The 57671-nt window shown below is 59.7% G+C and carries 46 protein-coding genes and 2 riboswitches (2 of these 48 cut by a window edge); of the genes, 12 read left to right on the top strand and 34 right to left on the bottom strand.

The features are described from left to right. From ABD827_RS00460 to gspE, 12 genes are all read right to left on the bottom strand, one after another. Positions 1-896: the 5' portion of an ExeA family protein gene (locus ABD827_RS00460; RefSeq protein WP_344961350.1), read on the bottom strand. 844 nt of this gene lie to the left of the window's left edge; only the first 896 of its 1740 coding nucleotides appear in the window; it begins with the start codon at positions 894-896; its stop codon lies beyond the left edge, outside the window. A 117-nt stretch (positions 897-1013) separates the two neighbouring features. Continuing rightward, positions 1014-3107, bottom strand: coding sequence for a type II secretion system secretin GspD (gspD, locus tag ABD827_RS00455; RefSeq protein ID WP_344961348.1), 2094 nt, complete (start codon positions 3105-3107; stop codon positions 1014-1016). Then, complete coding sequence (locus ABD827_RS00450) at positions 3104-3646, bottom strand: hypothetical protein (protein ID WP_344961346.1); 543 nt, start codon at positions 3644-3646, stop codon at positions 3104-3106. The genes gspD and ABD827_RS00450 overlap by 4 nt, the downstream gene beginning before the upstream one ends. After that, on the bottom strand, positions 3643-4257 hold the full coding sequence (gspM, locus tag ABD827_RS00445; RefSeq protein WP_344961344.1) for a type II secretion system protein GspM: 615 nt from the start codon (positions 4255-4257) through the stop codon (positions 3643-3645). The genes ABD827_RS00450 and gspM overlap by 4 nt, the downstream gene beginning before the upstream one ends. Beyond that, positions 4254-5333 carry a PilN domain-containing protein gene (locus ABD827_RS00440; RefSeq protein WP_344961343.1) on the bottom strand — a complete coding sequence of 360 codons (1080 nt, stop codon included), beginning with the start codon at positions 5331-5333 and terminating at the stop codon, positions 4254-4256. Before ABD827_RS00440 ends, gspM begins: the two co-directional genes overlap by 4 nt. An 11-nt stretch (positions 5334-5344) precedes the next feature. Further along, positions 5345-6247 (bottom strand): type II secretion system minor pseudopilin, encoded by a 903-nt coding sequence (locus ABD827_RS00435; RefSeq protein ID WP_344961341.1) that lies wholly within the window; start codon positions 6245-6247, stop codon positions 5345-5347. After that, positions 6237-6902, bottom strand: coding sequence for a prepilin-type N-terminal cleavage/methylation domain-containing protein (locus ABD827_RS00430; RefSeq protein ID WP_344961339.1), 666 nt, complete (start codon positions 6900-6902; stop codon positions 6237-6239). The genes ABD827_RS00435 and ABD827_RS00430 overlap by 11 nt, the downstream gene beginning before the upstream one ends. Then, complete coding sequence (locus ABD827_RS00425; RefSeq protein WP_344961337.1) at positions 6899-7300, bottom strand: type IV pilus modification PilV family protein; 402 nt, start codon at positions 7298-7300, stop codon at positions 6899-6901. The genes ABD827_RS00430 and ABD827_RS00425 overlap by 4 nt, the downstream gene beginning before the upstream one ends. Next, complete coding sequence (locus tag ABD827_RS00420) at positions 7293-7751, bottom strand: GspH/FimT family pseudopilin (RefSeq protein WP_344961335.1); 459 nt, start codon at positions 7749-7751, stop codon at positions 7293-7295. Before ABD827_RS00420 ends, ABD827_RS00425 begins: the two co-directional genes overlap by 8 nt. After that, complete coding sequence (gene gspG, locus ABD827_RS00415; RefSeq protein ID WP_344961332.1) at positions 7720-8148, bottom strand: type II secretion system major pseudopilin GspG; 429 nt, start codon at positions 8146-8148, stop codon at positions 7720-7722. Before gspG ends, ABD827_RS00420 begins: the two co-directional genes overlap by 32 nt. Before the next feature lie 10 nt (positions 8149-8158). Then, the gene (locus ABD827_RS00410; RefSeq protein ID WP_344961329.1) at positions 8159-9364 is read right to left on the bottom strand and encodes a type II secretion system F family protein; all 1206 of its coding nucleotides are present in this window, start codon (positions 9362-9364) and stop codon (positions 8159-8161) included. Between the two features lies 1 nt (position 9365). After that, positions 9366-11081: a type II secretion system ATPase GspE gene (gspE, locus tag ABD827_RS00405; protein ID WP_344961327.1), complete on the bottom strand. Its 1716-nt coding sequence runs from the start codon at positions 11079-11081 to the stop codon at positions 9366-9368. Between the two features lie 223 nt (positions 11082-11304). Here gspE and gdhA point away from each other — a divergent pair, with 223 nt between their 5' ends. Next, positions 11305-12657 carry an NADP-specific glutamate dehydrogenase gene (gene gdhA, locus ABD827_RS00400; RefSeq protein WP_344961324.1) on the top strand — a complete coding sequence of 451 codons (1353 nt, stop codon included), beginning with the start codon at positions 11305-11307 and terminating at the stop codon, positions 12655-12657. A gap of 699 nt (positions 12658-13356) precedes the next feature. Next, a complete protein-coding gene (locus tag ABD827_RS00395) occupies positions 13357-15861 on the top strand; it encodes a beta-glucosidase (RefSeq protein ID WP_344961321.1) in 2505 nt (834 codons plus the stop codon). Positions 15862-15956: 95 nt separating this feature from the next. Here ABD827_RS00395 and ABD827_RS00390 read toward each other — a convergent pair whose 3' ends face one another. Then, the gene (locus ABD827_RS00390) at positions 15957-16307 is read right to left on the bottom strand and encodes a RidA family protein (protein WP_344961319.1); all 351 of its coding nucleotides are present in this window, start codon (positions 16305-16307) and stop codon (positions 15957-15959) included. Between the two features lie 97 nt (positions 16308-16404). Here ABD827_RS00390 and ABD827_RS00385 point away from each other — a divergent pair, with 97 nt between their 5' ends. Then, on the top strand, positions 16405-18222 hold the full coding sequence (locus ABD827_RS00385) for an MOSC N-terminal beta barrel domain-containing protein (RefSeq protein ID WP_344961317.1): 1818 nt from the start codon (positions 16405-16407) through the stop codon (positions 18220-18222). Between the two features lie 569 nt (positions 18223-18791). Here the strand turns inward: ABD827_RS00385 and ABD827_RS00380 are convergent. The 5 genes from ABD827_RS00380 to ABD827_RS00360 form a co-directional block, all read right to left on the bottom strand. After that, positions 18792-21593, bottom strand: coding sequence for an FAD-binding and (Fe-S)-binding domain-containing protein (locus ABD827_RS00380; RefSeq protein ID WP_344961315.1), 2802 nt, complete (start codon positions 21591-21593; stop codon positions 18792-18794). Positions 21594-21666: 73 nt separating this feature from the next. Then, positions 21667-22320, bottom strand: a complete 654-nt coding sequence (locus ABD827_RS00375; RefSeq protein ID WP_344961313.1) for a LutC/YkgG family protein — start codon at positions 22318-22320, stop codon at positions 21667-21669. Continuing rightward, positions 22320-23738, bottom strand: coding sequence for a LutB/LldF family L-lactate oxidation iron-sulfur protein (locus ABD827_RS00370; RefSeq protein WP_344961386.1), 1419 nt, complete (start codon positions 23736-23738; stop codon positions 22320-22322). The genes ABD827_RS00375 and ABD827_RS00370 overlap by 1 nt, the downstream gene beginning before the upstream one ends. Then, positions 23728-24501, bottom strand: coding sequence for a (Fe-S)-binding protein (locus ABD827_RS00365; protein WP_344961311.1), 774 nt, complete (start codon positions 24499-24501; stop codon positions 23728-23730). Before ABD827_RS00365 ends, ABD827_RS00370 begins: the two co-directional genes overlap by 11 nt. A 73-nt stretch (positions 24502-24574) precedes the next feature. Further along, entirely contained in the window at positions 24575-26275 is a 1701-nt protein-coding gene (locus ABD827_RS00360; protein WP_425567950.1) for an L-lactate permease, read from the bottom strand. Between the two features lie 158 nt (positions 26276-26433). Here ABD827_RS00360 and ABD827_RS00355 point away from each other — a divergent pair, with 158 nt between their 5' ends. After that, positions 26434-27339, top strand: a complete 906-nt coding sequence (locus tag ABD827_RS00355; RefSeq protein ID WP_344961309.1) for a LysR family transcriptional regulator — start codon at positions 26434-26436, stop codon at positions 27337-27339. A 25-nt stretch (positions 27340-27364) separates the two neighbouring features. Beyond that, positions 27365-28396: a Gfo/Idh/MocA family oxidoreductase gene (locus ABD827_RS00350; protein WP_344961307.1), complete on the top strand. Its 1032-nt coding sequence runs from the start codon at positions 27365-27367 to the stop codon at positions 28394-28396. Between the two features lie 65 nt (positions 28397-28461). Here the strand turns inward: ABD827_RS00350 and ABD827_RS00345 are convergent, their stop codons facing one another. Next, positions 28462-29502, bottom strand: a complete 1041-nt coding sequence (locus tag ABD827_RS00345) for a YeiH family protein (protein ID WP_344961305.1) — start codon at positions 29500-29502, stop codon at positions 28462-28464. Between the two features lie 163 nt (positions 29503-29665). Between ABD827_RS00345 and ABD827_RS00340 the strand changes: the two genes are divergently transcribed. Next, positions 29666-30559: a LysR family transcriptional regulator gene (locus ABD827_RS00340; protein WP_344961303.1), complete on the top strand. Its 894-nt coding sequence runs from the start codon at positions 29666-29668 to the stop codon at positions 30557-30559. Positions 30560-30629: 70 nt separating this feature from the next. Here ABD827_RS00340 and ABD827_RS00335 read toward each other — a convergent pair whose 3' ends face one another. The 4 genes from ABD827_RS00335 to pyrC form a co-directional block, all read right to left on the bottom strand. Continuing rightward, positions 30630-31103, bottom strand: coding sequence for a YehS family protein (locus ABD827_RS00335; protein ID WP_344961301.1), 474 nt, complete (start codon positions 31101-31103; stop codon positions 30630-30632). Further along, the gene (locus ABD827_RS00330) at positions 31093-31362 is read right to left on the bottom strand and encodes an RNA recognition motif domain-containing protein (RefSeq protein ID WP_298718531.1); all 270 of its coding nucleotides are present in this window, start codon (positions 31360-31362) and stop codon (positions 31093-31095) included. Before ABD827_RS00330 ends, ABD827_RS00335 begins: the two co-directional genes overlap by 11 nt. Positions 31363-31563: 201 nt before the next feature. Then, positions 31564-33003: a sodium:solute symporter family protein gene (locus ABD827_RS00325; protein WP_344961298.1), complete on the bottom strand. Its 1440-nt coding sequence runs from the start codon at positions 33001-33003 to the stop codon at positions 31564-31566. Positions 33004-33119: 116 nt separating this feature from the next. Then, a riboswitch (TPP riboswitch) is annotated at positions 33120-33226 on the bottom strand. 128 nt (positions 33227-33354) lie between these two features. Further along, entirely contained in the window at positions 33355-34398 is a 1044-nt protein-coding gene (gene pyrC, locus ABD827_RS00320; RefSeq protein WP_344961297.1) for a dihydroorotase, read from the bottom strand. Positions 34399-34631: 233 nt separating this feature from the next. Continuing rightward, positions 34632-34737, top strand: a riboswitch (TPP riboswitch). A 48-nt stretch (positions 34738-34785) separates the two neighbouring features. On the opposite strand from pyrC, the gene ABD827_RS00315 reads away from it, so the two are divergent. The 3 genes from ABD827_RS00315 (at position 34786) to ABD827_RS00305 (ending at position 37994) form a co-directional block, all read left to right on the top strand. After that, positions 34786-35559, top strand: coding sequence for a 3-oxoacyl-ACP reductase (locus tag ABD827_RS00315; RefSeq protein WP_344961296.1), 774 nt, complete (start codon positions 34786-34788; stop codon positions 35557-35559). A 26-nt stretch (positions 35560-35585) separates the two neighbouring features. After that, positions 35586-36869 (top strand): LLM class flavin-dependent oxidoreductase, encoded by a 1284-nt coding sequence (locus ABD827_RS00310; protein WP_344961294.1) that lies wholly within the window; start codon positions 35586-35588, stop codon positions 36867-36869. 444 nt (positions 36870-37313) lie between these two features. Then, entirely contained in the window at positions 37314-37994 is a 681-nt protein-coding gene (locus tag ABD827_RS00305; protein ID WP_344961292.1) for a type 1 glutamine amidotransferase domain-containing protein, read from the top strand. A gap of 4 nt (positions 37995-37998) precedes the next feature. On the opposite strand, the gene ABD827_RS00300 is transcribed toward ABD827_RS00305, so the two are convergent. The 11 genes from ABD827_RS00300 to ABD827_RS00250 form a co-directional block, all read right to left on the bottom strand. Then, complete coding sequence (locus ABD827_RS00300) at positions 37999-38739, bottom strand: ABC transporter permease (protein WP_344961290.1); 741 nt, start codon at positions 38737-38739, stop codon at positions 37999-38001. Then, positions 38736-39683, bottom strand: coding sequence for an ABC transporter ATP-binding protein (locus ABD827_RS00295; protein ID WP_344961287.1), 948 nt, complete (start codon positions 39681-39683; stop codon positions 38736-38738). Before ABD827_RS00295 ends, ABD827_RS00300 begins: the two co-directional genes overlap by 4 nt. Then, positions 39680-40831, bottom strand: coding sequence for an ABC transporter permease (locus tag ABD827_RS00290; RefSeq protein WP_344961285.1), 1152 nt, complete (start codon positions 40829-40831; stop codon positions 39680-39682). The genes ABD827_RS00295 and ABD827_RS00290 overlap by 4 nt, the downstream gene beginning before the upstream one ends. Before the next feature lie 195 nt (positions 40832-41026). Further along, positions 41027-41944, bottom strand: a complete 918-nt coding sequence (gene osmF / locus ABD827_RS00285) for a glycine betaine ABC transporter substrate-binding protein OsmF (protein WP_344961283.1) — start codon at positions 41942-41944, stop codon at positions 41027-41029. A gap of 396 nt (positions 41945-42340) precedes the next feature. Further along, a complete protein-coding gene (locus tag ABD827_RS00280) occupies positions 42341-46462 on the bottom strand; it encodes a hypothetical protein (protein ID WP_344961281.1) in 4122 nt (1373 codons plus the stop codon). A 199-nt stretch (positions 46463-46661) separates the two neighbouring features. Continuing rightward, positions 46662-48668 (bottom strand): dipeptide ABC transporter ATP-binding protein, encoded by a 2007-nt coding sequence (locus ABD827_RS00275; protein ID WP_344961279.1) that lies wholly within the window; start codon positions 48666-48668, stop codon positions 46662-46664. Between the two features lie 12 nt (positions 48669-48680). Then, complete coding sequence (locus ABD827_RS00270) at positions 48681-49556, bottom strand: ABC transporter permease (protein ID WP_344961277.1); 876 nt, start codon at positions 49554-49556, stop codon at positions 48681-48683. A gap of 2 nt (positions 49557-49558) precedes the next feature. After that, a complete protein-coding gene (locus tag ABD827_RS00265; RefSeq protein ID WP_344961275.1) occupies positions 49559-50497 on the bottom strand; it encodes an ABC transporter permease in 939 nt (312 codons plus the stop codon). Then, positions 50491-51636: an alkaline phosphatase family protein gene (locus ABD827_RS00260; RefSeq protein ID WP_344961273.1), complete on the bottom strand. Its 1146-nt coding sequence runs from the start codon at positions 51634-51636 to the stop codon at positions 50491-50493. Before ABD827_RS00260 ends, ABD827_RS00265 begins: the two co-directional genes overlap by 7 nt. Before the next feature lie 36 nt (positions 51637-51672). Continuing rightward, entirely contained in the window at positions 51673-53151 is a 1479-nt protein-coding gene (locus ABD827_RS00255) for an ABC transporter substrate-binding protein (protein WP_344961271.1), read from the bottom strand. A 109-nt stretch (positions 53152-53260) separates the two neighbouring features. Next, the gene (locus tag ABD827_RS00250) at positions 53261-54217 is read right to left on the bottom strand and encodes a LysR substrate-binding domain-containing protein (protein WP_344961268.1); all 957 of its coding nucleotides are present in this window, start codon (positions 54215-54217) and stop codon (positions 53261-53263) included. A gap of 186 nt (positions 54218-54403) precedes the next feature. Between ABD827_RS00250 and ABD827_RS00245 the strand changes: the two genes are divergently transcribed. From ABD827_RS00245 to sstT, 3 genes are all read left to right on the top strand, one after another. Then, positions 54404-55504 carry a TauD/TfdA family dioxygenase gene (locus ABD827_RS00245; RefSeq protein ID WP_344961266.1) on the top strand — a complete coding sequence of 367 codons (1101 nt, stop codon included), beginning with the start codon at positions 54404-54406 and terminating at the stop codon, positions 55502-55504. After that, positions 55498-56085 (top strand): HD domain-containing protein, encoded by a 588-nt coding sequence (locus tag ABD827_RS00240; protein ID WP_344961264.1) that lies wholly within the window; start codon positions 55498-55500, stop codon positions 56083-56085. The genes ABD827_RS00245 and ABD827_RS00240 overlap by 7 nt, the downstream gene beginning before the upstream one ends. A 395-nt stretch (positions 56086-56480) precedes the next feature. Continuing rightward, positions 56481-57671: the 5' portion of a serine/threonine transporter SstT gene (gene sstT / locus ABD827_RS00235; protein WP_298718509.1), read on the top strand. 30 nt of this gene lie beyond the right edge of the window; 1191 of the gene's 1221 nt are visible here — the first part of the coding sequence; it begins with the start codon at positions 56481-56483; the stop codon falls past the right edge of the window.

Below are 57671 nucleotides of genomic sequence, written 5' to 3'. Positions count from 1 at the left end.
CATGTTGACTGAGCCAGCCAGCCGCCGGTGACAACAACAGCGAGCAGGCCGGCGGCAATGGCAAGGATCCGTCGGCGCGTGGGGGGCTGTGAAGCACCCAGCACCTCGACGGCGGCGCGATTGAGGGTCGCCAGATCGACCCGGGGCAGCCGTTGTACATAGGCCCCCAGCAAGGCCCGGTCGCAGATCACGTTGATAAGCCGCGGCACGCCGCCGGTCAGGCGATACAGCCGGCGCAGGCTGTTGTGCCGGAACAGCGCCGCTTCTATACCCGCCACCGACAGGCGGTGGGCGATATACGCCTGCATCTCGCCGAACGACAAGGGGGCAAGATGATAACGGGCGGTGATTCGTTGCGACAACTGGCGCAGCTCGGGCTGGCGTAGCTTGTCGGCCAGCTCCGGTTGCCCCAACAGGATAATCTGCAACAGCTTGTGGGTATCGGTTTCCAGGTTGGTCAGCAGCCGGATCTGCTCCAGCACCTCGGTAGAAAGGTTCTGAGCCTCGTCGATGATCAGCACCGTCTGGCGACCCCGGGCGTGGGTTGCGAGCAGGTGATGATGAATGGCATCGATCAACTGCTGGCCATGGGACGGCTCCGGCACCTTGATTGCCAGCTCCCGACAAAGGGCGGCCAGCAGCTCTTGCACCGAACAGCCGGGGTTAAGAATAAATGCCAGATCGGTCTGCTCCGGTACCTGTTCCAGCAGACAACGGCAGACGGTGGTTTTTCCGGAGCCGACCTCGCCGGTCAGCAGCACAAAACCGCCGTGATAGACCAGCCCATACTGTAAATGAGCCAGCGCCTCTCTGTGTTGCCGGCTGAGATAGAGATAACGCGGATCGGGCGCAATGGAAAAAGGCAGCTCGCTGAGGCCGAAATAAGAATCGTACATGATGACCATCCCTGGATACATATACCCATTACTATAGAAGCTCTTGTTTGGCTTCGGTCAGCCGATCGTCGTGAGCTATTCGAAGCTGTGTCTCTGCGCCGGTAGGATCACTGCTTATTACATCGCCACCTGCTGCAGCTTGCTGCGATATTCCTGGGTCACGGCGCGGGCATCGGTCGGGCTGGCCACGGCGGTGGGGGTGATCAACACCACCAGTTCGGTACGTCTTACGTTGGTGCCGCTGCTGCCGAACAGCCAGCCCAGTATCGGCACATGGCGAATGCCGGGCACGCCTTGGCTGTCTTGAGACTTGTTCTCGCGGATAAGGCCACCCAATACCAGGGTTTCACCGCTCTGCACCGCTACTCGAGTGTCGATTTTGCGCTGGGTAATGGTGGGTGACTGGATATTGGAGCTGGTGGTGGTGGCCACGTCGTTTACCTCCTGTACCAGCTCCAGTACCACCATGCCGCCGGAATTGACCCGTGGGGTTACCTCCAGCAGTACGCCGGTATCCCGGTACTGTATGGTGCTGGTGACATTGCCTACGTCGCTGTTGAGGTTGGTGGTTTCCGAGGTGCGAATGGGCACCTGATCGCCCACCCGGATCAGTGCCTTCTGGTTATCCAGCACCATCAGCGTAGGAGAGGAGATCACGTTGACCTTGGAATCGCTGGCAAGTGCCGTGAGCAGGGCTCGAGTACCGCTGGCGTTGAACACTTCGTAGCTGGCGCTGGCGGCAAGACCGCCGTCGAAAGGGGAGGGAATAGGCAAGGAGCCGATGGCGCCCACGCCGCTGCGTCCGCCGCCCAGTTGGTTCTTGAAGTACCATTGCAGGCCGTATCGCAGCTCGTCATCCAGGCTTACCTCCACGATGGTAGCTTCCACCAGCACCTGTAGCGGCAGCTGATCCAGCCGTTTGATGGCCTGCTCCACCTTCTGGTAATCGGCGCTGGCGGCCATGACTACCAGAGCGTTGCGTTCGGTATCGGCAATGACGCTCACCTCGCCCACGTCCAGGTTGGCGGCATTGATGCCGGTGGCGATTTGCAGCGGCGCGTCGTCTTCCGCAGGTTGGGTAGCCGGCGGCTGGGAAGAACCGGCACTGTTGCGGCGTTGGCTGTCGAACAGCTGGTTAAGCAGGGTGGCCAGGTGATCGGCCTTGCCGTTTTGCACGTGATACACATACATGTTGAGGCCGCGCGGGTTTTCGGCCCGATCCAGCCGTTCTATCCACACTCTGGCGTCGGTCAGATAACGTTCCTGCGGAGTGATCACCAGCAGGGCATTGAGTCGCTCTATCGGCAGGTAACGCACCATGCCGGCCAGCGGCCCTTCGGCCTGATCGCCGAAAATGGCCTGTAGTTCGTTGGCAATCACGTCGGTGCTGCTGGCTTGCAGCCGAAACAGCCCCACCGACATGCCGCGCAATTGATCCACATCGAACAGGTTGACGGTGTCGCGAATGTTGACCAGTTCATCACGGCTGCCGACCAGGGTAAGCATATTGCGTCTGTCATCCACCATCATGGCCCCCTGGCGGGGCTTGACCGGCTCGAGGATTTTTTCCATTTCTCGGGCACCGATGTAGCGCAGGGGTAAAATCAGCATCTGGTAGCCCCGCTCGGCGGTGGGGGTCAGCCGCGGATTGAGGGCCGAGGGCGGTACTTCGCCAGCCGGCACCACGGTAAAGAGGCCATTGCTGTGTACCAAGGCGGCACCGTGGGTTTGCAGCAGGTTTTCCAGGGTCGGCAGCAGATCGTCTTGCCGAATGGGGGTGTTGGTCTGCAAGTAAACCTGGCCACCCACCCGCTCATCCAGCGAATAGTTCAGTTGCAGAATATCGCCGAGAATGGTTTTGACCACCTCGGCAATGTCGGATCCCTGAAAGTTGAGGGTAATGTCACCGGGGGTGGCGGTGTTCATCGGTGTCTTGCTGGCCTGACCGAGTTTGACGAAATTTCCCGAGCCTCGATAAATTTCGCTGCGGGGGGCCGGGCGGGCAGTTGGGTCTGCCGTAGTGGTGGCGGCACTTGGGGGAGTCTCGTCATGACGGGGAGGCAGCCGTACCGGATCGTAATCGCTGGTGACTCTGGCTTGGCTCCAGGGTTTGTCGAGTGCGGCCCTGTCTCCGGTCGGGTTGGTACAGGCGGTCAGCAGCAGGCAGAAAACACCGGTAAACAGCCAACTAGTCTGGTGTGAGTTGATCATTGTGACTCCCCGTTACTTCCCTGTTTGTTATTGTCATCCGCTTCGGTTGTCTCTGCAGAGTCGATATTCGGTGCGGCGCTTGCTTCGTTCTGGTTGCTCTGAGAGGCGGCAGGCCGGGACGAGGGCGGCCTCGGTTCCCACAGCTCCAGCCGCAGGATCTGGCTGCCGTCGCTCAGGGTGACGCTATCCCGGCCTATCTCTTCCAACTGCCAGTCACCGTCCAGGTACATGCCCGTCTTGATACGCGCCCGGCCTTCTCCCCGGCGTTCATTGAACAGGGCCAGTTGCTGATCGTTTTCCCATACCACCCCGCTCAGCCGCCATTTCTCGCGTATGGCGGCGGCGCTTGCGCTGATATTTTTCTCTGTTTCTGCTTCGTCTTCCGATGGTCGACGGGTGTCGTCAAACAAGGGGCGAGCCATTATTTCCTCGAATTGCTCTATAGGTGGGTAGCCCGATATCGGAGCGCCATCGTTTTGCGCACGGGAGGATGACAGCCATAACATCGGCATGATCAGCAACACTAACCAAGGCTTCATAACGCCTCCCTTTGGGTATAACCAAGCAGATCGAAGCGAATATCGAGCGAGGGAATCTGCCGTGCGTTCACTCTCTGACGGCGGATCACCCGGTTGCGATTGTTTCGGGTGATTGCCCGCCGAGGATTGGCGGTGATCACCAAATCGCGCATGAACAGAGCCTGATCCCCCGACTCGATCGCATGGATAAGGGGCACCAACTGATCGATTTCGCTGCGCAGATGAACCCGAAGCACGACGCCCTGCAGCGGGCCCTCGGTACCGGGCTGGGCATTTTGAATACTGACCAGTTGGCCGCCGCTGAGACTGACCAGCCGGTTCAGGTGCTGCTGCAGCCAAGCCGAGGCCAGGCTGGGGCGCCGCTCCGGCAGATAAAGGCCGGTGTCGGGAGTGGCGCTGCGCAGTTGCTGCAACGATTGTTCGGTCTGTTCCAGCTCGGCCGACAGTTGCTGATAACGGTGAAGCCGATCCTCAAGTTGATGAATGGCCGCTCCCTGTTGCAGAAACAGACCGAGCAGAGGGCTGATAATCAGACTGAATATTAGTAGTAGAGCCGTGATCAGCAGACCCAAAGCGATCGCCTGCTGCTGGCGCTGACCGAGGTTTATCATGATCCCTCCTCGCCGAAACGGGCATCGATCATGAAGCGATCCTTGCTGGTAGCCGGATTATTGGTCACCGGTGAGCTGAAGTGCACATCGAAGAACAGCGGAGAGGCTTCCAGAATACCAATAAGCTCGGAGGCACTGGCCGATTCGCCGCGCAATTGCACCGAGCCGTCGTGCAGTTCGAAGCGGCTGAGCCAGGTATGGTCGGGTAATTGGCGAGTCAGGGTATCCAGCAATGACAGTGTCGAGGGTTGCCTGGCTTTTTCACGCGCCAGAAACTGCCGGCTTTGCTGCAATTCTTCGAGTTGTCGTTTCAGATCGGCGGCCTGTTCGGCCCGTTGCCGGGGTATGTTCAGCTGGGCATTCAAAGATTCGATACGGTGCTGTCGCTGGTAAAGCGGCACGGCGATCAGCAGTACCAGCATCACCAGCACCAGGGCTCCCCGCAGGGCTTTCACTCGCCTGGCCTTGATAATGGCGGCACCGGGCGGCACGTTTAGCGTGATGATCGGTGCTTGTGGATGTTCGGCACTGGCCAGCTCAGTGGGCACCAGACCGAGCATCTTCAGCTCGGTCAGTTGCGCGTCTACCTGTGCTCGTGGTGTCAGCAGCAGTTCAACCTGGATGAGGGAATGTCGTTTATTCTGGGTGGCAATGTGATAGCCGAAATAAACCTGTTTGGCATGAAAGGGGGTATGCCTGTCCATTTCGAAGCGCAGCACATTATCCAGGTTACCGGCGGTTGCCGCGGGCAGTGATATACGGGTATGCAGCACGTCTTTGCCGTGCAGGCACAGCTGTATGCTGTCTGCCCGGCGCTGCATGTCAGCCAGCAACCCGCTTTGCTCAGTGTCATCATTCAGCAGCAATTGTTCGCCGTCGGGCTCCAGCTTCAGCCGGAAATGTTTCTGCTCGGGATAAATAAGCAGTCGTTGCTGCTGGCTGTGCAGACGATGAGTGATTGACGCCGGTAGCAGGTCGAACAGTTGCCGGCTCCACCATTGCCAGAATGTGGCCAGAAGCTGCCATGATAACCGGCGGTAATGATGCAGCAGCTTGGTGAACTTTTCCCCATCCATAGGGATCTCCGTTAAGCGTCTGGTTCGGTGAACAGCGGAATGAACTCCTGTGTTATCTGTTCCAGAATGGGTCGGCCGCGACGGTTACGCAGGCTGGCCGTCAGCCGGTAGCGATAAACCGTATTCATTCGGGCTTCTGTATGAACAGTGTAGTTGACCCCCGATGAGCCGCCAGAGAGCAAGGCGCGGGGGAACATGTCTATGGCGGGTAAGGGTTGGGCGGTTTCATGGCTTCGGCGCCGGTCGGCGATAAACTGATCGACGGTGAGCTCATCGCTGCCCGGCAGCGCCAGCAGTACCTGGCGCGGGGCGTAACGAGGGTTGATGCTGTTACGCGGATTGCGCAGGGTCAGGCTGTGCCTGATCCGCCGGTAAATATCGGGGGTCATGCCCAGCACGCGCAGCACTTCGCCCACCGACCGAAAGGGGGTATTGCTCGGGCCGTAATCCAGGCCGGCGGCCAGGTAGTCGTCGGCCTCTGCGCCGTTGAGTCGGCGCAGACTGTCACCGTCGCGCCAGTCCATGATGGCATCCACCAGCCGGGCGCGCAGATCGTCGTCTACCCCGGCGGTGGCCAGCAGGCCGTCGAGCAGCTCGGGGCCGGCGGCGTTGAGGTCGATACGGCCGCTTTCGTTGAACAGGGCTACCCGAACCTCTATATCGTCGAGCCTTACCTGATAAGGGTTGCCATCGGCCAGCCAGGTTTGCTGATCCAATGGTTGCGCCAGCATCAGAAGTGCCAGCTGTACCCCTGCCTCGGCGGCCTGGCGAACCTGGGCTGCATGGGTGATATTACTGCTCTGCCGTGCCTGACTTCGGCTGTTCAGCGACAGACCGGTGGCCAGCAGGGTCAGCAGGGTCAGTACCCACAGCACGCTGATCAGGGCTATGCCCCTGTTTCGTTCAATATTCATCCTTTATCTCGTAACGATGCTGGCGGGAGGCAACCACCAGCGGTGGCCAGTCCGGGTCCAGCTGCAGGCGGATCAGGGCCGGCAGTTGATTCTGCTCCAGCCACTCTGGTTGCCAAACCGAGGTGTTACGTTCTTCTGCCGGCAGGTAATGCAGGCTGAATGAAGTGATTTCCAGTTCCAGCAGGGGGGGGATCAGCTCCGGTTGGCGAAAGTCGTCCAGCAGTTGGTACCAGTCGAGAGGCGGCGTCTGGTCTTGCGGCTCTGTCTCAACAACCAGTGGCTGTGATTTTAGCGAGAGCACAGGGTGCTCGGGATCGGACTGGTCCAGCGCCAGATAAAACCAGACCGGCTCGGCGGAGCTGCTCAGTCGCCGGGGCTGTGGGGCCAAAAATATCAGGGAGTGCTCGGTACCCTGAAAAGGCAGCAGCGGGGCCTGCCGTTGATTCTGTACCTCGCGTTCCTCTGCCTGTTCCAGCAGGTTACGTAAAAAACGTTGCAACTGTACCTGCTCACTGATGTTGGCATTACGCTCGCCAACGGTTTCCCAGGCCTTGCCGGCGAGGCGAAAGCCGCCGAACATCAGCCCCGAGAGCAGGGTCAGCAGAGTCAGTGATACCACCAGTTCCAGCAGGGTAAAGCCGGGTTGCCGTTTCATCTGGCTTCCAGCCTGACCAGCCGCAGTGTGGTGAGCCGATATTGCTGATCATGGTGACCCCATCCCACTATTACCGACAGCCGATAGGGGAGCAGCATGGACTGGTTGTCCATCAGCGCTCGAGTATCGAATTCCTCGATTCGGGTTTCCCACCAGTAGTGGTCGTCAAACCAGCCCTGCTCGCGGCCCGGTTGCAGTGTGGTACCGGCATACAGTTCGGTCAGTTTAGACTCCGCCAGCAGCATGGCTTTCTGTTGCTGCTGAGCCGACAGGGTGGTGCGAATGGCTAGCGAAAAGATATTGAGCAACACCCCCAGGGTGATGGTCAATATGGTGAAGGCCACCAGCACTTCCAGCAGTGAAAATCCTTGTTGTCTCGTTCTGTGTTGTCTAGTCATGGAGGCTTATCCTGCCGGTCAGCCAGTTCACCGTGATGCGATAGTGGCGACCGTTGCTTGCGATGTGCAGGGTACCGCCACTGGCGCTGCCATCCGGATAAAACACCGGGCCGATATCGTTGTTATCGGCAAGGCCATTGAAGGACACGGTTATCCGCTCTGGCCAGAGGGAGACTTTTTGCCGCCCGGTCATTCGGGAGTGGCGGGCAGCGGGATCGAGATCCACTCTTACCTCGTCACCGGTGGCAATGGCCTGGCTGCGGGCCAGCCGGAGCAGGCCGGCGGTTTGCCGGCTGTAGCTTTTCAGCTCGGCGCCCGGCAGCAGGGCGGCGAAACGGGGCATGGCCACGGCCAGCATCAGGCTGGCCAGGGTCAGTACCACCAGTAGCTCCAGCAGGGTGAAGCCACCCGGGTGACAACTACTCCCAGCTGACCACGTCCTGATCCTCACCGGTTCCTCCTTGCTGGTTGTCTGCGCCCAGGCTGAACAGATCGAATTCACCCTGTTGCCCGGGGGCGCGATACTGGTAGTCGTTGCCCCAGGGATCCTGAGGAACCGTTTTCTTGGTCAGATAGGGGCCGTTCCAGCCCCGGGCGTTGGCCGGGGCGCTGATGAGTGCCGACAGGCCCTCGCTGCTGGTGGGATAGCGGCCCACTTCCAGCCGGTACAAGTCCAGCGCCGTACCGAGTTCCTTGATCTGCAGCGCGGCAGTCTTGGTTTTGGAACCACTGAGCTGGCGCAGAACCTGAGGGCCGACCAGGCTGGCAAGCAGACCCAGGATGACCAGCACCACCAGCAGTTCGAGCAGGGTGAAGCCGAAGTGTGAAGTTTTATGTTGGTAACGCACCTTTACCTCCCTATATGGGCAGTTCGTTGATACTGAGTATGGCAACCAGAATGGAGATGATGATGCCGGCGATAAGCACGCCCAGGCCGACGATCAGCACCGGTTCAAGAATGGTCAGTAACCGTTGAATGGCGCTTTCTACTTCCCGGTCATAGCGGTCGGCCACCTTGAGCAGCATTGCCTCCAGCTGGCCGGTTTCTTCACCCACCCGAAGCATCTGTATCGCCAACGGCGGAAACTGGCCCGAGGCCTGCAGTGGATCGGCCAGGCGTTTGCCCTCTTTCAGGCTGCCGGCCGCCTCGCCGATGGTCTGAGCCAGCAAGCGGTTATTAACGGTATCGCGCGCAATAGTCAGGGCATTGAGCAGGGGTACCCCGCCTTTCATCAGGGTGCCCAGGCTGCGGCTGAAACGAGCGACCTCCAGCCGGCGGATCAGCTCTCCGGCCAGGGGTAAACGTAGCAGCATGCGATCCCAGGCCAGACGCTTGCTCGGCTGGGCAAGCAGGCGTTGTCCGGCAATCAGGGCCAGCAGCAGGGCCAGTAATAACCAGGGACCCATGGTGCGCAGGAATTCGGCGCTGCCGATCACGATGCGGGTGGACAGGGGCATGGTCTGACCCATGTCGGCGAACAGCTGCTGAAACTGGGGGATGACATAGGTGAGGATGATCAGCAGCGACACCGCCGATACCAGCACCAGTATGATGGGGTAAATCAGCGCCGACAGGGCTTTTTCCTTGAGCTGTCGGCTGCGCTCCAGATAAACGGCCAGATCGGCCAGGCCCTGCTCCAGGTTGCCGGAGATCTCGGAGGCCCGAATCATGTTCAGATAAAAAGGAGAAAATCCTTCATCCTGCTCGGCCAGCACGACCGACAGTGGCTGGCCGCGCTGAATGCCTTCACGTATCTGGCCGAGCAGGCGCACATCATCATCGGCCTGGTCGTGCACCTCGATCATGATGCCCAGAGCGCGTTCCAGCGGAACGCCAGCCTTGATCAGTGCGGCCAGATCCTGCGTTATGGCCTGGAGTCGGCGCTCGCTGGTGCGACGGCGGTTTCTTCCCAGACCGATGCGCCTATGATCCAGCTCTACGCTGAGCGGGATCAGGCCGCGCTGCTGCAGTTGCAGTACTATGGCCTGTTGATCGCTGCCTTCGAGCCGGCCTTCCTGAGGCTCGCCGTTCTGGCTGACCGCCTTGAAATAATACAGCGCCATCTCAGGCCTCCTGAGTGACCCGGATCACCTCTTCGATATTGGTGATTCCCTGTTGAGCCTTGAGCAGGCCATCGTCGTACATGGTATGCATGCCATTACGAATGGCGGCCTGCTGGATTTGCCCTGCGTCGGCGTGGCTCAGCACCAGCTTGCGGATATCGTCGTTCATGGTCAGCAGCTCCTGAATGGCCAGTCGGCCGTGATAGCCGGTGCCGGCACACCGGGCGCAGCCTGTCGGACGATACAGACGGATGGGTTCGTCCGGGATGAGTGGCGTCAATTTCAACTCTTGCACCAGCTCCGGCAGGGGTTGATAGCCTGCTTTGCAATGGGGACACAGCACCCGTACCAGGCGCTGTCCTATCACCCCGTTGAGGGTGGAGGTGAGCAGGTAGTCTTCTACTCCCATTTCCAGCAGTCGGGTAACGCTGCTGGCGGCATCGTTGGTGTGCAGGGTCGACAGCACAAGGTGACCGGTGAGCGCCGACTGCACGCAGATACGGGCGGTTTCCAGATCGCGCATTTCCCCGACCATGATGACATCCGGATCCTGACGCACTATGGAACGCAGGGCGCTGGCGAAGGTCAGCCCGATAGCCGGCTTGACGTGGATCTGATTGACCCCTTCCAGCTGATATTCCACCGGGTCTTCCACCGTGATCAGTTTCAGCTCGGTGGTGTTCAGCTGATTGAGGGCGGTATAGAGAGTGGTGGTTTTACCGCTGCCGGTGGGGCCGGTGACCATGACCATGCCGTGAGGGATCTTCAACACCTGCTGAAAGCGTTGTTTGGTGTGTTTGGCAAAGCCCAGAGCATCGAAATCAAGAATGACACTTTCCCGGTTGAGCAGTCGCATGACCAAGCTTTCGCCATGCATGGTGGGGACTGTGGATACCCGGATATCCAGCTCCATGCCCTGTATCTTGAGCTCGATGCGGCCATCCTGCGGCAGGCGTCGCTCGGCGATATTGAGTCGGGCCATGATCTTGATGCGCGAGATAATGGCCGGGGTCATGTTCACCGGCGGGGCTTCGCTCTGTTGCAGTACGCCGTCGATACGGTAGCGGATGTTGAGCCGGTTTTCGAACGGCTCGACATGGATGTCGGAGGCGCGAAGATCCACCGCCTTCTGGATGATTAGATTGACCAGGCGGATCACCGGTGCCTCGCTGGCCATATCCTTGAGCTGGGCGATGCTTTCTTCAGTTTCTTCCTCCTGTTGTACCGCAGAGAGAATATCGCCCATTTTACTCTGCCCTTCACCGTAGAGTCGCTCTATGGTGGCGGTGACTTCCGAACTGACTCCCACCTGCAGCCGTATCGGCTGTTGGCACATCATGGCCATGGCGCTTACCGAAAAGTCGTCTCTGGGGTCAACCATGGCCAGCACCAGTTCATCTTCCTCCTGCCGCAATGGCACCAGGTGATGTTCTTTCAGGAAGCGGTAGGGCAGCTCGATGTCGAGAGGAGGAGATAGCGGATATTCTTCATTGCCGGTCAGTGGCAGGTCGGTCAGATTTGCCATGGTGATGGCCAGCTCTCGTTCCGACATCATGCCCAGATTGAGCAGCAGGGTTGCCAATGAGCCTCCATCGGCCTGACTCTGACGCATTCGCTCCAGGCGGGAAAGTTCCTTATCCGAGAGGTGTCCCTGCTTTATCAGGGCCTGCCCCAGTCGTGTATCGTCGGTCGACAACAGAGACTCTTTCGTGTCCATTTTGTTTTCTCCCTCTACCTCGAATCAAGCATAGACTGCTTTAAGCGATCTCCGGTCAGGTGAATTGCGCCGAAATAAACGCCAGAAAGGAATAAATATTCTGCTTTTGGATATATATATTTGTTCTGTGGGCATTGACCGGTCAGGTTATCCATATTTCAATAGCGTCGGGTCTTAATTTGTATCCCGGAAAAGTTTTACATAAAACAACAAGGAAGACATAGTGACGTATATTCATGACACCATTGCCAAGCTCAAGAAAACCAGCCCGGCTCAGGCAGAGTTCTATCAGGCAGTGGAGGAGGTGCTGGACTCGCTGCAGCCTATCCTGGAAACCAGCGAAAAATATCAGCTGCACTCCATCATCGAGCGGATGATCGAGCCCGAGCGCCAGATCATGTTCCGTGTTCCCTGGGTTGATGATCAGGGCAAGGTGCAGGTCAACAAGGGTTATCGCATCGAGTTCAACTCGGCCCTGGGCCCCTATAAAGGCGGTCTGCGCTTTCACCCCAGCGTCAACGCTGGCATCATCAAGTTTCTCGGCTTCGAGCAGATTTTCAAGAATGCCCTGACCGGCCTGCCCATCGGCGGCGGCAAGGGCGGCGCCAACTTCGATCCCAAGGGCAAGTCCGACGGCGAAATCATGCGTTTCTGCCAGTCCTTCATCAACGAGCTGTACCGCCACATCGGCCCGACCACCGACGTGCCCGCCGGTGATATCGGTGTGGGTGCCCGTGAAATCGGCTACATGTTCGGCCAGTACAAGCGCCTGACCGGCAGCTATGATGGCGTCTTCACCGGCAAGAGCCTGCTGTGGGGCGGTTCTCTGGTGCGCAAGGAAGCGACCGGTTACGGCTGTGTCTACTTTGCCCAGTACATGCTGGAAGCCAAGGGCGACACCCTGGCCGGCAAGCGCTGCCTGGTGTCCGGCGCCGGTAACGTGGCCATCTATACCATCGAGAAGCTGTATCAGCTGGGTGCGGTTCCGGTGAGCTGCTCCGACTCCAGCGGCACCATCTATCATGAAGCCGGTGTTAACCTGGATACCCTGAAAGAGCTGAAGGAAGTACGCAAGGTGCGTCTGAACGAATACCTGACCGCGCATCCGGATGCCCGTTTTATTCCGATCGCCGACTATCCGGCAGACGGCAACGCGGTATGGCGCCTGCCTGCCGATCTGGCGTTCCCCTGTGCTACCCAGAACGAGCTGAGTGAAACCGATGCCAAGGCATTGGTTGCCAACGGCTGTATCGGAGTATCGGAAGGGGCCAACATGCCTTCTACCCAGGATGCGGTAGAGGTGTTCCTGAATGCCAGAATCCATTACGGACCGGGCAAGGCCGCCAATGCCGGCGGTGTGGCCACCAGTCAGCTGGAAATGGCGCAGAATGCCAGCATGCAGCGTTGGAGCTTCGAGGAAGTGGATGAGAAGCTGAAGGTAATCATGAAGAACATCTTCCTGAGTGCCAGCGACACCGCGACCGAGTTTGGCGAACCCCACAACCTGGTGCTGGGTGCCAATATCGCCGGTTTCCGCAAGGTTGCCGACGCCATGATTGAGCAAGGCGTGGTGTAAGCGAGCAGTCGCTTTAGCAACGTCTAAAGGCCCGGTAGAACCGGGCTTTTATTTTTTGTGCGAACTCGTTACCACCTTATCGGGCCCGATCACCTGCCATCAGTTGAAGCCAAAGTCTGAACACACCGAATACGCAGGTCATTTTCTGTGCAAAAAGTGACCAATTCACTTTGAGATACTATTCTTCTTTAAATTGAATCTAATTCGTTAACATCAGGCTGATGCGGCACATGATGCTATGGCCGTCGTCGCCTGTTGCCACGGAACATTGCATCCCCTTTGCCGAATATTTGATGTTTCAGTTTTCTGATGACGGGGTGGCTGACCGGCTCGGAAAGCGATCAGATTCTTCATACCGTGACTGCGATATTATCCATTACCCGCGCAAAACGCAGCCGCCAGCCAACGAGCCAATAATTATTTTCTCAACATTGACAGGGAATTGTCCGACACCATACCTGATGGATGGGAGATATAGTGATGATTCGTCTTGCAAGTGTTGCATCCTGCCGACGGGTGGGAATTACCGTGCTGACATCGGCGGTATTGTCCATGGGGGCTGCGGAGGCTACCGACCTTGACCCTCATGAATGGGCTCCTGCTCACAAGTGGACTCCGCCTCATGCATGGGCTCCGCCTCATAACTGGACTCACCCCCATGAAGGGGGGAACGGGCCTGAAGAAACCGACTCGCACCAGATGTTTGCCGATGAACTGCTTAAGTCGATGACGCTTGAGCAGAAAATTCAGCAAATATCCAATCGGCCCGACGCCGATGCCTTGCCCGAAGGCACCTATCTTGGTCAGGGTGACCAGTTCACCACCTGCGGATTTTCCGCCCTGGGTCGGCATATCACCGGCATTCCCGAACTGGGTATTCCCAATTTTCGCGAGATAAACAGCGGTAACGGTATTCGCGGTGGATCCTGCGTGCCCGAGCCGGTCAGAACGGCGGGTCCCTCCATGACACTTGCCGCCGCCAGTTTTGATCCCGAGCTGGTCTACGGCTGGGGGGAAGTGGTGGGGAATGAAGCCTTCACCTTTGCCAGCCAGGTGCTGCTGGGGCCGGGGTTGAACCTGATCCGTTCGCCCTATGCCGGTCGTGGTCAGGAATATCCGGGTGAGGATCCGTATCTGGCGGGCATTATCGGCTCGGCCCAGATTCGGGGTATTCAGTCGCAGGGGGTGCAGGCGCAGCCCAAGCACTTTTTGGGCAACGAGCATGAATACGATTTCGAGCGCTGGACTGCCGGGGTTCGCATTCCCAGCCGGGCATTGCACGAGCTGTACCTGCTGCCCTTTGAAATGGCGGTGCGTGATGCCAAACCGGCTTCCATCATGTGCGCCTTTCCCTATCTGAACGACACCGACTACATCTGCGACAGCCATGATGTGCTGGTCAAAACCCTGCGTGAACGTTGGGGTTTTGACGGCTGGGTAGAAAGCGACCGGCGCGCCATGCATAGCACGGTCAAGGCCATGCTTGCGGGGGTAGGCTACGAGCTGGACTCGGATCCGTTGTTCTATTCCGAAGAAAACATCAAGGCGGCGCTGGACGCCGGCGAGATAGACCAAGCGGATATCGACGCCGCGCTGCGGCCCCGGTATGTGAAAATGTCCGAGTTCGAACAGTTTAATGATTCTTTCGACAATTTTACGGATCCGGATTTAACCGCCAATGCCGCCAAGGCCAGGGCGCTGGCGGAAGGCGGTATTACTCTGCTGAAAAACGAAGGTGGTTTGCTGCCGTTGAATACGGATACCAACCCCTCCATCGCCTTGATCGGCCATCCCTGGTTTGCCGGCCGGGCCACCATGCCGCCACGTAACCTGAGCCGGCTGGGGCTTACCACTGTGGTGCCTTACTTTACCGTACCGCCGAAAACCGGGTTGGAGAAATACGTATCCAGTGTGAGCTATAACAATGGTGCCGATATCGATTCGGCGGTGGCACTGGCCCAGGAGTCCGACATCGTCGTGTTGATGGTGGGTACTAATCCGAGAGAAACCAGAGATTTACTCAGTCTGATATTGCCGACCTTGTGTATCGGCAATGACGATGATGAAAACCCTGAAGAGCCGTCCGATTCCGGCTTGCTACTCAGGGCCGTAGTGCCGCCGCCACCGGTAGAAGAACCTGACTGTGATGGCGATACGGTTGCGCAGGACGAGCTGGTGCGGCAGGTATCGGCAGCCAACCCCAATAACGTGGTGGTACTGTACAGTGCGTCCGGCATATTGATGGATTGGCTGGACCAGGTTCCCGCCCTGTTTGCTGCCTGGTTTCCCGGTCAGGAAGACGGCGACATCATGGCCGATCTGCTGTTCGGGGCGCTCAATCCTTCGGGCAAGCTGCCGGTGACCTTTCCTACCAGCGATCGCGAAGCTGCCTTTGCGACTGAGGCCCAGTATCCCGGGGTTCGTGAAGACAACGGTCTGCCGGGAGGGAAGGGCTTTCCGAACGACGGCGTCTTTGGTGATGGCAGTAATCAGCTGATCAGTAATTACACCGAAAACCTGGAAATGGGTTATCGCTGGTACGAGGCCAACGGTGTCACTCCCGTGTTTCCTTTCGGGCATGGCTTGTCTTATACCGACTTCGAATACAGCAATCTCACGCTCAGCAAGCGCTTTCGGCGCGAATTTACCCCCTCTCCACACAAGGGGGGAAAGCACTCTTCTTCCATGTTGAAGCTTACGGGTCTCATACCGGTGCTGACGGTGGAGTATACCGTGACCAATACCGGTGCGATGGCAGGGGCCGAAGCCTCTCAAGTCTATTTGAAGCTGCCGAAGCGATCTGCACAGCCGTCCAAACGTTTGGTGGGGTTCGAAAAGGTCTTTCTGGATCCCGGTGAGAGCCGTCGGGTGGCGGTAGAAATTGATGCCGGTGCCTCCAATCATCCGTTTTCCTACTTTGTACCTGATGATCCGGACGATCTGACTACCTGGGCAAATGGTGACTGGAAATCGGCCAGCGGCCGGTATCAGGTTCTGGTAGGTGGTTCTTCCGCCGAGACACCGCTGGTGGGCCGCATTGGTATCGCGTTCCCGAAAGCAGGCAAACATAGTCATAAACCGAAACCTATCAAGATGCCTGTGCCGCCGATAGGAAAGCATCTTCATCAGCAGCCTGGCATGGAGCATATCGGCATGTTCCTGCCATCTTTAGGTAAACACTCGGCGTCGGAAATAGGCGACTAAGCCGAACCGATATTTGAGGAGAGACTATTACGCAAGAGGCCTGCTTGATGACAAGCAGGCCTCTGTATTTGATACGACTGACAGTTTGGTGATATTTACCGCTCGACGGCAACCACCGAAATTTCCACCAGCAACTCGGGGCGAGCCATGGCGGCTTCCACGCAGGCGCGGGCCGGGGCGTGTCCTTGTGGTACCCAGGCATCCCATACCGCATTCATGGCGGAAAAATCGGCCATGGTATTCAGATAGATGGTGGCCGACAGCATATGCTCGCGGCTGGAACCGGCTTCCAGCAGCAGCTCATCCACCTTGTCCAGCATGGTCATGGTTTGCTCGGTAATATCCTTGGTGGCATCCTTGCAGACCTGACCGCACAGATAGATGATACCGTTGTGCTTGACGATACGGCTCATACGCTGGCCAACCTGTTGACGTTCAATAGTCATTTCTACTCCGTAAATACGATGAAAGTGGCAGTATGTACCAAACCTTACCTTTTGGGCTGCTTTTGTAAACTGATACTAAGAATAAAGGTGAAATAATATGGCGGTGATCACGGGGCTGAATCTTTATCCGATCAAGTCGGCAGCGGCGGTCTCGGTCGCACAGAGCCGGGTTTCCCGCGAGGGACTCACCGGTGATCGCCGTTATATGCTGGCAAAACCCGATGGCAGCTTTGTGACCGCCCGGACCCACCCACGCCTGCAGTCTATCGAGGTAATGCCGGTGGCCGGGGGACTGGACTTGCAGTATGGGGGGGAGCGGCTGGCCGTGCGCCATCGGCAGTTCGAGCTGCAACCGATCACCACAGCTGTGTGGAATGATCAGTTTATCGCCTGGAGTACTCATCCCGAATACGACGCCTGGTTCAGCCAGGTTCTGGAACAGGAGGTTCGGTTACTCTGGGTGGGTGAACAATCCGGCCGCTATCGCGACAAGCTGGGTACGGCGGTCAGTTTTGCCGACGGCTATCCGCTGTTGTTGATCTCCGAAGCTTCGCTCACCGATCTCAACCTGCGCGCCGATGCCCGCATGGAGATGTCCCGGTTTCGCACCAATCTGGTGGTGAGGGGAACACGACCCTTCGAGGAAGACGGCTGGCGGCGCATTCGCATCGGTGAGGTGGAGTTTCTGGTGGCCAAGCCCTGCAGTCGTTGTGTGATGACCACCATAGAGCCGGGCACAGAAGACTTCAACCGGATGAAGGAGCCGCTGGCGACGCTGTTGCGTTACCGGCGGGGAGAGGACGGTGAAGTTTATTTCGGACAGAATCTGGTGCCGCTTAACGAGGGGCAGATTAGGCTGGGTGACGAGGTGGAGGTGCTGGAATACGCCAGCGCCCCCATCTATTCGGATTCGGCGCCCCGGCGTCGGCCATTGCGATGTGTAGCGCGTGAATCTCTGGCTCGGAACCTGGACACCTACTGGCTGGAATCGGCGGACGGCAAGCCGTTGGCCGATTACCGGCCGGGTCAGCATTTACCGCTGGCGCTGGATATCGACGGGCAGCGTCATTTACGCTATTACACCCTGAGTTCAAGCCCGACTCGCCCGGGTCGTTATGGCATCAGCGTCAAACGACAGCCCGACGGCCGAGTATCGAACTGGCTGGCCGAGGCGCTGCAGCCGGATAGGGAGCTGCAGCCAGGCTGCACCTTGCTGGCACATGCCCCGGCCGGTGACTTTATTCTTGAACCGGCGAAACGTTATCTGCTGCTGTCGGCCGGTTCCGGCGTCACCCCCATGTTGTCGATGCTGCGGGCGCTGGCGGATCGAGGACAACTCGACGATGTACACTTCCTGCATCTGTGTCGCACCGAGGCGGATATACCGGCCCGTACCGAGCTGGAACAGCTGGCTGCCGAGCATTCGGGGCTGACGGTGGAATTCGTGCTGACCCGGCCAGCGCGGGGCGAGGGCGGTCGTCTTACCCTGGCCCAGCTGGCGGATATCTCCGTCTTGCAGCAACGCCGAGTATATCTCTGCGGCCCGGCGGGTTTCATGCAACAGGCACACAGTTGGCTGCTGGCGCTGGGCGTGTCGCCTGGCAAGGTGCAGCAGGAGTATTTCGCCGGTCCGCAACACGAGACTGTTTCACGTGAAACACATCCTGTGCAGATTCGTATCGGTGAACTCGAGTTCGTCGGTAATAACCAACAGAGCCTGCTGACCCAGGCGGAAGGTCAGGGCATAAACTTGCCCTGGTCCTGTCGGGCCGGTATCTGCGGCAGTTGCAAGCAGACCCTCAAGTCCGGCGAGGTGGATCAGCCCGAGGCGCCGGCGTTATCGGCGGCGGAGCGCAAGGCCGGGGTGATCCTCACCTGCTGCTGTGTGCCGCTATCGGATGTGACCTTGTTGTGAGGCGTAAGGTGTGAGGAGTGAGGGAAAGCGTGAGGAGTGAGGGGAAAACCCCAGGCCTGCCAATTTGGTGTGATACCAATTCCAGTAATGATCTGATCATATTAAGGCCTCAGATTAGAGGCAACACAGCCGCCTCCCACGACACGCCATGAACCCATCCGTGGGGGCTCGGAAATGCCGTCCATGACATTTCACGGTCGTGGGAGCCGTTCTCTGTTGCCTCTTCTTGAACACCGAGTTGCCCGAAGGCAGCACCAACAGGTGACTCTGCTGCATCTAGGAGGACAAAGGGATCTGCTCAGCCGACCATCTGACCGCCATGGATGGCGGGAATGCCTGGACGGCAGGAGCATTTCCCGGCCGCGCCACGGATGGCGCGGCTGAGCCTAGAGGGGGCAGCTTGCTGCCGTGACGAAGTGCTTTAGCCTACTGCGAACATCCAGTGAATGTTCGCAGTAGGCTAAAGCAGTGAGTGTCACGTCCCACGGCGAGTCGGGGGAGCGGGCCCTTTGTTCGACTTTTATACAAAAATGAAATAGATCATTTGTTTAGTGGGATTGGTATCATCATTACCGGCTGGCTTCATCCACCAGGTAGAGGATGGACTCGTAGTTGATGCCGCTGTGGTGGCTGAGACCCAGTTCGCAGGTGCGGCTGTTGCTGACCCCACGGGTGCAGTCGGCCGGTATCTGGGCTTTTAACGGCTTCAAGGCGGTGGCGTTCAGCTCGGGCAGGGTAAAGCCCTTGTCGCCGGCAAAACCGCAGCACTCGATATGCTCCGGTACTACCACCTGGGTGGCGCAACGCCGGGCCAGCTCCAGCATTCTGTCGGCCAGCCCCATGCGTCGGCTGCTGCAGGTGATGTGCAGCATCACCGTCTCGTTCACCGGCTGCAGCTCCAGACGTTCCAGAGCCTGCTCCAGCACAAAGGCCACCGGCTCATAGACGGTGAGCGGCAGGGTAAAGCCATCCTGGCCGAGTTTGGCGCAGGGGCTGGTGTCCATCAGCACCGGCCAGCGGCCCTGCTCCGAGACCTGCCACAGGCTCGCCTCCAGCTCGCGCGTCTTGTCGTTGGCCAGCCCGCTCATGCCCTTGCTCTGATAAGGCATGCCACAACACAGGTTGTTGAGATCACGGGGTAGAACGACATCGAAGCCGGCTTTTTCCAGTATCGCCTGAGTGACTTCGGTCAGTGACCGGCGGTCACGGGCATCCGGTGACTGGCCCAGGGTGCGACTGGCGCAGGAGGGGAAATACACCACCTTGGGCCGCCCCCGATCCGAAGCCTGTGGTCGATGCCGATTGGCGGCCGGCGTTTCCGGCAGCCACAGCGGCACCTTGTCATGACTCAGTTTGCGCAAACCCCGGTTCAGGGTGGTCATGGTGCCATTTCCCAGCAGCCTGCGGCCCAGATCGGCGCTGTTCAGGCCGATGGCCACCGCCTTGGTGGTGGTGGTGAAGTGATCGGCACTCCAGCGGGCGATGGATTCGAATTTTCGGTAGCGGGCGGTACGCAGCTTGCGCACCAGGTTGCCGGTATTGATGCCCACCGGGCAGCGTTGTTCGCAGAGGCCGGTGGCGGCACAGGTGTCCACTCCCTGATAGTCGAACACTCGCTGTAGCGAATCATCGACGGTGTCACCGGTTGCTTGCCGTCGTTGCAGCTCACGATAGAGCACGATGCGCTGGCGCGGGGTGAGACTCAGATCCCGGGACGGACATACCGCCTCGCAGAAGCCGCATTCGATACACTTGTCGACGATATCGTCGGCGGCGGGCAGGGGCTTGAGGTTTTTCAGGTGGGCCTCCGGGTCCTGGTTGAGGATCACGCCCGGATTGAGGATACCCCTGGGATCCAGTAGCGCCTTGATACGTTGCATCAGCGCGTAACCTTCCTTACCCCATTCCAGCTCCACATAGGGAGCCATGTTGCGGCCGGTGCCGTGTTCGGCCTTGAGTGAGCCCTTATATTCCACCGCCACCAGTTGGGCCACGGCGTCCATGAAGCCGCCGTAGCGGTCCAGTTCTTCTTGTGACTCGAAGCCCTGGGTGAACACGAAATGCAGGTTGCCGGCCAGGGCATGGCCGAAGATGATGGCCTCATCGTAGCCGAAGCGGTCGAACAGCTCGGTCAACCTGCGTACGGCCGGTGCCAGTTGTTCCACGTGAAACGCCACATCTTCGATGATCACCGTAGTGCCGGTTTCACGCACCGCACCCACCGCCGGAAACATGCCCTTGCGCATGGCCCACAGGCTGGCACAGACTCTCTTGTTCTGGGTGAAGGGGACTTCGTTACATCGCTCGAATCCGGCCACCGTCGTCATCGCCTGTTCGCACTGAGCCAGCAGTTGGGCTTCGTTTTCGCCATGCACTTCAATCAGCAGGGCGGCCGCTTCCAGATCCAGATCTTTGACAAAGTCGGGCATGTCGGCCTTGTCGGCGATGGATCGCAATGCCCGGCCGTCCATCAGTTCCACCGCCGCCACCGAGGTATGGGCCAGCTCGGTCACCGCCAGGCAGGTGGTTTCGATATCCGGATACACCAGCAGGCAGGATGCCTTGAACGGATGGTCGGGCACAGTGTGGTAACTGACCTCGGCGATAAAGCCGAGGGTGCCTTCCGAGCCAATCATCAGGTGGGCCAGGATGTCGAAAGGGTCTTCGAAGTCCACCAGCGCGTTGAGGCTGTAGCCGGTGGTGTTCTTGAGCCGGTACTTGTGACGAATACGTTCGGCCAGTTCGGGGTTGGCCCTGGTTTCTTCGGCCAGTTGCCGCAGCCCGGCCAGCAGCGCCGGCTGTTGCTCGGCAAAGCGGGCCCGGCTGTGTTGATCCCGGGTATCGAGAGTGGTGCCATCGGCCAGCACCAGGCTCAGTCCATCCAGGGTGCGGTAGGAATTCTGGGCGGTGCCGCAGCACATGCCGGAGGCGTTGTTGGCGGCGATGCCGCCGATCTTGCAGCTGTTGATGGAGGCCGGATCGGGACCTATCTTGCGGCCGAAGGGGGCCAGATATTTGTTGGCATCGGCCCCGATCACGCCGGGTTGCAGGGCTATTTTATGGCCGTCATCCAGTACCTGATGATGGCGCCAGTCGTCGGTGAGGGCGATCAGTACCGAGTCGGACACCGCCTGACCCGACAGGCTGGTGCCGGCGGCGCGAAAGGTGCAGTGAATCTGGTACTCGCCACACTGCTGCAACACCCGCACCACTTCTTCCAGGCTGCTCAGGCGCAGCACCATCCTGGGTAACAGGCGGTAAAAGCTGGCGTCGGTACCGTAGGCCAGGCAAAGGGAGCTGTCGGTAATGATTCGCTCGGCGGGCAGAAACTGGGCCAGGGCATCAAGCAGCAGGCGGTAACGATGTTCCATCAAAGGTCCTCTAACATCAGAACTAAAAGTGGTTTCGGTATTGGCGTTGTCATCAGGCACTGGGTATCGGTTATCAGGCATCCTCCAGGATCAGCACCAGCAGCTGCCTGGGTCCGTGAGCGCCATAGGCCAGGGTTTGCTGAATGTCGGCGGTCTTGGACGGCCCCGAGATCAGCAGCAGGTTGGTCGGCATAGCGCCGGCCCAGTGCTGATCGGCCATCATCGCCGGCAGGTTGGCGTGCAGGGTCGAGGCCTTGAGAATGGCGATATGACAGGGCGGCACCAGCGACAGGGTACGGGGTTCTGCCGGCCCGGGCCAGAGTACCAGGCTGCCGGTGGCGGCAATGGCGCCGTGACAATCGGTAATGCCGGCATCGACCCGGTTGAACAGCTCGTCTTTCCACTGCTCCAGCGACTGGTCGAAGGGCCGCTGTTCGGCGCAGTCGGCCAGAGCCTCGGTGAGCTCGGCATGAAAGTCGCCACCGGTGCCGGTGGCGATACGTTTCAGTCCCATCTGCTCTATCCGGGTTTTCAGAGTGGCTATCAGTTCACCGCGGTTCAGCCTGAGTACCTCGGCGTGATTCTGCTGCAGCAGTTCGGTCAATCGGGTCAGCATGGCGCTACGGTCGGTGTTATCCCAGACCGGGTAGTCCGGATTATTGACCGGCAGCGGCTTGATCTCTGCCTGGCGCAGTCGGTTGAGTATGGCGTTGCGGGCAGTCGACATTATTTGTTCCTCTTGGCCATCAGTTCACGCAGGGTGTTGGCGGCGGGTCTGGGGGCGGTGCGGCAACGGGTCCAGGGGCCCAGTTTGCTCGGTATCAGGCCGCGCAGGCGGGTGGCGCACCAGCTCATCATCCGGTACAGCGCAGGCGTGCGGGTGAGCAGGCCGAAGCTGCGCCAGATAAAGGCCTCGGTATTGCTCTTGGCGGAATTTTGGCCGCGTAGCGCCGGTACGCCGGGGCGGGGCTCCTGCTTGGCCTCGCGCCGCAGCCGTTGCAACAATTCGGGAATGGGAATACGTACCGGGCAGACTTCGCCGCAGGCGCCACACAGACTGGAGGCGGTGGGCAGCTCCCGGGTCGCTTCCAGCCCCATCAGGTGGGGGGAAATGATCTTGCCGATGGGGCCGGGATAGACGGTGCCATAGGCATGGCCGCCGATGCGGGTGTAGACCGGGCAGTGGTTCATGCAGGCGCCGCAGCGAATGCACTGCAGTGTCTTGCGCATTTCTTCGTCCACGAAGGCCTGGCTGCGACCGTTGTCGAGCAGCACCAGATGCACTTCTCTGGGGCCGTCCAGCTCGTCGTGCTTGCGGGGGCCGCTTATCATGTTGAAGTAGGTGGTAATGGACTGGCCGGTTGCCGAGCGGGTGAGGGCACTGAACAGCGGCGGCACGTCGGCCAGAAACTCCACCACCTTTTCGATACCGGTGATGGCGATATGTACCTCGGGTACCGTGGTGCACATGCGCCCGTTGCCCTCATTTTCCACCAGGCACAGGGTACCGGTTTCGGCCACCGCGAAGTTGACGCCCGACACCCCGATGTCGGCGCGACGGAACTTCTCGCGCAATACATTGCGTCCGGTCCGGATCAGGGTATCCACGTCCAGGGTGTGTTTGAAGCCGGGTACGTGCTCGGCAAACAGGTCCGCCACCTGCTGCTTGTTCTTGTGAATGGCGGGCATGATGATGTGCGAGGGGGTCTCGTCGCCGAGCTGGACTATGTATTCGCCCATGTCGCTTTCCAGGCAGTCGATGCCTTCTGTGGCCATGGCGTGGTTCAGCTCGATCTCTTCGCTCACCATGGACTTGCCTTTCACTACCTGGGTGCCGCCGTGAGACTGGATGATGTCGGCGAAGAGGGCGTTGGCCCGTTCGGCATTTTCGGCCCAGTGCACCCGAATGCCGTTGGCGATGCAATTGGCTTCCAGTTGTTCGAGCAGCGCCGGCAGCTTGCTCAGACAGCGCTGGCGGATGGCTTCGGCCCGGTCGCGGATGGCGCTTTCTTCATCCGGGTCGGCGAAGGCGGTCTGGCGTTTGTCGCGCAGGTAGTCCATGGCGCCACGGAAGTTGGCGCGCAGTTCAGGATTGGCCAGCGCCGCCTCGGCCTGGGGATGAAACAGCTGGGGTTTATTGTGCATCATGTCCCTCCATCCGACTCAGCAAAAAGGTGGCCAGGTGTATCCCTTTTAGTGCTTTGCCCTGATATTCCAGGGCGCCGTTGATGTTGAGCAGGCAGCCCCAGTCGGCACTTATTAGCTGCTCCGCGCCAGCTTCGCTCAGGTGTTGGGTCTTGTCTTGCACCATGGCTTCGCTGATCGCCGGGTGGCGTACCGAGAAGGTGCCGCCGAAGCCGCAGCACTCGCTTTCGTAGGCCTGTTCACGCAGTTCCACACGCTCCAGCTGGCTCAGCAACTGGCGGGCGGTGTTGTGGACTTTCATTTCCCGACGGGCGGCGCAGGAGGTATGCAGCACCACCGAGGTGGCCGGGCCCTGATCACTAAGCCGGATGCGGCACACCTGCACCAGAAACTCGGTGAGTTCGAATACCCGATCACAAAATTGGTTAACCACCGCTTCCTGCTCGCTGCCGGCGAACAGCCGGCGGTAGTGGTGGTGCATCATGCCGCCGCAGGAACCGGACAGCACTATGACCGGCCAGGGAGCGGGGAACAGTGCCATCTGGCTCAGGGCTGTGGTTTTGGCGTCATCTTCGTAGCCGGATGAATAGGCGGGCTGGCCGCAGCAGGTTTGCTTGGGCACATAGATGACCTCGACACCGGCCAGTTCCAGCAGACGGATGGCATCCAGCCCGCTCTGGGGGGAGAACATGTCCACCAGGCAGGTGGCGTAGATATATACCTTTTCTGGCTTGGCCGGATAGATGCGAATAGCGGACGACATAAGGCAATTCCTTCAAATAACACTGTTTTAGCTGTTGCCTGCCGGTCTGGTGCCGATCGGCAGGCAACGCAACTCAAGACAACTTCAGCAGGGGATCCGAAATACCCAGCCCATAGATGGCAATCATGCCGATGACGCCGAGGGCCACCAGATAGTAGAGGGTGGGCAAGGCGGTCTTGCGCAAGGTGGTGCCTTCCCGACCGAGCAGGCCGACGGTGGCCGAGGCCGCAACCACGTTGTGAATGGCGATCATGTTGCCGGCGGCGGCACCCACCGCCTGCAACGCCACCACCATGGCGGTGGACACGTTCAGCGTCTGGGCGACTTCGAACTGGAACTGGGAAAACATCATGTTGGACACGGTATTGGAGCCGGCGATAAAGGCCCCCAGCGCACCGATGACCCCGCTGATGGCCGGGAAGAAATCACCGACCAGATCGGCGGCCACCCTGGCGGTCATCACCGGCATGCTGGCGATGTCGGCCTCGTTGACCCCGGAGTTGATGAAGATCCTCACCATGGGCACGGTGAACATCAGCACGAAGCCGGCGCCGATCAGGGTGCGGGAAGACTCGGCGACGGCCGGTACGAAGGCGGTGAGCGAGCGGGTCTGGCTCAGTACCGCCACCAGAGAAACGAACACCAGGATACCGCCGGGCAGGTACAGAGGCTGGATGCTGGCGCTGATACCGGCCTCGCCCAGAATGTCGCCGAAGGCGATGCTCCAGCTGGTGAGCAGGCCCTTGAAGCTGTCACTGGTGCGGCTCAGCACCAGCAGTACCGGCAGCAGCAGGTAAGGGAACCATGCGAGGCCCATGCTGATGGGGTGTTGTTTCAGATCTTCCTTGTGAATGGTAAGCGAGCCCAGCCATTCTGCCGGCCAGTTTTTCTCTTCCGGAAACTCGAAGGTGCTCTTGGGTACCAGAAAGCCTTTGCGCGTGGCGGTGACGACGATGGCCAGACCCACCAGGCCGCCGATCAGGGCAGGAAATTCCGGGCCGAGCAGAACGCCGGTGAGTGCGTAAGGCACGGTAAAGGCCAGACCCGCGAAGATGGCAAACGGCAGTATGTCGAGGCCTTCTTTCCAGCTCTTGTTCTTGCCGAAGAAGCGGGTCAGCATCATGCTCATAAACAGGGGCATCAGGATGCCGATGATGGCGTGGGTGACCGCCACGTTGCTGGTCACGGTTTGCAGATAGTCTTGCCAGCCGGAGCCGGCGGTGGTCAGGGTGGTGTTGATGGCGGCGTTGTCCAGGCCGGTGGTCACGCCGACGATGATGGGGGTGCCCACGGCACCGAACGATACCGGTGTGCTCTGAATCATCATGCCCATCAGTACCGCCGCCAGGGCCGGGAAGCCCAGCGCCACCATCAGCGGCGCAGCCACGGCGGCGGGGGTACCAAAGCCGGAGGCGCCCTCGATAAAGCAGCCGAAGCACCAGGCGACGATAATGGCCTGGATGCGACGATCCGGCGAGATGGCGGTGAAGCCGTTGCGAATGGTGGTGATGGCACCGGTATGCTTCAGGGTATTCAGTAACAGGATGGCGCCGAAGATGATCCACAGCAACGAGATGGAAATCGCCAGCCCCTGCAGGCTGGAGGCGATCACCCGGGTGCCGCTCATGTCCCATACCAGCAATGCGACGAGCACGGTCAGGATAAATGCCAGGGGCATGGCGCGTTTGGCCGGCCATTGCAGGCCGACCAGCAGAATGGCGGCGAGCACGATGGGCGAAAATGCCAGCAGTGCCAGTAGGGAATCATTCAACATAGCGGTTCCTTCCTTGAGTATGTCTTGGTGGTCATCATGGGCATACTCCTAGTTTAGAGTATGATGGTGACCAGATTGTTAACGTGATGTAACCTTATCCCCTTGTCTTTTGTGGATATATAGATTTAATGAAACCAATTATTTCCAAAAGTGGATGAATGATGCCGAAAACGGATGATCTGATTCTGTTTGCCCAGGTGGTTGAATTAGGCTCCTTCAGCAAGGCGGCCGACGCCAACGGCCTGACCAACTCGGTGGTGAGCAAGCGCATCGCCCGGCTGGAAAAGGAGCTGGGCAGTACCCTGATCCACCGCACCACGCGGCGTTTGACGCTGAGTGAAGCCGGACAGGTGCTGTATCAGCGTGCTCGCCTGGTGGCACAGACCGCTCAGGAAGCATTTGACGCCATTACTGGCTACAGCCAGTCGCTGCAGGGGCATATCAGAATGTCGGTTCCCACCATTTCCGGCGAACTGTTGCTGGCGCAGGCGGTCGCCGAATTTTGTGAACTGCATCCGGCTATTTCGGTGGATATGTCGCTGGAGAATCGCTTCGTGGACTTGGTTGGAGAGGGATATGATCTGGTGATTCGTACCGGGCACCTGGACGACTCCAACCTGATCGCGCGTCATATCCTGGATTCACATTGGACCATCTGTGCCGCTCCTGCGTATATTAGTCGCCGTGGCAAGCCCCAGGTGCCGGAGGATCTGTTGCAGCATAACTGTCTTATTTACAGTTATCAGGAGAGCGGGGCCCGTGACTGGCTGTTCAACCGTTATGGCGAAATTTATCCGCTGCGGGTGAGCGGCAACTTTTCCACCAATAATGCCGCCGCTCTGCGCAGGGCGGCCCTGGCTGGCCATGGTTTGGCGTATGTGCCACGCTGCCTGGTCTATCCCGACCTGCAGTCTGGGCGCCTGGTTGAGCTGTTACCCCAGCAGGTTGGCAAGATACTGGGTATTTATGCCGTCTACCCCTACAGTCGCCAGCCACCGCGCAAAATAAAGCTGTTGATTGAGCATATCCGTTCCCGTTACATGGATATCAAACATTACTTTTAACGAGAACTTTTAACGAGAGCTACCCATGATTAAAACCGCCATCATTGGCTACGGCCAGTCCGCCAGCATTTTCCATTTGCCTTTTATCGACTGTCTGCCGGAATTCGAGCTGGTGGCCATCAGCACCTCCAAACCGGAAAAGGCGGCGCAAGACTGGCCCGAGGTGAAGGTCTATACCGACGTGGACCAGATGCTGGCCGAATCCGGCGCCCGGCTGGTGGTGATCACCGCACCCAACGAGGTGCACTACGAGCTGGGTCTCAAGGCGTTGAAGTTGGGGCTGCATGTAGTGATGGAAAACCCCGTCGTGACCCAACTGCATCAGGGCGCCGAGATGATGCGGCTGGCCGACACCAATAAACTGTGCCTGATCCCCTTTCATAACCGTCGCTGGGACAGCGATTTTCTGACGTTACGCAAGCTGCTGGCCGACGAGACCCTGGGGCCGATTCATGGTTTCGAGTCCCACTTCGACCGCTTTCGGCCGCGAGTGCGGGCAGAGAAGCCCGGCGTGGGCGCGGGCGTCTGGTTCGATCTGGGCGGGCACATGGTGGATCAGACGCTGGTGTTGTTCGGCAAGCCGCTGTCGGTGACCGCCCGTTGTTTGTCGATGCGTCCCGGCTCACAAGTGACCGACTACTTCCATGTGCAGTTGCACTACAGCGACAAGGAAGTGCTGCTGCACTCCAGCCCCTATCATCCGGGGCCGACCCTGCGTTTCAAACTGCAGGGAGAACGTGGCTGTTATATCAAGCGGGGGTTCGATCCGCAGGAAGAACGGCTGCAGGACGGCATAGTGCCGGACTCACCCTATCTGGCCAAGGAGGCCGAGTCGGACTACGGCATCTTCTATTCCGATGACGAGGCGGAGGTCATCGAGTCACAAGTGGGAGGCTACCGCTATTTCTATGAGGCCACGGCCAGAGCCATTCGTGGTGAAGGCCCCTTGCCGGTGACCATGCAGGATGCACTGGACGGGCTCAATATCATCAATCTGGCGGAGCAGAGCTCGGCGGAAGGGCGTACCCTGTCGTTAACCGCCACCAGCTTCCGGTAGGCACGGCAGCAAAAAGAAGAACGGCGACCTCAGGGCCGCCGTTTTGGTTGTTGCAGCAGGCTGGCTTATTGACTGAGCAGGATGTAAGCGAGGATCAGACCGGCGATAAACAGGGTTTCCAGTACCACCAGCAGCACTGGCTTCCAGCCGACCGAAAGAATGTCCTTGAGCTGGGTACGCACACCCAGGGCGGCGATGGCGGTCAGCAGCATCCAGGAGGAGCTGCCGGCCAGCGGCTGGCTGACGGCGGTCGGAATCCAGCCCAGGCTATTGAGGATAAACAGCGCCACAAAGCCGAGCAGAAAGCCGGGTATCGCCACCCCTTTGCTGCTGCCGCTTTCACCGCGTTGGCGAGCCGCGCGCTGGATCAGGATGCCGATGGTCATGACGATCGGCACCAGCATGGCCACGCGCAGCAGCTTGACGAAGGTGCTGAGGTCACCGACTTCGCTCGACATGCTGTAACCGGCGCCCACTACCTGGGCCACGTCGTGAATGGTGGCACCGATAAAGAGCCCGGCTTCCTGCGGGGTTAAACCGAGACTGGAGCTGATCATCGGATAGAAAATCATCGCCAGGGTGCTGAGGGTGGTGACGCTGATCACGGTGAACAGAGTATTGCGCTTGGTTTGTTCACTTTGATCCAGCACGCTGCTGATGGCCATGGCGGCCGAGGCACCGCAAATGGCCACCGAGCCACCGGTAAGGGTGCCGAATGAAGAAGAGAAGCCGAGCGCGCGGGCCATGATCACGCCAAAGCCGATGGTCAGCACCACCGAAGAACACACCATCAGCAGCGGTGACCAGCCCAGGGTGAGTACGTCGCTGAAGGTGATGCGCAGCCCCAGCATGGCCACCCCGATGCGCAGTACGGTTTTGGCGGAAAACTCCAGCCCCGGCAGGCAGACCGACTCCTGGCTCAAAAAGTTGAAGGCCAGCCCGAGCAGCAGTGCCATCAGCATGGCGGGAGCACCGTAGTGCTGCGACAGAAAGCTGGCGGCAATGCCGATGGTGACTGCTACGCACACCCCGGGAAAGTAGCGTTTTCTCGTATTTTCAATTCGTTGCAACATGCCCATTACCTGGTTGTTGGTTCCTGCAGTCATGAGTGCCGTCCTTGCCGGTTAGTCTGTATTGAGGCCAGCGTGAAGAAGCCGGTGATAGATTTTCATGGTAAGAGGCGAACTCGACAGTATCTAATGCCTTTTTATAGCGGGGCTGTTACTTTTTTGCATACAATACCGCATCAATGTATTAACGAGCAGAATCATGGAAAGCAAATGGCTGCACGACTTCGTTGCCCTGGCCGAGCAGGGTAACTTCTCCAAGGCGGCGGACGTTCGTTTCGTGACCCAACCGGCATTCAGCCGGCGTATTCGTTCACTGGAAAACTGGCTGGGCGTACCGCTGGTATGCCGGGATCGTTACCCCATGGCACTGACCGAGGCCGGCGAGAGCTTTCTGGAGCAGGCCCGGCTGCTATTGTCGCAGATTTATGGCACACGCGACCAGCTGCGCCAGAGCCTGCATGAGCACAGCAGTGTGAATTTTGTGGCGCAACCTTCGCTGGCGGTGACCTTTTTTCCCGGCTGGATCCACTCACTGCGCCCGCAGCTGGGGAACAGCCTGATCCGGCTGAATACCGGCCATTATCACGATGCCATCGAACAGTTCATGTCCGGCTCGGTCGACTTTTTGCTGTGTTTTTCCGGCGACGATACCAGCCCCATGCTCAATCGCCCCGAGGTAGAACGGCGGGTAGTCGGGCAGGATCGGCTGGTGCTGGTGTCGGCGGTGAACGACTCTGGTCATCCGCTGCATGGCTTGTCTGCCGACACGCCGTTGCGCCTGTTGCTGTATCCGCCCACGTCTTTTCTGGGCGCGCTGATCCAGCGTAAATGCCTGCCGGCGTTGAGCGAACAGCCTTGTCTGCCGGTATGCGAAAATGCCCTGGGCGAGGGGCTGAAGGCGTTGGTGCTGCAGGGGGATGGCGCCAGTTTTTTGCCGGCGAGTCTGGTCAGGGAAGAGCTGGAGCAGGGTCGGCTGGTGGAGTTGCCGTTGTCGGCGTGGGTAAAGCTGGATATCGAGTTGTGCTGTCGGCAACCCTTTCGTTCCGAACAGGTAGCGTTGTGCTGGCAACAGATCCGCCAGGTAACGACCTAGCGGATGCGGCTTGCCCGGTTGGCGGCAAACGGCCGACCGGGCAGGACTGTTCAGTGGCGTCAGTGATTGCCTATTCGGCGCCGTGCCGCCGCTGCAGTGCCAGGCCCTGCAGGAAGTTGCGCAGGAACTGATCGCCACAGGGTTGATAATGCTTGTGACCGGGCTTGCGGAACAGTGAGGTCAGCTCGGGCTTTCTCACTTCAAAACCGGCCAGCTTCAGCAGGCCGAGAATGTCTTCTTCCTTCAGCTCCAGCGCCACGCGCAGCTTCTTGAACACCTGATTGTTGATGGGTTCAGCCTGTTCCGCACGCGGTGCCGGGCCACCTTCGCGCGGGCCACGGTTTTTCAGGATCAAACCGTCCAGAAAGCCCAGAATCTGCTCGTTGCTGCAGCTGTGGTAATTGGCGTCTTCTTCCTTGGCCAGCAGGGCCAGAAACTGCGCTTCGTTGATGGTCACGTCACCCATGCCAAACAGCGTTATGGCTTGCTGGTCGGGCAGGTCGAGCGCATAACGAATGCGGCGCAGAATATCGTTATTGGTCATTTTCGTTTTTCTCCCCGGGCTTCACTTCCGCTTTTTTGACGCGGATTTTCTGGCCGTCTACTTCCATGCCGTTCAGGCTCTTGATGGCGGCCTTGGCCTGAGCCGGGTTGGGCATGAAGGCGAAGCCGAAGCCCTTGGAGTTGTTGGTGTTCGGGTCCATTACCAGGTGGAAGTAATGCACCAGGCCGTAAGGTGCCAGCAGGGCCAGTACCTTGTCTTCTGTGGTGAGGCGGGACAGGCCCCGAATCATGATTTTCATGGTGTCTCCAGTATGACGCCGGTGCGCAATACAAGGCGGTGGCAAGAATAAATATGGCGTGAATAGCGCCAAAGGGTCGCGAGTGTAACAGGTTGACCGACCGGCGTCTGCCCGCATCTCGGCGACCCGTTTCGCGCTTTAATTATGGGATAAAAACACGGAAGGATAGCCGACCCGGGCGGGTCGGCCATTTTTATCGATTCAGCTTTCCAGGCTACGAATACGCTGGCGCAGTATCGAAAAGTCGAACGCCGAACGGTTCGGCAGCAGCATCAGCAGGCAAGACACCAGCACCGGCACCAGAGTGGCCAGCAGGAAGGACTCCAGCAGATAGGTGAGTGGCTCGCCTGGTGCCGGGAATAGCCAGAGGCCGGCTACCAGCCCGGCCGCCGTGCTGAGTACGGCGTTATAGCTCTGGTAGCGGGCGCTGTAGAAACCGAAGAACACCGGGAAGGCGGCGGCACAGCACAGCAAATCGGCCAGCAGGAACAGATACAGCACGCTGAAACCCTGGGAGGCGACGAACAGCACCGGAATCGACAGCAGCACGATCAGCCAGCGCGACAGCCCAAGCAGCTTGTGGGCGCCGATGTTCGGCAGCAGGCGGCGCAGGTCGACCACCATCATGCTGGACAGACCGCTGATGGTGGAGTCGGCACTGCTCATGATCAGCGCCAGACCAAAGGGCAGCAGGCCGATGGCAAACCACAGCGGCATGTTCGGCATCAAGACGCTGAACAGGGCGACCGAACCGTCACCGGGCAGATCCAGCCCCACGAAGGCCAGTCCGAACAGCCCCATGATGAAGATAATCGGAAAGCTGATCAGGCCGCTCAGAATGAAGCCGTTGCGAATCACCTTGTTGTCGCGGGCGGCAAACACCCGCTGCCAGGTACCCTGATAAAACAGGCCGGTCAGCACCACCGCGATGAAAAAGGTCAGGCCGGACTTGAGGCCGGTGGTGTCCAGCGGATTGAGCAGGTGCGGGGCTTTTTCCTGCAGCCCGGCGATGATCGGTGTTAGCCCGCCGGTGGCCTGCCAGCCAAACATCATCAACAGCAGCAGAAACGGCAGTATCACCAGCATCTGCACCCGGTCGGTAAAGATGGTGACCCGCAGCCCGCCGTACAGGGTATAGAGCAGGGTAGCGCCCATGACGATGCCGGCGGTCACCCACAAGGGTACCGGTGCCAGCAGTGCCACCATCTGGGCGATGGCGGTCAGTCCGGCGGTGAGCGAGATAAACAGGTAGAACATCATGATCACCAGCACAAAACCGTACATGCCGCGGCCATAGCGGCCGAGCACGAATTCGGTCAGGGTGTGGCCCTCGGGCATCAGCTCGCGGATGCGCCCGCCGAGCGGAATCATGATAAGCCGGGGCACCAGCACGCCCAGGGCATAGCCGGTAATGGCGCCAATGCCGCCCCAGGTGGCGGCCTGAGCCGGACCAAACAGGATCCAGGTACCCATGGTGGTGGCCAGCAGGGTCAGCATGGTGGCGCTGCCACTCTGGCTGTTGCGGGCCACGATAAAGTCTTCCAGCTTGTCTTGCCGGCGGCGGGCATAAAGCAGGCCGGGAATGGCAAAAACGGCGGCAAATAAGCAGAGCCACAGAATCGCGGCGGTGGTGTCCAGCATGTTGTTCTCCCTTTGTCCGTAACAGGTCAGTGCCCGTAACGGACAAGCATGACGATGGTAGCCATTCATTGGCTACATGGCGCCGGGCAACAACGGGCAGATTGGGAGGGAGAGTGAGGATCAATCATTTCCTTCCCTTCGCCGGCATTACCCGGATCAGGTTCGAAGGGTTACTGCAGTAAATTGCAGAGTCTCAGCCGGTCAGGCTCCCCCAGGAATAGCGTCAAGAGAGTAGAGAGACTGCCGATGGTTGTCAATCAAAGGCCCCATATCAGCGGCAACATCTAGCTGTTCGCAGACATAAAAAAACGCGGCCGAAGCCGCGTTTTTACTTTCAGCACAGAGGCCGGCTTATTTCACCATCCAGTCGATGGTTTCACCGGCGCGAATCGGCACCAGCTGATCGCCGCCCAGCGGCAGGGTGGCGTCGACGGTCCAGCTTTCTTTCACCAGGGTGATGGTGTCGGCGTTGCGGGGCAGGCCGTAGAAGTCGGGGCCGTTGTGGCTGGTAAAGGCTTCCAGCTTGTCCAGCGCACCGGCTTCCTCGAAGGCTTCGGCATACAGTTCCACGGCGGCGTGGGAGGTGTAGGCACCGGCACAGCCGCAGGCGGCTTCCTTGCGATGCTGGAAGTGCGGCGCCGAATCGGTACCCATGAAGAATTTCTTGCTGCCGCTGGTGGCGGCCCGCACCAGCGCCTGCTGGTGGGTGTTGCGCTTGAGAATGGGCAGGCAGTAGAAGTGCGGGCGAATGCCGCCCACCAGCATGTGATTGCGGTTGAACAGCAGGTGGTGAGCGGTAATGGTGGCCGCCACGTTGTCGCCTGCCTGTTCCACGAAGTTGACCGCGTGCTCGGTGGTGATGTGCTCCAGCACGATTTTAAGCCCGGGGAAGTCGCGCACCACGTCGGGCAGCACGGTGTCGAGGAACACCTTTTCCCGGTCGAAGATGTCGATGCTCGGATCGGTTACTTCACCGTGAACCAGCAGCAGGGTGCCGGTTTCCTGCATGACTTCCAGCACCGGGTAGATGTTTTTCACATCGGTCACGCCGGAGTCGGAGTTGGTGGTGGCGCCGGCCGGGTAGAGCTTGCAGGCCACAATCTTGCCGGTGGCCTTGGCCGTGCGGATTTCCTGCGGGTCGGTTTTATCGGTCAGATAAAGGCTCATCAGCGGCTCGAACCGGCTGCCTTCGGGCCGTACCGCCACGATGCGGTCGTAGTAGGCCAGTGCCAGATCTGTGGTGGTGGCCGGCGGCAGCAGGTTGGGCATCACGAGGGCGCGGCCCAGGTAACGGCTGGCATCGCGCACCGTGTCTTTGAGTTGTTCGCCATCGCGCAGGTGCAGGTGCCAGTCGTCGGGGCGGGTGATGGTCAGTGTGGTTGTAGTTGCGGTCATAGTTGAGGTCATAGTCGGCTCGGCGGGTTATCCATTACATCCAGACGGCCATTATCCACCTAGCGGCGGTTTTCACCAAACTTCCGAAAAACGTGAGGGGTGAGACGTGAAGGGAGAGGAGAAAGAAACAAAATGAAACAGGCGGCCTTGCTTGTGGTTTTTCGCCTCACGTCTTACCCCTCACCCCTCACGCTCTCGGGCTATTAAACCCGCGCAGGGGTGTGTTATGGTCTGGGCGTGACACGGGGTGTCTTGCGGCCAGTGGCCGGCAGGGCTGAGATAACACCCGTCGAACCTGATCCAGTTCATACTGGCGAAGGGATGTCAGCCTTCCGGCTATCGGCGTATTCTGCCAGTCCATGCCTTCGCCTCTAACAAGAGGTAGCGATGCAAACGTCCATCAATCTGAACGAACAACTGGTGCTGGTCACCGGCGGCGCCCGTGGCCTGGGCGAACACCTGGTACGCGCCTTTCTGCGTGAAGGCGCACGGGTGGTAATCAACTACCTGCACAGCGCCGAGGCCGCCGAAAAGTTGGCGGCAACAGCCCCCGGTCGGGCGCTGGCACTGCAGGCCGACGTAACCGATGCCGCTGCGGTGCAGGCGCTGTTTGCCCAGGCGCGCGAACATTTCGGCAGCCCGATCACCACCGTCATCAACAATGCCCTGCCGGCTTTTTCGTTCAACGGCGATGACCGGGCCAATGCGGATCAACTGCGTTGGGAAGATCTCAACCAGCAGCTGGAAGGCGTGGTCAAAGGCGCGCTCAATACCACCCAGGCAGCGTTGCCCGGTCTGCGCGAGGCGGGCTTTGGCCGCATCGTCAACGTGGGCACCAATCTGTTTCAGAACCCGGTGGTGCCGTATCACGACTACACCGCCGCCAAGGCGGCGCTGCTGTCGCTGACCCGCACCCTGTCGCAGGATCTGGGCCCGGACGGCATTACCGTCAACATGGTGTCCGGCGGCCTGCTGCGCACCACCGATGCCTCGGCCGCCACGCCCGAAGCGGTGTTCGATTACATCGCCGCCGCTACGCCGTTGCGCCGTGTTACGACCCCCGCCGAGTTTGCCGATGCCACCCTGTTCTTCGCCTCACCCTGGTCACGCTCGGTGACCGGCCAGAATCTGGTGGTCGACGGCGGCCTGGTGAAAAACTGATGGCGGCCCGGAATCAAGACCAGCGCATGATGCACCTGAACCTGTTTTTGTTTGGCTGCGGTCATCACAGGGCGGCCTGGCGTCACCCCGACTCGGCGGTAGAGCAGCTGGGCGACATTCGTTATTACGAGCGGCTGGCGCAAACCGCCGAGCGGGGCAAGCTGGATGCGGTGTTCTTCGCCGACGGTCAGTCTACCGGCAATGTGGCGGACGGCAGCTACTGGTTTCTGGAGCCGTTGACGGCCATGGCCGCCATGAGCCGGGCCACCGATCGCATCGGTTTTATCAGCACGGTGTCCAGCACCTTTTTCACGCCTTTTCATGCGGCGCGCATGATGGCCTCGCTCGATCATATATCCAACGGTCGCATGGGCTGGAACGTGGTGACCTCCATGTTCGATGTGGAAGCCCGCAACCATGGTTATGAGGCCATGCCGGCCCACGCCGAGCGTTATCGCCGGGCCGAGGAGTTTGTGGATGCGGTGATCAAACTGTGGGATTCCTGGCAGACAGATGCGCTGGTGATGGATCGTGCCGGCCATTATGCCGATCCCGACAAAGTGGTGCCCATCAATCACCACGGCGAGTTCTTTCTGGTGGACGGCCCGCTCAATGTGCCGCGCCCGCCCCAGGGTCATCCGGTGTTGTTTCAGGCCGGCGCGTCCGATCAGGGACGAGCATTGGCGGCCAAGTGTGCCGAGGCCATTTACGCCGTGGCCTACGACTTGCCCGCCGCTCAGGATTACTATCGCGATATCAAACGGCGGGTGCAGGCCACCGGTCGCGGGGTTGATGTGCCTATCATGCCGGGGCTGGTGACCTATGTGGCGTCTACTGAAGCCGAGGCGCTGGCCAAGCAGCGTGAGCTGGACGAGCTGCTGCCCGCCGCCGCCTCGCTGCGCCAACTGAGTACCTACGTGGGGCAGGACTGCTCCGGCTGGGAGCTGGACGCGCCGGTACCGGCGTTGCCGTCGCTGGATGCCTTTACCGGGCCCAAGGGCCGCTTCGCGACCATTCTGCGCATTATCGAGACCGAACAGCCCACGGTGCGGCAGCTGTTGGGTCGGCTGGCGGCCGGTGGCGGTCACTGCACCATGGTGGGCACGCCCGAGTCTATTGCCGATCGTATGGAGCTGTGGTTTCACCACGAAGGTGCCGACGGTTTCAACCTGATGCCACCGTCGCTGCCCGCCGGCATCGAGGACTTTGTCGATCAGGTGGTACCTGAACTGCAGCGCCGCGGCCTGTTCCGCACCGAATATGAAGGCAGCACCCTGCGCGATCATCTGGGGCTGACTCGACCCGAGTAAGCGTAATTCCGATGGATTGCTTGTTGGTCACAAGTAGTTGTGATAACAGCAGAAAATCGGCCAAAGGGCCCGCTCCGCCGACACGCCGTAAATACATCCCTGTAGGCTCAGCCGAGCCATCCGTGGCGCGGATGGTCGGCTGAGCAGATCCCTTTGCCCTCCTTGCTGCTCCGGCATCGCCTGTTGGCGCCGTCTGCAGACAACTCGGAGTTTAGAAAGAGGCAACAGAGACAAGCTCCCACGACCGTGACATGCCAGGGATGGCATGTCCGAGCCTTACAGGGATGTACTTGTAACGTGTCGTGGGAGGTGACTGTGTTGCCTCTGGAGCCGGGCGTAAAGACAGATGCTTACCTCGACTACAGTGTCATCCTGTAGTGCCGTCGGCTAACCTGATAAGCGTGCTTTCTGTAACGAACTTTCTGTAATAAACAAGGAGTCGATATGCGTATTTTGATGGTACTGACCTCTCATGACCAACTGGGGGATACCGGCGAGAAAACCGGTTTCTGGCTGGAAGAATTTGCCGCTCCTTATTACGCATTCAAGGATGCGGGCGCCACCATTACCCTGGCTTCGCCCAAGGGGGGCCAGCCGCCGCTGGATCCGAAAAGCGATGCAACCGATGCCCAGACCGAGGCCACCGAGCGTTTTCGCGCCGATGCGGCCGCTCAGGCCGAGCTGGCCACTACCCACCAGCTGGCCGATCTGTCGGTGAATGACTTTGATGCGGTGTTTTATCCCGGCGGTCACGGTCCACTGTGGGATCTGGCGGAAGATGCGGACTCCATCGCGTTAATCGAGGCCATGGCCGCGGCGGGCAAACCGGTGGCGGCGGTGTGTCACGCCCCGGCGGTGTTGCGCCATACCAGGGATGGTGCGGGTAAACCGCTGGTGAGCGGCAGGCGGGTAACCGGCTTTACCAACAGCGAAGAAGAAGCGGTACAGCTGACCGCCATAGTGCCTTTTCTGGTGGAGGAAATGCTGCGCCAGAACGGCGGCGATTACCGCAAGGCCGATGACTGGCAGCCGCATGTGGAAACCGATGGTTTGCTGGTCACCGGCCAGAACCCGGCCTCTTCCGAGCCGGCTGCCAGCGCCCTGCTGGCGCTATTGAAGCACTGACACCTCAGCCCGGCGGCGACAGCCGCCGTTCCAGCCGCTGAAACAGGGCATCGATCAAAATGGCCACCAGCGCCACCATGATGCCGCCCTGCAGTACGAAAGCCATGTTGTCGGTCAGCAGGCCGGCAATAATCACCTCTCCAAAGCCCTTGGCCGCCACCGTCGATCCTATGGTGGCGGTGCCGATGCTGATCACCAGCGAAATGCGGATACCGGCGATGATCATCGGCAGTGCCAGCGGCAATTCCACCGACCACAGCTGCTGGCGCGGGCTCATGCCCATGCCGCGTGCCGCCTCGCGCACGCTGGCCGGCACCTGCTGCAGGCCGGTAACGGTGTTTTCATAAATGGGCAGCATGCCATAGAGAAACAGCGCCACCAGAGTCGGGGTCAGCCCGAAGCCCAGCGCGGGCACCGCCAGTGCCAATACCGCTACCGGTGGAAAGGTCTGGCCCAGATTGGCGATGGCCCTGGCCAGTGGCAGAAATTCCCGCCCGGCGGCACGGGTCACCAGAATACCGCCGCCCAGCGCCACCAGGGTGGCGCCGAAAATGGCGATGAATACCGCCGCCAGATGCCACAGCAGCAAATTCAGAAAGCTGTCGCGGGCGTAAATGGCCGGGGCCCGCTCATCGACCAGCGGGCGAAACAGCGGCTCCAGCCACGGCATCTTGAGGGTCATGATCAGTAACAGCAGCAGGGGGATCGCCACCCCCAGCCAGCGGAGCGGATGACGGCTGCTCATGCCCGGGCGCCCTGTTGCAGCAGGTCACTCATCGACAACTGGCCGATGGCGATGCCGTTGGCATCCAGTACCTGTAAAAGCTCGGCCTGCTCCCAGATCAGCAGCGCCATGGCATCGCGCAGGTTGGCGCTGGCCACAATGCTGGGTATGGAAGACGACGGCTGCTGTTGCAGGGGGGTCATTACCTGGCCTACCTGTTTGATGGCCAGCAGGCGCAGGGATCTGTCCAGTCCGCCCACCAGACTTTGCACAAAACCGGCGCGGGGCTGGCGCAGCAGGGCCTCCGGGCTGTCGAGCTGCAGCAACTCGCCCTGGTCCATTACCGCAATCACGTCGGCCATTTTCACCGCTTCTTCCAGATCGTGAGTCACCATGATGATGGTGATGCCCAGCAGTTTTTGTACTCGCAGCAGCTCGTCCTGCAGGTGTTCGCGGGTCAGCGGATCCAGGGCGCCGAAGGGCTCGTCCATCAGCAACAGTTCGGGTCGGGCGGCCAGAGCCCGGGCCACACCCACCCGCTGCTGTTCGCCGCCGGAGAGCTGGTGCGGGTATTTGTTGGCGAAGGTGGCGGCATCCAGCTTGAACAGGGTCAGCAGCTCGGTGACCCGCGCATCGATATCCGCCTTTTTCCAGCCCAGCAGCCGGGGAACGGTGGCGATGTTGTGATGAATGGTGCGATGGGGGAACAGGCCCACTCCCTGAATGACGTAGCCGATGCGTCGGCGCAGCTGTTCCGGCGGCAGTGTGGTCACATCCTGCTCGTTGATCAGGATCTGGCCCTGGCTGGGCTCTATCAGCCGGTTGATCATGCGCAGGGTAGTGGACTTGCCACAGCCGGAGGTGCCGACCAGCATGCAGAACTGGCCACGTTCTACCCTGAACGAGAGGTCATTGACGGCGATTTGTGCGCCAAATTGTTTGCCGAGGGCTTTTACTTCGATCATGCATTTTCGCCTTTCTGCAGGGCTATCAGGGTGTCGATGAGGATGGCGAACAAAAAGGCCAGCAACAGGGTAGGCACGGCGCCGAGAATCACCAGATCGGTGGCCGTTTGCCCCAACCCTTGAAAGATGTAGGTACCGAAGCCGCCGCCGCCCACCAGGGCCGCCACCGCCACCAGACCGATGTTCATGGTCACCACTACCCGCAGCCCGGTAAGAATCACCGGCATGGCCAGCGGAAACTCCACCTGCCACAGGCGCTGACGGGCATTCATGCCCATGCCGGTGGCGGCTTCTCGTACCCGGGCGTCTATTCTGTCGAAACCCAGCGCGGTATTGCTGACGATGGGCAGCAGTGAATAGAAGAACAGGGCAATCACCGCCGGGGCCGCGCCTATGCCTCTAATGCCGAGATCGGCCAGCAGCGGGTAGCCGGTCGCCAGCAGGCTGAGGGGGATCATCAGCAGGCCGAACATGGCCAGGCTGGGGATGGTTTGCAGCACATTCAGCAGCGGAAAAACACCATTGCGCAGGCGTTGGGAGCGGTGGCAATACAGACCCAGCGGAATACCGACGATCAGCGCCGGTATTATGCTGCCCAGTGACAGTTGCAGGTGACGAAGCGCCTGACGCCAGAAATCGGTCTGATTATGGTATTCCCGCAACAGCGACAGGTTGTCGCCGTGGCCGAAGGCCAGCAATGCCATGACGGCGGCGACGATCAGGGCCACCAGCGCCAGCCGGGGCAGGGGGCGCAAGGCCAGCTTGATGGCCACATCGGTGATCAGCAGCGCCAGCCAGAATATGGCCAGCCAGAAGCCGGCATCGAGGGAAACCCGGGCCAGCGGGCTGGCCTCAACCAGCAACTGTGTTGCACCGGCGCCGGCGGTATACATCAGCATTATCAGGGTCAGAGCGGTCAGCACCAAACGGGTGCGTATGGCCGTTTTGAAAAGGGATAACAGGCTGGTAAGCGCTAACATCACCAGCAGGGGGGTTAAGGTGCTGAAACCGGCCGCATCCAGCAGGCCGATGCTCTGGCCGGGCATGATGCGGTTGGGTTGCAGGCTGACGAAGGGCAGGGCAAACAGCGACAGCAGCAGGGCGAACCCCAGCAGGCCGCCGACCTTGTCCAGATTGAAAAACTTCAAAAAGACTCCTGGCACAGACTTAAAAACGCGAGGTACGGGTAACCAGTTGATATCGGGGTACGGCAGAAGCCAGTCCCGAACACAGACACGCCGTGAACCCATCCATGGGGGCTCTGTCGCGCCATCCCTGGCGCGGAAGGTCTGTTTTTCGGGCTCTGGCTTCTGCCTGCGAGGTTCGATGCGGCCGTCAGCTGGTTAGCCCTTCAGAAAGCCCTTGTCTGACAGGTAGCTTCTGGCGACCGCCTGGGCGCTTTCGCCGCCGATGGCGATGCGGCTGTTCAGTTGCTGCAGAGTTCTGACGTCCAGCGACTGGAAAATCGGCTCCAGAATGGTGGCGATCTCCGGGTGGGCCAGCAGGGTCTCTTCACGCACTACGGGTGCGGGGGCGTAGACCGGTTGCACGCCCTTGTCGTCTTCCATTACCACCAGGCCGACCGAGGCGATGGCGCCGTCGGTACCGTACACCATGGCCGCATTGGTGTTATCGGTTTGCAGGGCCGCCGCCTTGATGGTGGCCGCGGTGTTGCCCCCGGCGAGCACCAGCAGCTGATCGTCGCTCAGGGTGAAATCATAGGTCTGCTGAAAGGCGGGTAACACCGCCGGGCTGGACACAAACTCGGCCGAGGCGGCCAGCTTGATATTGCCCCCCTGGGTCACATAACGGCCGAAATCGGACATGGTGTGTAACCGGTTACTATCGGCAATATCCTGGCGTAGCGCGATGGCCCAGGTGTTGTTGGCGTTGGCGGGAGTCAGCCAGATCAGCTGGTGCTGGTCGTAGTCCAGCTGCTTGGCTAGGTCATAGCCCTGTTGAAAGTCTTTCCATGCCGAGTCTGCTTCCCGGTTGTGGAAGAAGGCGGCGTTGCCGGTGTATTCGGGGTAAATATCGATTTCGCCGGAGGTGATGGCCTTGCGCACTATGGGGGTGCCGCCCAGCTGTGAGCGATTTTCTACATCGAGGCCCGCCTCTTGCAGCGCCAGATAGATAACATTACCCAGCAGGCCGCCTTCGGTGTCGATTTTGGACGACACCACGATGGCGTCGGCGGCCAGACCGGGCTGGGCCACGGCCATGGAAAGGGTAAATACGGCCGAAGCCAGCGACTTTTTCATGCTGTTGTTCCTTGTCTGGAAAAGTTTGAGTCCCCAAGCGTAAGGGTACTTTATGCAAAGCTCGCCCTCCGGTAAACCGCTAACCGGTATTCAGCTGTTTGTATGCTGTCGTTCCAGAGACAACACAGCCGCCTCCCACGACACGCCATTAACCCATCCTTGGGGGCTCGGAAATGCCGTCCCTGGCATTTCACGGTCGTGGGAGGCGTTCTCTGTTGCCTCTTCTTGAATACCGAGTTGTCCGCAGACGGCGCTAACAGCTGACTCTGTAGCATCAAGGAGGACAAAGGATCTGCGCTGCCGACCTTCTGTTTCAGGGATGAAACAGAGAGCCCCCACGAATGGGTTCATGGCGAGTCGGCGGAGCGGACCCTTTGTTCGACGGTCTGGCCTTCGCTACTCAACTCCTTGGCGGTCATCCGGGTTACCGGGGGCGTCTTTCTTGCCACTACGTGCTACGCGCAGGTTGAAGGGGCGCCAGATGCCCTGGCTGGAGAAGCACTCCCAGCCCCAGCGCAGCCAGCGTAGCAGGGCGAAGGCCAGCCACAGTGCCCAGGCCAGCATCAGCAGTCGGTATACCAGCAGCGGCACCGACAGCACCCATGCCTGAGGCAGGGCTCCCTCGCTGCGGTCCTGATACCAGCGCAGAGTATTGCCATGGGAGTTGTTGCCGCTGATCTGCATATCCGGCAGGCCCAGCAGGCCCTGCTGTATGGCAAAAAACAGATAGCTCAGCGCCAGCAGGGTCAGCAATACCAGGCCGATTTGTGCCAGATTGAACAGCCTACCCGCCTCGGCGTGTTGCCAGCGGCCACGCAGGCCGAGCGCCAGCAACCAGCCAACCACCACCAGTGCCATCCACAAGGGCACCTGGGTCAGCCCTATGCCCAGCAACAACCAGTGATGAAAGCGCAGCGGCGTAAACGATATCCGGCTCAGGCCCAGGGCCAGCAACAGGGTCATGGCCAACAGGCTCCAGAACAGTACCGCCGGGCCCAGGCGTGGGCCCATGGCAAACAGGATCCAGCGATCCTTGCCCAGTTCCAGCTCGATGTGATTATTGACGCCGGCACTGCCCGGATCGATGTGCGGGGTAGACAGCAGCGGGCTGATGCCCTGGTTATGGCGCCAGTTAACCTCCAGCCTCTGGACCCCCGGCGTCAGCGGCAAGGTCAGCGTTTGGCCCTGCAGGCGAATGGGCTGCACCTTGCCGTTGATGGCTACCGACTGCAGGCTGATGTTGTCGGGCAATTGCAGGCTGTGCTGGCCACCCTGACTGCTGCGCAGCTGTAGCTGCAGGCTGGCATCGATGGCGCGCTGGCCGGGCTTCAGAGTCAGGCGGGTGCTGTCGATGGTCAGGGTCTGGCCGTCGACCCCGGCGGGGCGACTGATGTCGAGCCTGATGGACTCTCCGGGCCAGGGCCGCCATTCCGGCAGCCAGTTGCCGGTGGCGCCCTGATGATGAATGACCGGTATGCCGCCGCTCTCCAGATGCCAGATAGGGCTGGTATCCACCTGCCATACCTCGGTCCAGCGGCGGGTGTCGGGCGCGGTCAGGGTGAGGCGGGGAGCCTTTTCCAGCCGGGACTGCCAGCGGGCTTGCTGCTGGTTGGCGGCAAGCACCAGCATCACCTGATCGTTCTGCACGCGAACGCCGTCGGTAAGTACCGACTCACCCGCCAGTAGCGGTATTTGCAGCGAGATGGGCTGCCCGACCGGTGATTGCCGGGTGACCCGGGTCTCGATCATCCAGTCCAGATCGAGCCGCAATATCCGTTCTACGCGTACAAAATCCGGCAACGCGCCGGGTTCCAGCGCGGTTGGCTGTGTGGCGCTGGCCGTTTTAATGCGGCTCAGTTGCAACTGGGCCTCGGGCACGCCATTTTCATCGATGCCTTGCACCGTCCAGCCGCTTGCCTGCACCGTGACGTTGTGAGGGCGCAGCGTCAGCGGCAGTTGCACGCCGCCCTGAGCGGGCAGCGGGCCACTCATCTTCACTCGGTGAATGCCCGGCGGCAACGGCAGATACAGCTCACCGTTGCTGCCGCGCCGCAGTGCCGGTGCCGGGTCACCGTTAAGCAGTACCTGGCGCGGTAGCCAGTGATCGGCGTCGGCCGGCAGGGGCACGGCCACCGCCGCCTGGGTATGCACTTCCAGTTCGGCCACCAGCTGCTGCGGGTCTATTTGTTGCGGATCTATGGTCAGCTTCATCTGCGAGATCAACGCACAGTCGGGCAGGCAGTCGGGAGGAGCCAGCAGGCGGGTTTTCAGCTGTTCGAGCAGCCGGGCATCCGGCATTTCTGCCTGGACCGGGGCTGGCAGGGCCAGCAACAGAGGAAGCAGCAGCCCTATCGGCAACCATACCGGTAACCAGGCCGACAACAGGCTGTGTTGCAGATAGAAACCGCGTCCCCGCTGAAAATTAATGCCGGCCATGCGCAGTACCAGCAGGCCAACCAGCGCCACCCGTAGCAGGTTCAATAGCAGGTTGGCAGTCGGTGGCAACAGCACCAGTTGTATTTGCTGATCCCGTTGCACCGGGCCGTTCCAGCTCAGCTCGACGCTGTTCCATTGCCAGTCTGGCAGGCCGGGGCCGGTCTGCACTCTGGCATTGGGGTCAATTTGCGTCAGTGGTTGGCTCTGTCCGGTGGAAGGCGCTGCGGCCAGCCGTTTGCCGGTCAGCTCCTGCAGCGGCGTCGACTGCGGTACCGACAACCCCTGTTCGGCGTCGGACGTGACGGCCGTTGGGGCCTGGTCGGCCAGCGGAACCGACCGATAAGACGAAGTGTGTGCCAACTGCGGATACATGGCGCTACGTACCTCGGCCACCATGAAAGGGATGGCGATCAGCCCCAGCACCAGCAGGCCGAGATTACGATAACCGATCATGAATTTGCGTAGTCGTCCGGCGGGCAGTACCCGCAGCAATGCCGTGGCCGCCAGCAGATGCAGCCAGACCCAGCGTGGCGGGCCCAGTCCGCTGGACTGATGCCAGATCAGCACCAGGGTCAGCAGGGCAAGCAGTCCCCATTGCCAGCCCCAGAGGCGATAGGCGGCGAGGGCGGCGATCAGCACCAGAAACAAGTCCAGCAGGGTCCAGCGTTGCAGCCAGGTGCTGGGCGCGCTGTCCATGCCCGAGGCGGAAAGCAGCGTCCAGCCCGGTGGCAGGTGCAGCTGGGTGTGTAAATGCTGCACGTCGGTATTCCAGCCTACCGCCGGCAGGGTGCCGATGTTGCCTTGATAGCGGCTGTCGGCGCTGAGCTCGAGTGCTCCCCGGCGCACTTCAACCCCCACCCGATCCGAATCCGGCAGTCGGGTAATGAACTGGGGTTGCCGGTCGATGGAAACCCGACCCAGCTGCAGGGCCGGGGTCGCTTCCAGCCGCCAGCCCTGGGTCATGCGGCCTGTGATGCGGTCTTGCAGGGTGTAGCCGCCACCGTCGAAGTCCAGCCACATTCTGCGCTGCAGGCTGAGCCGGTCGGGCTCCGGTTCCCGGTCACCGCGCCGGATTTCCCTGAGCTGCATCCGGTCACCCTGATTAATCCGATAGGCGGGCAGGCGTTGCCACTCCCGAGGCAGGCTGGTCTGCTGTGGATCGATGGAAACCAGATTCTCGACTTCGACCAGTCGCAGCTGATTCATGGCCTTAAATACCCAGACCTCCTGCTTCGGCCAGGGCGCCGGTACGGTAGCCAGGGTCAGGTTGCTGACATTGTTCGGGTGCCGGCTGACAAGGCGGATGCTCCAGCGACCGGGGCGAACCTGTACCCGCAAGCGACCGTCGGGCTCAAGCCGGGCGGGCAGGGGACTGTTTAGCAGCAGCGGTATCTGTTCATCGAGCAGCACCGGGCCCAGCAGCAGCTCGCGTTGCTCGCCAGCCACTTCCAGATTAACGAGGGTGGTTACCTGCAGCGGAATATTGTCTTCGACCTGGCGATACACCTGCAGCGCCAGCGCGTCTCCCCCGGATGGCGGTTTATCGCCGTCAGCCTGTCGTTTGCCCAGCCAGAGGCGGCCGTTATTGTCCAGGTCGGTTTCTGCTATCGGCTTTTCGTTGATAGTCAGTGCCAGCAAACCGGTGTCCGGATTAAGGGTGAGATGTTTCGGCAGTCGCTGCCATTGCCATTGCCCCTCGATGCGATGATTGCCGGCGGGCAGCCTGATGCTGGGGTTGCCCTGATTGGCCGACACCGCCACCGGTTTGCCGTTCACGGTGATCTGCCGGGGCCAGTGTCGTTGGTCGCCGGGCAGGGTGACCCAATCTTCCCGATAGAGTTGCCACTGCTGGCTGAAGCGACCGCCGTTGTCGCCGAGATCGAGGGTCAGCCGACTGGGCCAGGCACAGTGGTGGCTGGCTCCCTGGTTATAGAGAAAGGGGCAGTGGCGCTGTTCTTCGCCGTGCAGCACCCAGTCAACCCAGGGTTGCAGCGGAGTAGGCACCTGTTCCGGGCTCAGGGCGAGTGTACTGACAGGTAGCAGGGTCAGTATCAGCAGAATGAAATTGGCAATGCGACGCATGGGTTCCCCTTGTAGAGGTGCTGTGCGGTGGAAAGGTCGGGACCGCATCAATATATCCGGTGATTTTTTGCCCGGGAACTGCACAAGGGTAGCAGGAGGTCGGAGTGAAGTGGAGCCAGATGGCATTCTTTAACCATCTCGCTCCAGTCATCGCAGCCTGCCTAATTGTTGTCGTGTTATAGGCGATGAAGTGGGTGGGTCAGGCGACTCGCTTTATTTCCGGTTCTTTTAATGTCAGCGCCTCCAGAGAAAGGTGGCAGTGTAGCCAGCCTTCACCACAGGGCCGGGATGGCGGGGGTAATCGATCACAGGTGCCCTTGATGGCGTGGGCACAGCGGCCCTGGAAAGCACAGCCTTGGGTTGGCAGGCCAAGCTCATGGCCTGCGGCAGACTCAACGGCAGGCATAGGTGTTCCCGGAGTCAAGGTGGCTTCCAGTAGTCGTCGGGTATAAGGATGCAGCGGACCGGATGTCAGTTGCTGGGTGGAACAAAGCTGCACCAACCTGCCCTGATAGAGGACGGCAACCTTGTCGGCAAAGCTTTTGACTAGGCTGAGGTCATGGGTGATGAACAGAATGCCGATATTCCTGTTCTGCTGTAAGCGGGCCAACAGCCGGAGAATGGCAGCTTGAACCGATACATCCAGCGCCGAAGTCACTTCATCACACAATAGTAGCTCGGGTTTGGCAGCCAGCGCCCGGGCAATGGCCGCCCTTTGCTGTTCCCCGCCCGATAACTGGCCGGGCAACCGGTCTAGATAGCTGGGGTTGAGCTTCACTTCTGTCAGCAGCTGGCCAGCCTGTTTCCTGCATTCGTCCCCCTTCAGACCGAACCACTTGTGCAGCACCGGAGCCAGGCTCTGAAATATCGTCAGTCGAGGATTCAAAGCGGCATCCGGGTGTTGGAATATAAGCTGAATATCACGCTTTTGTTCGGCTGTTCTGGCATCGATACCTTCACCGAGTACCCGACCATGAAGTTGGAAGTGACCCTTGTGAATGGGGTTAATGCCAGCGATGGCTTTCAGAATGGAGGATTTACCACTGCCGGATTCGCCAATCAGCGCCAGGGTTTGTCCTTTCTTCAGGATGAAGTTGATATCGTCTACGGTATTGACGACGGCTTGTTGTCTCAGCCTGTGCAGCCAGCCGGGCTTGTGATAACGAATGGCCAGATCCTGAACCGTCAGCAAGGCTGTGTCCCCGGAGGCTGTCAGCTGCCGAGGCTGCTGGATCGTCGGCAACTGGGGTGGTGTGTAGAGCGGGAAATGACAGGCCACGCCATCGTGTTCTGACAAGCGGGGGGCCTGCTGCCGGCACTGATACTGTGGAGACGGACAACGGGATTCGAAGGCACACCCCTTTATTTGGCTGCCGGTGGCGGGCGGCGCGCCGGGCAGCTCGGGAGGTAGTCCCTGTTCCTGATACCCCGGGGAAGCGGCGAGCAGAGCCCGGGTGTAAGGGTGCCGGGGAGCGGCGATCAGCTCGTCCTTGTTGGCCGTTTCTATCAGTTGGCCGGCGTACATGACGGCAATGCGATCACAGAGGCTGGAGACGGCTCCCAGATCATGACTGATAAAAACAATGCTGGTATTCAGCTCGTCTCGCAACTGCCGCAGCAAATGCAACACATGAACCTGGGTAGTGGCGTCGAGTCCGGTGGTGGGTTCATCCATCAACAGCAGGCGGGGTTTTGCCGCCAGAGCCATGGCGATGACAACCCTCTGCTGCTGGCCGCCCGATAATTGGTGGGGATAGCGGTTCAGCAATTGTTCCGGGGTGGGCAAGCGAACCTGTTCCAGCAACGAAATGGCCTGCGCTCTACACCGTCCCTTGCCCTGATGCAGGTGGATCATTTCCTGCAACTGGGCGCCAATGGTCATATGAGGAGTCAGGGCCTGCCCCGCCTGTTGGGGGATCAGACAGATACCCCGTTGGTGGATCAGGGCATCCGGCTGGTGTTCTCTGAGAGTGACCGGGGTACCGCTCAGGCTTACCGATCCGCAGGCGACCCGGCTGCCGCTGCGCAGCATGCCCAGCATGGCCAGAGTCAGCGTGCTCTTGCCACAACCCGACTCGCCGACGATGCCGAGAATTTCCTTTGGTGCCAATGACAGGTTCACCCCTCGCAGTACGGCCCGGAAGTCTCCCTGGTGGTCCTGATAACCGAGCTTCAGATCCTCGATAGCCAGTAATGAATGAGACATGATGCGGTTTCCTTAATGAACGGCGGAGGTGTTGTCCAGGCCCAGGCTCTTGGCCAGGGCATCGGAGGCCAGATTGATACCGATGATCAGGCTGCTCAATGCCAGAATAGGCGCGAGAACAGCCCAGGGAGCGAAAGACATGAAGCCTCTGTTGTCGGCGATCATCAGTCCCCAGTCCGGGGTGGGCGGCGACACGCCGAAACCGAGAAATGATAGAGAGCTGAATGCCAGCAGCATCCAAGACCAGCGCATGGCGATTTCTACCAGGATCACGTCGAGTACGTTGGGCAGGATCTCGCGTCGGAGGATCACCAGATGCCCGTCTCCCCGCAGTCGGGCAGCGGTAACAAAATCGCGGCACAGTACTTCTTTGGCTGCGGTCAGCACCACCCGGATCACGGCGATGCCGTAGAAAAAACCCAGCGTCATGATGAAAACCAGAGGGCCGGGGCCAGTCATGCTGATGATCAGCAACATGAACAGCAGCCAGGGGATGGACAGCAGGGCGTCAACCAGGCGCATGCTCCAGTCTTCTGTTCTGCCACCCTGAATGGCGATGAACAGGCCGGCCAGCGAACCCCAGCCAACGGCCAACAGGGCGGCGGGGAAGGTGGTGATGATGGCCTCCCGGCCACCCATCAGGGTTCTGCTCAGTACATCCCGGCCCATGTGATCTGTGCCCAGCCAGTACCGGGCGTCGGGTGCCTGTAATACCGCGAGGCTGTCGGCAGCGGTGACGTCAAAGGGGGCCAGTACGGGCGCCAGCAGGGCGACAAGTAGGTGTCCTGCCAGCAGCAGAACGCCGATTCGGCCGGAGCGACTGGTGGTCAGTCGGGTCAGCCAGAGGGGGCAGCTTGGTGTTACGGGCCATATCAGGGATCCAGACATGATTATCTCAGCCTCGGGTTAAGCAGGGTGACACCGATATCGGCGAGCAGGTTGCAGGCGATATAAATGGCGGACAGGGTCAGGGCACAGGCTTGTACGACCGGGAGATCCCTGTCGTAAACCGCTGAAATCATCAGAGTACCTATACCCGGGTAGTTGAATATTTGCTCTATGATGACCACGCCCCCCAGCAGCCAGGCGACAGTCATGGCGGCTAGGGTTATCGTCGGCAGTATGGCAGCAGGCAACACATGGCGTAGCAGCAGGCTTGCGGTGGGGATGCGCCGGATCCGGGCCATCCTGATAAAGTCGGAGGAGAGCACGTCAATGGTGCTGCTGCGCATCATTCGCATCATGTGAGCGGTACTGACCAGTACCAGGGTCAGTGCCGGCAGCCAGGCGCTGGGAAGTAATGTATCCAGATCGGCGTTGGCTCCGGCCAGACTAATGGCCGGAAACCAGGGTAGCCAGATGGCGAATATCAGGGTAAGCAGGGTCGCGGTAATAAACTCGGGTATGGTCATCGCAAGCAGGGTGATACTGGATATCAGAGTATCCAGCCGGGAATCCCGGTAAATAGCACTGGCCATGCCCAGTAACAGGGCCAGAGGAATGGCAGCCAGGGTGGCCAGCCCGGCCAGCAGGGCGGTATTGGCGATCCGGGGGAGTAACTCCTGATTCACCGGCCGTCCGGTGCTAAGGGAGAGGCCGAAGTCTCCCTGGAGCAGATGACCGCTCCATGCGAGGAAGCGCTGAGCGAGCGGCTGGCTCAGACCGAAATTGTCCCGGCACAGGGCCAGGTTGTTATCGGTGGCGTTACGGCCCAGGTAGTTGGTGCAGAAGTCGCCCGGCAGGGCTTCGGTCACGGTGAATACCAGGCCGGCGACAAAAGCCAGGGTGAAGCAGGCGTAAACCAGGCGCCTGCAAAGCAACATCAGCATGTCTGAGGCTCCTCGCAAACATCGAACAGACCCATCAGGCGGACCAACAGCGGCATCACCGACAGCGAATCTGCCCGAGCTAACCGGGCAGGCCGTACGTCCGGGCCGGCGAAGATGGCAATGCGATCATCTCCCGGCTGATCGGGTCCCATGCCGTGGGTGGAAATATATCTTGGCTTGGCGGTTGGCTGGCTGCCGCCGTGTTTGGCGGCGGGCTCAAAGCTGGTATGGGGTGGGGCGACAAAGACCGACAATCGGTCGCATTTTTCTGTTGGAAGGTAAGAACGGTTGTCCAGGGCACGGACACCAAAGACGGCCAGTTTTTCACCGATGCCGACCATGTCGGTAGCGTCATCGTGTTTTACAAACAAAAGCCCACCATCGCAGTGAGTGCTGACTTCCGGAATTATATGTTCGACGACCAGCGCGGTTTCCACCTGCTGGTGGCCATGATCGCTGATGATGGCCAGGTTGTATTGACTATCGAGATCACTGTCGCGCAACCGGGTCAACAGACAGCCGAGCTGGGCGTCAACCAGTTCCAGCGACCAGGCAACCAGTTCTCTGTCATTCCCCAGCACATGCTGGCAATAGTCCGGACTGTTCAGTTCCAGCAACAGCAGGTCCGGGCGTTTTTCGTCCAGTATTTTCCAGGCTTGCTGGAGCAGGCGATGATCATTGGCGGCGACCCGGGTCAGCGACTCGTTATTGCCGGTCAGTGAATGTATGTCCGGGCTATTCAGGGACTTGGCTCGCAGGCAGCCGTCTTGCCACCAGGGAGACAGAAACCAGTCGCAGTCTTCCTCACTGACCAGACCAAACCCGATGGAGGCCACGCGTTTGCCCTGGGCTCTGGCGTATCGTGCCAGTGTTGGGGCCTGCAGATCTCCGGCTGCGGCGGGGCGGAATCTCTGACCGTCCCACAGGTCGTTAGCATAAACACCGTGTCGGGTGGCATCCACGCCGGTCAGGATACCGGCTCGGGCTGGCATCGAATTGGCATTGGCATCGGCGCCTAGCCGCTGGACAAGCGTACCTTGCCGTGCCAGTTGCTGCAGGTGCGGCAGCCGGTGTCGATATTGTTCAAACAGGTCTGCACCTACCCCGTCGAGCAGGATAACAATCAGTTTTTTGGACATAAGCATCTCGAGAATGCGCCCTGAGGGCGCATGACATTAGGACTTGTCGACCTGGTGCCAGCGAATGGCAAAGTGCTCGACGGCAGGAATGGAAACATTGGCCCGCATCACCCGGTTGTTGTTCAGGTGAAAGGGAATCAGGGTGCTGCTGTCATCTGTCAGCATCGCCTGAGCCTGTTGATAGAGCCGGGTGCGTTGTTCTTTGTCCAGCTCCTGACGAGCCTGAGACAGTAACCGGTCAAATGCCGGGTTGTTGTAGTCGGACTCGTTCCACTGGGCCTGGCCACCGAAAATTTCGTTCATGACCTGGTCGGCAGGCCGCTGGCCCCAGGCTGTATTGAAGGCCGGCTTTTTCATCCAGGTGGCACTCCAGAAATCGGAAGCGGGCACCGTGTGTATGTTGACCTGAATACCGGCCAAGGCTGCCTGACGCTGATAGATTTCCGTCATCGGTCGAAAATAGTTATCGACGGCACTGGTGTAGATATCCAGAGTCAGGTTGTCTTGATAGCCAGCTTCGTTCAGCAGCGCCCTGGCGCCCTCGATATCCTGTTCACATAGTTGTGTCAGCCGATACTGGTCGCCGGCCCATACCGGGTTGTCGCAGGAGATGGTCGCGCCGGCCTTGCCGAATAGCAGTTCGACCATTTCCTGACGATTGAGCACCATCTTCAAGGCTTTACGCACCCGGGGATCCTGCAGGGCCGGGTGGTCGTTACGAAAGACGATTCCACGCCAGTCTCCGGTGGGAATCGAGTCGTACTGAAAACCGGGGTTGTTTTCAAACAGGCGCAATTGTTGGCCGTTGACGCCGTTCCAGCCCGACCAGTCGATTTGGCCGGCCAGTAATGCCTGGGTGCGCGCGTTGTCATCAGGGATGCCAATCAGGTCCATGCCATCCAGTTTAGGTTGGCCTTCCCAGTAATCGGTGAAGGCATCAAACTGGCTGGTGCCTCTGGGGGCGAATTTGGTCAGCTTGAAGGGGCCGGTGCCGATGCCCATCAAGGCGGGATCTTCGTCGAAATCGACGGGAACTATCTTGGCTCGATAATCCATCAGCAAGATGGGCAGGTCGGCATGCGGCTGTTTCAGCCGGAAGGTAATTCTGTTATCTGCGTCGGCAGTGACCTGCTCTATCACCGACAGGGCTGCCCGGGCCGGGGCGTCACGCTGGGGATCGAGGATGCGATTGAAGCTGTAAACGACGTCTTCCACCGTCATGGTCTTGCCGTTATGGAACCTGACATCCGGGCGTAGCTGAAAGGTCCAGATATCGGCACTGGCGTTGGCACTCCAGCTGCTGGCCAATGAGGCGGTTGGCTGTCCCTGCTCCCCCTGGCGGACCAAGCGGTTGTAGATCAGCTGGTTGGCGGCATAAAAGCGGGTCGGGGAAATGGGGTCAAGAGATTCCTTGCCGTTGAATTCGACCCAGTGAGGGGTCTTCAGGGTCTCGGCATGGGCCAGGGTGGTGCCGGAGAGCAGAAGTAATCCGGCCAGGCTGTATTTCCAGTTCATATTTAAGGTTCTCGCTAACCATCTCGGGGAGTTGCCAGTGAGCTTAACCGGGAGGTATGACGTTTTTTTGATGTGATGCCGCCGTTTCATGCATTTGCCGACAGGGTTGCTAAGGGACAGCCTTAGTAAAACCAGAGAGAGACGTATGTGATTCTTTTTTCGGTGCATTTTCCTGTGCCAGTTCTTGTAGCAACCACTGTCGGAACACCCGTATTTTTTCCTGGCTGCGTTTGTGGGGCGGGATCAGCAGGTAGTGGTTGCTCTGGCTGGGCATAAGATAGGGGTGGGCCTGGCAGAGTTCGCGTCTTGCCAGCAACTGCTTGACCAGGGGGTAGCGAACCAGCAGTAAACCCAGGCCCTGGAGGGCGGCGGCAATGGCCAGACTGGAGGTGCTGAACTCCATCAGTGGAGAACCATAACCTTGCTGTTTATCCTGCTGCCGGAACCAGTCTCGCCACCCCTCTCGGTAGCCGTAGCATCCCAGTTTCGGGTAGGAAGACAATAGGTGAAGAGGGGCATCGGCGGGGTAGTGAACCAGTAGCGCCGGGCTGGCAACGACCACCCAGTTGTCGTCGGTCAGTTGCTCCGCCTCCCGATCCGGCCAGTTGCCGTAACCGTTGATGATTTCCAGGTCTACCTCGCCCGGTTCGTCCGGTATGGCATGGTTGGTAGCCTGGACCCGCAACTGGATTCCCGGATAGGCCTGATGAAACCGGGCCAGCCTGGGGATCAGCCAGTGCTCGGCAAAGCTGTGTGCCACCCGTAAGGTCAGCTGGGTCAGTTGCTCTCCCCGGAACAGCTCATCCGTGCCTTTTTTAAGGGATTCGAATAGCCAGCTGAGCAGGGGCAGATAGGAGCGGGCCTCATCGGTGAGCTCGATACGGCTGCCCCGGCGTATAAATAGCCTGACGTTGAGAAACTCCTCAAGCTGTTTGACTCTCTGACTTATCGCGCCCTGAGTCACGCACAGCTCTTCGGCGGCGCGGGTAAGGCTTTGATAACGGGCGGCGGTCTCAAAGGCCAATAGCGCATTGAGCGGGGGTAAACGATGGGCTTTATATTGCATGGCCTTCCCAATTTGAGTTACTTGCTTCAAGGGCAAGACGTGGTCGGAGTCCATCTCTGATACCCTGTGTTTATGGCGTTTTGATGACATGGGCTGCAGCATTTCTAAGGTTAAGCCCCAGAAATGATCGATTTTTTCAGTGATGGCCGGGCGATAGAGTAGCTGCCAACTAACGGGAGCTACATTATGTTGACACACTTCGAATTTGAACCAGACAGCCTGACGCTGGCCTGGAATGACGGTCGGGTAACCCGGCTGGATGTGCTTTGGTTGCAGGATCATGATCCTGCCGGTCGTCACGGCAATGGCCAGCGACTGATCTCGGTGCTGGATCTGGACTGGCAGGCCGGGATCCGTGCCGTGGAGCGGCAGGGGGATGGTCTGATGATTCATCTGAATACGGGCAGGCAATTAAACTATCCGCTGGCAACGCTGGCTCGGGACTGTCAGATGACACCCGAGGATGATCGGTGCCAGTCTGGCAAGACACTGTGGTGCGGGAACGATTTTCAATTGCCGGTGGTCGGCTGGCAGGACTATCTCAGCAAGGATGACAGCCGCCGTCAGGCATTGGCTGCCGTTGCCGACAACGGTCTGGTCTTGCTGCGGGGGGTACCTTGCAAACCGGGTCAGGTACTCGAGGTGATCGAGACCTTCGGTTTTGTGCGTGAAACCAATTATGGCCGCCTGTTTGACGTGCAAACCGTTGTTTCACCCAGCAACCTGGCGTTCAGTAACCTGGGGCTTGGCCCGCACACCGATAACCCCTACCGGGATCCGGTACCTGGCGTACAGCTGCTTCATTGCCTGGTCAATGAGGTGGAGGGCGGCGAGAACCTGCTGGTCGATGGTTTTCAGGCAGCAGCCCGTTTGCAGACAGAACATCCGGACGCCTTTGAACTGTTGACCCGAGTCCGCTTGCCTTACCGGTTCAGTGATGAGCAGGCCGATTTGCGTAGCCGGGTGCCCTTTATCGAAACCGATGATGGTGGCTGGGTAATCAAAGTGCGCTACAACAACCGTTCCATTGCCCCTTTTATGTTGCCGTTTGAAGAGCAAAGGGCTTTCTATCGGGCCTACCGCCTCTGGGCCGAGATGCTGTCCGCTCCGGAGCTGGCGATTACCGTTCGTCTTGAGGCGGGTGATTGCCTTGTCTTCGATAATACCCGGGTGATGCATGCCCGTACCGCCTTTACCGATGGCGGTCGCCGGCATCTGCAAGGTGCCTACAGCGATCTGGATGGTCTCTATTCCACCCTTTACCTGTCAGGAGTAAAACCATGCTGAACCAGGCCCCGACGTCAAAGAATATTCTCGACATGATTGAAGCCATTTTCACCCTTCATGGCGCCGATTCTTATCTGGGAGAGGAGGTGACCATGGCTCAGCATATGCTGCAGGCTGCCTGGCTGGGTGAACAGCAGGGAGAAACCGAAGCCGTGATACTGGCAGCGCTGCTGCACGATGTGGGTCACTATGCCAATAAACTGCCGCCGGAAGTACTGATGTCCGGGACCGACAACCGTCATCAGGAATCGGCTGCATCCTGGCTGGCTGATTTTTTTCCGGCGGGAATAATCGAGCCGATTCGTCTTCATGTGGCGGCCAAACGTTATCTGGTAACGGTGGATCCCGACTATCGGGTTCAACTGTCTCAGGCTTCGATTGATTCCCTTGCCTTGCAGGGCGGTGATATGTCTGCGGCAGAAGTGGCGGCGATGGAGGAGAATCCGTATCTGGACATGGCCATTCGGCTACGACGACTGGATGACCAGGGAAAAGCTCCCGAGTTGGTAACGCCGGACTTCAGCTATTTCAAGCCTCGGCTGGCTCGCTGGTTGATGCCACCCGCGAGAGAAGCTGAATAATGGTCCCTATGGTGTGATGACCTGAAGGCTGATCACAAGAAACAATCACGTTCTTGCATAGATAACATCGGGCGCTCATAGAGCGCTCGTTTCATTTCTTCCAGACCACCTGATGAGCTGCAATCCCCGAGAGTTCTTTATCAGGCAATCAACCAGACTTGTTTTAGCCGTCTTTTATCACTGGCTGGTGATGACTTGAGGATGTGAAAAGGCGATGTTTATTGCAAAAAACAAGGTTTATCGCTTTCTATATACTACAAAGCAGCATAAAAGCGGGTTCACATGTGTCAGTTGTTGCAAAATGCTGCTCTTTTGGTTTTTTTCTAGTCGGTTCTGCTATAAAGTCGCAGCATCTTTAGTGTATGAGATGGATTTTCTGCCATCAAAGGATGACTATGAACCAAGCACAACCTCTTCTGCTGCGGCTAACCAACAGTGTCAGTCTGGTGACGCAAATTCTGATCGGCATTATCGCCGGTACCCTGCTGGCGGTCTTGCTGCCCGATACCGCCAATTCGGTTGGCCTGCTCGGCAGCCTTTTTGTGAGCGCGCTCAAGGCCGTGGCGCCGGTTCTGGTGTTCGTGCTGGTGGCCTCGTCCATCGCCAATCACAAGCATGGCAATCAGACCAGCATCAAGCCGATATTGTCGCTGTACCTGCTGGGTACCTTTGCCGCCGCCCTGACCGCGGTGGTGATGAGCTTTGCCTTTCCCACCGAGCTGGTGCTGGTGACCAACGGCGCCGAGGCCTCGCCGCCCGAGGGCATTGGTGAAGTGCTGCAGACGCTGCTGTTCAAGGTGGTGGATAATCCGGTCAATGCCCTGCTGACCGGCAACTTCATCGGTGTGCTGGCCTGGGCCATCGGTCTGGGACTGGCCATGCGCCACGGTGCCGACTCCACCAAGCATCTGTTTCGGGATATGGCCAACGGCGTATCCGGTATCGTCAAGTTTGTGATTCGTCTGGCGCCCATCGGCATCTTCGGCCTGGTGGCCAGCACCATCGCCAGCACCGGCTTCGAGGCCCTGTGGGGGTACGCCCGTCTGCTGGGAGTGTTGCTCGGCTCCATGGCGGTGATCGCGCTGGTGATGAACCCGTTGATCGTTTACTTCAAGACGCGTCGCAACCCTTATCCGCTGGTGTTCAAGTGCCTGCGTGAAAGCGGCGTGACCGCCTTCTTTACCCGCAGCTCGGCCGCCAATATTCCGGTAAACATGGATCTGTGCAAGCGGCTGGATCTGCATGAAGACACCTACTCCGTGTCCATTCCGCTGGGGGCCACCATCAACATGGGTGGCGCCGCCATTACCATTACCGTGCTGACGCTGGCCGCCGTGCATACCATGGGCATAGAAGTGGACATGGCCACCGCTCTGCTGCTGAGTGTGGTTGCCGCCGTTTCCGCCTGTGGTGCCTCCGGTGTGGCCGGTGGCTCATTGCTGCTGATCCCGCTGGCCTGCAGCCTGTTCGGCATCTCCAACGAGGTGGCGATGCAGGTGGTGGCCGTGGGCTTTATCATCGGTGTGCTGCAGGACTCGGCAGAAACCGGCCTCAACAGCTCCACCGACGTGCTGTTTACCGCCGCC

This window comes from Oceanisphaera sediminis, assembly GCF_039539745.1.
GTDB classification, from domain to species: domain Bacteria; phylum Pseudomonadota; class Gammaproteobacteria; order Enterobacterales; family Aeromonadaceae; genus Oceanimonas; species Oceanimonas sediminis.
Note: the sequence above shows the minus strand (reverse complement) of the source record. Positions and strands in the feature narration are given on the sequence as shown.

Excerpts from the sequence above, each read along its gene's own strand:
- gspD (WP_344961348.1), bottom strand. The coding sequence starts at position 3,107 with ATGATCAACTCACACCAGACTAGTTGGCTGTTTACCGGTGTTTTCTGC.
- ABD827_RS00450 (WP_344961346.1), bottom strand. The coding sequence starts at position 3,646 with ATGAAGCCTTGGTTAGTGTTGCTGATCATGCCGATGTTATGGCTGTCA.
- gspM (WP_344961344.1), bottom strand. The coding sequence starts at position 4,257 with ATGATAAACCTCGGTCAGCGCCAGCAGCAGGCGATCGCTTTGGGTCTG.
- ABD827_RS00440 (WP_344961343.1), bottom strand. The coding sequence starts at position 5,333 with ATGGATGGGGAAAAGTTCACCAAGCTGCTGCATCATTACCGCCGGTTA.
- ABD827_RS00435 (WP_344961341.1), bottom strand. The coding sequence starts at position 6,247 with ATGAATATTGAACGAAACAGGGGCATAGCCCTGATCAGCGTGCTGTGG.
- ABD827_RS00430 (WP_344961339.1), bottom strand. The coding sequence starts at position 6,902 with ATGAAACGGCAACCCGGCTTTACCCTGCTGGAACTGGTGGTATCACTG.
- ABD827_RS00425 (WP_344961337.1), bottom strand. The coding sequence starts at position 7,300 with ATGACTAGACAACACAGAACGAGACAACAAGGATTTTCACTGCTGGAA.
- ABD827_RS00410 (WP_344961329.1), bottom strand. The coding sequence starts at position 9,364 with ATGGCGCTGTATTATTTCAAGGCGGTCAGCCAGAACGGCGAGCCTCAG.
- gspE (WP_344961327.1), bottom strand. The coding sequence starts at position 11,081 with ATGGACACGAAAGAGTCTCTGTTGTCGACCGACGATACACGACTGGGG.
- ABD827_RS00395 (WP_344961321.1), top strand. The coding sequence starts at position 13,357 with ATGTTTGCCGATGAACTGCTTAAGTCGATGACGCTTGAGCAGAAAATT.
- ABD827_RS00390 (WP_344961319.1), bottom strand. The coding sequence starts at position 16,307 with ATGACTATTGAACGTCAACAGGTTGGCCAGCGTATGAGCCGTATCGTC.
- ABD827_RS00385 (WP_344961317.1), top strand. The coding sequence starts at position 16,405 with ATGGCGGTGATCACGGGGCTGAATCTTTATCCGATCAAGTCGGCAGCG.
- ABD827_RS00380 (WP_344961315.1), bottom strand. The coding sequence starts at position 21,593 with ATGGAACATCGTTACCGCCTGCTGCTTGATGCCCTGGCCCAGTTTCTG.
- ABD827_RS00375 (WP_344961313.1), bottom strand. The coding sequence starts at position 22,320 with ATGTCGACTGCCCGCAACGCCATACTCAACCGACTGCGCCAGGCAGAG.
- ABD827_RS00370 (WP_344961386.1), bottom strand. The coding sequence starts at position 23,738 with ATGCACAATAAACCCCAGCTGTTTCATCCCCAGGCCGAGGCGGCGCTG.
- ABD827_RS00365 (WP_344961311.1), bottom strand. The coding sequence starts at position 24,501 with ATGTCGTCCGCTATTCGCATCTATCCGGCCAAGCCAGAAAAGGTATAT.
- ABD827_RS00360 (WP_425567950.1), bottom strand. The coding sequence starts at position 26,275 with ATGTTGAATGATTCCCTACTGGCACTGCTGGCATTTTCGCCCATCGTG.
- ABD827_RS00355 (WP_344961309.1), top strand. The coding sequence starts at position 26,434 with ATGATGCCGAAAACGGATGATCTGATTCTGTTTGCCCAGGTGGTTGAA.
- ABD827_RS00350 (WP_344961307.1), top strand. The coding sequence starts at position 27,365 with ATGATTAAAACCGCCATCATTGGCTACGGCCAGTCCGCCAGCATTTTC.
- ABD827_RS00345 (WP_344961305.1), bottom strand. The coding sequence starts at position 29,502 with ATGACTGCAGGAACCAACAACCAGGTAATGGGCATGTTGCAACGAATT.
- ABD827_RS00340 (WP_344961303.1), top strand. The coding sequence starts at position 29,666 with ATGGAAAGCAAATGGCTGCACGACTTCGTTGCCCTGGCCGAGCAGGGT.
- ABD827_RS00335 (WP_344961301.1), bottom strand. The coding sequence starts at position 31,103 with ATGACCAATAACGATATTCTGCGCCGCATTCGTTATGCGCTCGACCTG.
- ABD827_RS00330 (WP_298718531.1), bottom strand. The coding sequence starts at position 31,362 with ATGAAAATCATGATTCGGGGCCTGTCCCGCCTCACCACAGAAGACAAG.
- ABD827_RS00325 (WP_344961298.1), bottom strand. The coding sequence starts at position 33,003 with ATGCTGGACACCACCGCCGCGATTCTGTGGCTCTGCTTATTTGCCGCC.
- pyrC (WP_344961297.1), bottom strand. The coding sequence starts at position 34,398 with ATGACCGCAACTACAACCACACTGACCATCACCCGCCCCGACGACTGG.
- ABD827_RS00315 (WP_344961296.1), top strand. The coding sequence starts at position 34,786 with ATGCAAACGTCCATCAATCTGAACGAACAACTGGTGCTGGTCACCGGC.
- ABD827_RS00310 (WP_344961294.1), top strand. The coding sequence starts at position 35,586 with ATGATGCACCTGAACCTGTTTTTGTTTGGCTGCGGTCATCACAGGGCG.
- ABD827_RS00305 (WP_344961292.1), top strand. The coding sequence starts at position 37,314 with ATGCGTATTTTGATGGTACTGACCTCTCATGACCAACTGGGGGATACC.
- ABD827_RS00300 (WP_344961290.1), bottom strand. The coding sequence starts at position 38,739 with ATGAGCAGCCGTCATCCGCTCCGCTGGCTGGGGGTGGCGATCCCCCTG.
- ABD827_RS00295 (WP_344961287.1), bottom strand. The coding sequence starts at position 39,683 with ATGATCGAAGTAAAAGCCCTCGGCAAACAATTTGGCGCACAAATCGCC.
- osmF (WP_344961283.1), bottom strand. The coding sequence starts at position 41,944 with ATGAAAAAGTCGCTGGCTTCGGCCGTATTTACCCTTTCCATGGCCGTG.
- ABD827_RS00280 (WP_344961281.1), bottom strand. The coding sequence starts at position 46,462 with ATGCGTCGCATTGCCAATTTCATTCTGCTGATACTGACCCTGCTACCT.
- ABD827_RS00275 (WP_344961279.1), bottom strand. The coding sequence starts at position 48,668 with ATGTCTCATTCATTACTGGCTATCGAGGATCTGAAGCTCGGTTATCAG.
- ABD827_RS00270 (WP_344961277.1), bottom strand. The coding sequence starts at position 49,556 with ATGTCTGGATCCCTGATATGGCCCGTAACACCAAGCTGCCCCCTCTGG.
- ABD827_RS00265 (WP_344961275.1), bottom strand. The coding sequence starts at position 50,497 with ATGCTGATGTTGCTTTGCAGGCGCCTGGTTTACGCCTGCTTCACCCTG.
- ABD827_RS00260 (WP_344961273.1), bottom strand. The coding sequence starts at position 51,636 with ATGTCCAAAAAACTGATTGTTATCCTGCTCGACGGGGTAGGTGCAGAC.
- ABD827_RS00255 (WP_344961271.1), bottom strand. The coding sequence starts at position 53,151 with ATGAACTGGAAATACAGCCTGGCCGGATTACTTCTGCTCTCCGGCACC.
- ABD827_RS00250 (WP_344961268.1), bottom strand. The coding sequence starts at position 54,217 with ATGCAATATAAAGCCCATCGTTTACCCCCGCTCAATGCGCTATTGGCC.
- ABD827_RS00245 (WP_344961266.1), top strand. The coding sequence starts at position 54,404 with ATGTTGACACACTTCGAATTTGAACCAGACAGCCTGACGCTGGCCTGG.
- ABD827_RS00240 (WP_344961264.1), top strand. The coding sequence starts at position 55,498 with ATGCTGAACCAGGCCCCGACGTCAAAGAATATTCTCGACATGATTGAA.